48 protein-coding genes and 1 pseudogene (1 of these 49 only partly in view) are annotated in these 56,307 nt (G+C 66.8%); 32 read left to right on the top strand and 17 right to left on the bottom strand.

Features of this window, described 5'->3' with window-relative positions; all coding sequences use genetic code 11:
• The 5 genes from AC5P7S_RS14110 to AC5P7S_RS14090 all read left to right on the top strand — a co-directional run.
• On the top strand, positions 1-150 hold the 3' portion of the coding sequence (locus tag AC5P7S_RS14110; RefSeq protein WP_025875651.1) for a DUF1656 domain-containing protein. The gene continues 60 nt to the left of window position 1, outside the view; 150 of the gene's 210 nt are visible here — the last part of the coding sequence; its start codon lies beyond the left edge, outside the window; it ends in the stop codon at positions 148-150.
• A complete protein-coding gene (locus AC5P7S_RS14105) occupies positions 147-1,064 on the top strand; it encodes an efflux RND transporter periplasmic adaptor subunit (protein WP_065186602.1) in 918 nt (305 codons plus the stop codon). The genes AC5P7S_RS14110 and AC5P7S_RS14105 overlap by 4 nt, the downstream gene beginning before the upstream one ends.
• The gene (locus AC5P7S_RS14100) at positions 1,061-2,530 is read left to right on the top strand and encodes an efflux transporter outer membrane subunit (protein WP_095378910.1); all 1,470 of its coding nucleotides are present in this window, start codon (positions 1,061-1,063) and stop codon (positions 2,528-2,530) included. The genes AC5P7S_RS14105 and AC5P7S_RS14100 overlap by 4 nt, the downstream gene beginning before the upstream one ends.
• Before the next feature lie 3 nt (positions 2,531-2,533).
• Entirely contained in the window at positions 2,534-4,573 is a 2,040-nt protein-coding gene (locus tag AC5P7S_RS14095) for an FUSC family protein (protein WP_095378907.1), read from the top strand.
• A gap of 94 nt (positions 4,574-4,667) precedes the next feature.
• Positions 4,668-5,066 carry a hypothetical protein gene (locus tag AC5P7S_RS14090; protein ID WP_095378904.1) on the top strand — a complete coding sequence of 133 codons (399 nt, stop codon included), beginning with the start codon at positions 4,668-4,670 and terminating at the stop codon, positions 5,064-5,066.
• Between the two features lie 314 nt (positions 5,067-5,380).
• On the opposite strand, the gene AC5P7S_RS14085 is transcribed toward AC5P7S_RS14090, so the two are convergent.
• The 4 genes from AC5P7S_RS14085 to recC all read right to left on the bottom strand — a co-directional run bounded on the left by AC5P7S_RS14085 (position 5,381) and on the right by recC (position 14,950).
• Positions 5,381-5,917, bottom strand: a complete 537-nt coding sequence (locus AC5P7S_RS14085; protein WP_095378901.1) for a hypothetical protein — start codon at positions 5,915-5,917, stop codon at positions 5,381-5,383.
• A 131-nt stretch (positions 5,918-6,048) separates the two neighbouring features.
• Positions 6,049-7,929: an exodeoxyribonuclease V subunit alpha gene (gene recD / locus AC5P7S_RS14080; protein ID WP_095378899.1), complete on the bottom strand. Its 1,881-nt coding sequence runs from the start codon at positions 7,927-7,929 to the stop codon at positions 6,049-6,051.
• Positions 7,926-11,606 carry an exodeoxyribonuclease V subunit beta gene (recB, locus tag AC5P7S_RS14075; RefSeq protein WP_095378896.1) on the bottom strand — a complete coding sequence of 1,227 codons (3,681 nt, stop codon included), beginning with the start codon at positions 11,604-11,606 and terminating at the stop codon, positions 7,926-7,928. The genes recD and recB overlap by 4 nt, the downstream gene beginning before the upstream one ends.
• Positions 11,603-14,950: an exodeoxyribonuclease V subunit gamma gene (recC, locus tag AC5P7S_RS14070; RefSeq protein ID WP_065179034.1), complete on the bottom strand. Its 3,348-nt coding sequence runs from the start codon at positions 14,948-14,950 to the stop codon at positions 11,603-11,605. The genes recB and recC overlap by 4 nt, the downstream gene beginning before the upstream one ends.
• A 189-nt stretch (positions 14,951-15,139) precedes the next feature.
• On the opposite strand from recC, the gene AC5P7S_RS14065 reads away from it, so the two are divergent.
• The 6 genes from AC5P7S_RS14065 to AC5P7S_RS14040 are packed head-to-tail and all read left to right on the top strand — an operon-like array spanning position 15,140 to position 19,236.
• Positions 15,140-15,928 (top strand): ABC transporter ATP-binding protein, encoded by a 789-nt coding sequence (locus AC5P7S_RS14065; RefSeq protein WP_065179062.1) that lies wholly within the window; start codon positions 15,140-15,142, stop codon positions 15,926-15,928.
• The gene (locus AC5P7S_RS14060; RefSeq protein WP_005414955.1) at positions 15,928-16,677 is read left to right on the top strand and encodes an MlaE family lipid ABC transporter permease subunit; all 750 of its coding nucleotides are present in this window, start codon (positions 15,928-15,930) and stop codon (positions 16,675-16,677) included. Before AC5P7S_RS14065 ends, AC5P7S_RS14060 begins: the two co-directional genes overlap by 1 nt.
• Before the next feature lie 59 nt (positions 16,678-16,736).
• On the top strand, positions 16,737-17,261 hold the full coding sequence (gene mlaD, locus AC5P7S_RS14055) for an outer membrane lipid asymmetry maintenance protein MlaD (RefSeq protein ID WP_005411706.1): 525 nt from the start codon (positions 16,737-16,739) through the stop codon (positions 17,259-17,261).
• Complete coding sequence (locus tag AC5P7S_RS14050; protein WP_095378893.1) at positions 17,258-17,920, top strand: MlaC/ttg2D family ABC transporter substrate-binding protein; 663 nt, start codon at positions 17,258-17,260, stop codon at positions 17,918-17,920. The genes mlaD and AC5P7S_RS14050 overlap by 4 nt, the downstream gene beginning before the upstream one ends.
• A complete protein-coding gene (locus AC5P7S_RS14045) occupies positions 17,910-18,221 on the top strand; it encodes an STAS domain-containing protein (protein ID WP_014648936.1) in 312 nt (103 codons plus the stop codon). The genes AC5P7S_RS14050 and AC5P7S_RS14045 overlap by 11 nt, the downstream gene beginning before the upstream one ends.
• Position 18,222: 1 nt before the next feature.
• Positions 18,223-19,236, top strand: a complete 1,014-nt coding sequence (locus AC5P7S_RS14040; protein WP_065179035.1) for an MlaA family lipoprotein — start codon at positions 18,223-18,225, stop codon at positions 19,234-19,236.
• An 85-nt stretch (positions 19,237-19,321) separates the two neighbouring features.
• Here the strand turns inward: AC5P7S_RS14040 and AC5P7S_RS14035 are convergent, their stop codons facing one another.
• From AC5P7S_RS14035 to AC5P7S_RS14025, 3 genes are all read right to left on the bottom strand, one after another.
• Positions 19,322-19,867, bottom strand: coding sequence for a glutathione peroxidase (locus AC5P7S_RS14035; RefSeq protein WP_095378891.1), 546 nt, complete (start codon positions 19,865-19,867; stop codon positions 19,322-19,324).
• A gap of 124 nt (positions 19,868-19,991) precedes the next feature.
• Positions 19,992-20,387, bottom strand: coding sequence for a hypothetical protein (locus AC5P7S_RS14030; protein ID WP_095378888.1), 396 nt, complete (start codon positions 20,385-20,387; stop codon positions 19,992-19,994).
• 71 nt (positions 20,388-20,458) lie between these two features.
• Positions 20,459-22,015, bottom strand: a complete 1,557-nt coding sequence (locus AC5P7S_RS14025) for a DNA recombination protein RmuC (RefSeq protein ID WP_095378885.1) — start codon at positions 22,013-22,015, stop codon at positions 20,459-20,461.
• A gap of 45 nt (positions 22,016-22,060) precedes the next feature.
• On the opposite strand from AC5P7S_RS14025, the gene AC5P7S_RS14020 reads away from it, so the two are divergent.
• On the top strand, positions 22,061-22,666 hold the full coding sequence (locus AC5P7S_RS14020; protein ID WP_095378882.1) for a glutathione S-transferase family protein: 606 nt from the start codon (positions 22,061-22,063) through the stop codon (positions 22,664-22,666).
• A 70-nt stretch (positions 22,667-22,736) separates the two neighbouring features.
• Here the strand turns inward: AC5P7S_RS14020 and AC5P7S_RS14015 are convergent, their stop codons facing one another.
• Complete coding sequence (locus tag AC5P7S_RS14015) at positions 22,737-23,744, bottom strand: zinc-binding alcohol dehydrogenase family protein (RefSeq protein ID WP_095378879.1); 1,008 nt, start codon at positions 23,742-23,744, stop codon at positions 22,737-22,739.
• Between the two features lie 91 nt (positions 23,745-23,835).
• Here AC5P7S_RS14015 and AC5P7S_RS14010 point away from each other — a divergent pair, with 91 nt between their 5' ends.
• From AC5P7S_RS14010 to AC5P7S_RS13995, 4 genes are all read left to right on the top strand, one after another.
• On the top strand, positions 23,836-24,807 hold the full coding sequence (locus tag AC5P7S_RS14010; protein ID WP_095378876.1) for a LysR family transcriptional regulator: 972 nt from the start codon (positions 23,836-23,838) through the stop codon (positions 24,805-24,807).
• A gap of 14 nt (positions 24,808-24,821) precedes the next feature.
• A complete protein-coding gene (gene leuE / locus AC5P7S_RS14005) occupies positions 24,822-25,451 on the top strand; it encodes a leucine efflux protein LeuE (RefSeq protein ID WP_095378873.1) in 630 nt (209 codons plus the stop codon).
• Positions 25,448-25,867, top strand: a complete 420-nt coding sequence (locus tag AC5P7S_RS14000) for a hypothetical protein (protein ID WP_053496733.1) — start codon at positions 25,448-25,450, stop codon at positions 25,865-25,867. Before leuE ends, AC5P7S_RS14000 begins: the two co-directional genes overlap by 4 nt.
• 164 nt (positions 25,868-26,031) lie before the next feature.
• Complete coding sequence (locus tag AC5P7S_RS13995) at positions 26,032-27,459, top strand: amino acid permease (protein WP_005421234.1); 1,428 nt, start codon at positions 26,032-26,034, stop codon at positions 27,457-27,459.
• A 93-nt stretch (positions 27,460-27,552) separates the two neighbouring features.
• Here the strand turns inward: AC5P7S_RS13995 and AC5P7S_RS13990 are convergent, their stop codons facing one another.
• Positions 27,553-28,794: a dipeptidase gene (locus AC5P7S_RS13990; RefSeq protein ID WP_095378871.1), complete on the bottom strand. Its 1,242-nt coding sequence runs from the start codon at positions 28,792-28,794 to the stop codon at positions 27,553-27,555.
• Positions 28,795-28,932: 138 nt separating this feature from the next.
• A complete protein-coding gene (locus AC5P7S_RS13985) occupies positions 28,933-30,102 on the bottom strand; it encodes a class I SAM-dependent rRNA methyltransferase (protein ID WP_049417152.1) in 1,170 nt (389 codons plus the stop codon).
• A gap of 302 nt (positions 30,103-30,404) precedes the next feature.
• Between AC5P7S_RS13985 and AC5P7S_RS13980 the strand changes: the two genes are divergently transcribed.
• Positions 30,405-31,367, top strand: coding sequence for a TerC family protein (locus AC5P7S_RS13980; RefSeq protein WP_005421228.1), 963 nt, complete (start codon positions 30,405-30,407; stop codon positions 31,365-31,367).
• Positions 31,368-31,473: 106 nt separating this feature from the next.
• Positions 31,474-32,244 carry a rhomboid family intramembrane serine protease gene (locus tag AC5P7S_RS13975; RefSeq protein WP_005421226.1) on the top strand — a complete coding sequence of 257 codons (771 nt, stop codon included), beginning with the start codon at positions 31,474-31,476 and terminating at the stop codon, positions 32,242-32,244.
• A gap of 153 nt (positions 32,245-32,397) precedes the next feature.
• Here the strand turns inward: AC5P7S_RS13975 and AC5P7S_RS13970 are convergent, their stop codons facing one another.
• From AC5P7S_RS13970 to rpmH, 6 genes are all read right to left on the bottom strand, one after another.
• The gene (locus AC5P7S_RS13970) at positions 32,398-33,504 is read right to left on the bottom strand and encodes a glycerophosphodiester phosphodiesterase (RefSeq protein ID WP_095378869.1); all 1,107 of its coding nucleotides are present in this window, start codon (positions 33,502-33,504) and stop codon (positions 32,398-32,400) included.
• Between the two features lie 105 nt (positions 33,505-33,609).
• Entirely contained in the window at positions 33,610-34,959 is a 1,350-nt protein-coding gene (gene mnmE / locus AC5P7S_RS13965; protein WP_095378867.1) for a tRNA uridine-5-carboxymethylaminomethyl(34) synthesis GTPase MnmE, read from the bottom strand.
• Positions 34,960-34,962: 3 nt separating this feature from the next.
• The gene (locus AC5P7S_RS13960; protein ID WP_095378865.1) at positions 34,963-37,635 is read right to left on the bottom strand and encodes a polysaccharide deacetylase family protein; all 2,673 of its coding nucleotides are present in this window, start codon (positions 37,633-37,635) and stop codon (positions 34,963-34,965) included.
• 115 nt (positions 37,636-37,750) lie between these two features.
• Positions 37,751-39,466, bottom strand: a complete 1,716-nt coding sequence (yidC, locus tag AC5P7S_RS13955) for a membrane protein insertase YidC (protein ID WP_095378862.1) — start codon at positions 39,464-39,466, stop codon at positions 37,751-37,753.
• The gene (gene rnpA, locus AC5P7S_RS13950) at positions 39,466-39,960 is read right to left on the bottom strand and encodes a ribonuclease P protein component (protein WP_072168770.1); all 495 of its coding nucleotides are present in this window, start codon (positions 39,958-39,960) and stop codon (positions 39,466-39,468) included. Before rnpA ends, yidC begins: the two co-directional genes overlap by 1 nt.
• 5 nt (positions 39,961-39,965) lie before the next feature.
• Positions 39,966-40,106: a 50S ribosomal protein L34 gene (gene rpmH, locus AC5P7S_RS13945; RefSeq protein WP_005411729.1), complete on the bottom strand. Its 141-nt coding sequence runs from the start codon at positions 40,104-40,106 to the stop codon at positions 39,966-39,968.
• A gap of 255 nt (positions 40,107-40,361) precedes the next feature.
• On the opposite strand from rpmH, the gene dnaA reads away from it, so the two are divergent.
• The 14 genes from dnaA to AC5P7S_RS13875 all read left to right on the top strand — a co-directional run bounded on the left by dnaA (position 40,362) and on the right by AC5P7S_RS13875 (position 56,119).
• Positions 40,362-41,693, top strand: a complete 1,332-nt coding sequence (gene dnaA / locus AC5P7S_RS13940; RefSeq protein ID WP_049417185.1) for a chromosomal replication initiator protein DnaA — start codon at positions 40,362-40,364, stop codon at positions 41,691-41,693.
• Positions 41,694-41,968: 275 nt separating this feature from the next.
• Positions 41,969-43,069 (top strand): DNA polymerase III subunit beta, encoded by a 1,101-nt coding sequence (gene dnaN, locus AC5P7S_RS13935; RefSeq protein WP_005411731.1) that lies wholly within the window; start codon positions 41,969-41,971, stop codon positions 43,067-43,069.
• A 987-nt stretch (positions 43,070-44,056) separates the two neighbouring features.
• Positions 44,057-45,151 (top strand): DNA replication/repair protein RecF, encoded by a 1,095-nt coding sequence (gene recF, locus AC5P7S_RS13930; RefSeq protein WP_095378859.1) that lies wholly within the window; start codon positions 44,057-44,059, stop codon positions 45,149-45,151.
• A gap of 112 nt (positions 45,152-45,263) precedes the next feature.
• On the top strand, positions 45,264-47,723 hold the full coding sequence (gene gyrB, locus AC5P7S_RS13925) for a DNA topoisomerase (ATP-hydrolyzing) subunit B (RefSeq protein ID WP_005421206.1): 2,460 nt from the start codon (positions 45,264-45,266) through the stop codon (positions 47,721-47,723).
• 67 nt (positions 47,724-47,790) lie between these two features.
• Positions 47,791-48,636, top strand: coding sequence for a CPBP family intramembrane glutamic endopeptidase (locus AC5P7S_RS13920; RefSeq protein WP_032954741.1), 846 nt, complete (start codon positions 47,791-47,793; stop codon positions 48,634-48,636).
• Between the two features lie 71 nt (positions 48,637-48,707).
• Positions 48,708-49,514: a M48 family metallopeptidase gene (locus AC5P7S_RS13915; protein ID WP_005421202.1), complete on the top strand. Its 807-nt coding sequence runs from the start codon at positions 48,708-48,710 to the stop codon at positions 49,512-49,514.
• Between the two features lie 132 nt (positions 49,515-49,646).
• Positions 49,647-50,840, top strand: a complete 1,194-nt coding sequence (locus tag AC5P7S_RS13910) for a tetratricopeptide repeat protein (RefSeq protein WP_005421200.1) — start codon at positions 49,647-49,649, stop codon at positions 50,838-50,840.
• A gap of 143 nt (positions 50,841-50,983) precedes the next feature.
• The gene (locus AC5P7S_RS13905; protein ID WP_005421199.1) at positions 50,984-51,652 is read left to right on the top strand and encodes an energy transducer TonB; all 669 of its coding nucleotides are present in this window, start codon (positions 50,984-50,986) and stop codon (positions 51,650-51,652) included.
• 94 nt (positions 51,653-51,746) lie between these two features.
• Positions 51,747-52,508 (top strand): TonB-system energizer ExbB, encoded by a 762-nt coding sequence (exbB, locus tag AC5P7S_RS13900; protein ID WP_005411738.1) that lies wholly within the window; start codon positions 51,747-51,749, stop codon positions 52,506-52,508.
• 61 nt (positions 52,509-52,569) lie between these two features.
• Positions 52,570-52,995, top strand: coding sequence for an ExbD/TolR family protein (locus tag AC5P7S_RS13895; RefSeq protein WP_005421196.1), 426 nt, complete (start codon positions 52,570-52,572; stop codon positions 52,993-52,995).
• A 3-nt stretch (positions 52,996-52,998) separates the two neighbouring features.
• Positions 52,999-53,412, top strand: a complete 414-nt coding sequence (locus AC5P7S_RS13890) for an ExbD/TolR family protein (protein ID WP_005411740.1) — start codon at positions 52,999-53,001, stop codon at positions 53,410-53,412.
• A 183-nt stretch (positions 53,413-53,595) separates the two neighbouring features.
• Positions 53,596-55,056, top strand: coding sequence for a cardiolipin synthase (gene cls / locus AC5P7S_RS13885; protein WP_049413411.1), 1,461 nt, complete (start codon positions 53,596-53,598; stop codon positions 55,054-55,056).
• A 40-nt stretch (positions 55,057-55,096) separates the two neighbouring features.
• Positions 55,097-55,366 carry a hypothetical protein gene (locus AC5P7S_RS13880; protein WP_005421192.1) on the top strand — a complete coding sequence of 90 codons (270 nt, stop codon included), beginning with the start codon at positions 55,097-55,099 and terminating at the stop codon, positions 55,364-55,366.
• Between the two features lie 9 nt (positions 55,367-55,375).
• Positions 55,376-56,119 (top strand): pyridoxine 5'-phosphate synthase, encoded by a 744-nt coding sequence (locus AC5P7S_RS13875; protein WP_095378854.1) that lies wholly within the window; start codon positions 55,376-55,378, stop codon positions 56,117-56,119.
• Positions 56,120-56,191: 72 nt separating this feature from the next.
• Here AC5P7S_RS13875 and AC5P7S_RS13870 read toward each other — a convergent pair.
• A pseudogene (locus tag AC5P7S_RS13870) lies at positions 56,192-56,307 on the bottom strand (IS110-like element ISStma4 family transposase); the annotation flags it as partial.

The following is a 56,307-nucleotide window of genomic DNA, read 5'->3' as shown; positions in this document are numbered from 1 at the left end:
TTGGCCTATCTGGTCAACAGCGGCCTGCACGCGCTGCTGCAGCGTGCCGGCGCCTACCGCCATGTATGGCACCCGGCGCTGTTCAACCTGGCGCTGTACGGGATCGTGCTTGGCCTGCTGTTCCACCTCCTGCGTTGGATGCAATCGTGAACAAGATCGTGAAGAAGACCCTGCCGGTGCTGCTCACCAGCGCAGCCGTGATCGTCGCCCTGCTGGTGCTGCGCCAGCTGTGGGTCTACTACATGGATGAACCCTGGACCCGCGACGCCCACGTCGGCGCCGACGTGGTGCAGGTGGCGCCGGACGTGTCCGGGCTGGTGGAAACGGTGAACGTGGCCGACAACCAGTCGGTGAAGAAGGGCGACCTGCTCTTCGTCGTCGATCGCGCCCGCTACCGCATCGCGCTGGAGCAGGCCAAGGCCAGCCTGGCCGAGCGCCAGGCCTCGGTGGCACAGCTGCGCCGCGAGATCGGCCGCGACCGCAGCCTGCAGGACCTGGTCGCCGCCGAGGACGCCGAGGTGCGCCGCGCCAAGCTGCAGGCCGCACAGGCGGCGCTGGCCACCGCACAGGCTGCGGTCGACCTGGCCGAGCTCAACCTCGGCCGCACCGAGGTGCGCGCCTCAGCCGATGGCCGGGTCAGTGACCGCACGATGCGCGTGGGCGATTACGTGGTGGCCGGCAAGCCGGTGCTGGCGCTGCTGGATACCGGCTCGTTCCGCATCGATGGCTATTTCGAGGAGACCCGGCTGCGCGGCGTGGCGCCGGGGCAGCGCGTGGACATCCGCCTGATGGGCGAATCGGCACCGCTGCACGGCCATGTCGAGAGCATCGCCGCCGGTATCGAGGACCGCTACCGCAGCAACGGCAGCACCCTGCTGCCGAACGTGACCCCGGCCTTCGACTGGGTGCGGCTGGCGCAGCGCATCCCGGTGCGCATCGCCATCGACGAAGTGCCCAAGGGCGTGGAACTGATCGCCGGGCGCACCGCCACGGTAACCGTGGACACCGGCCGCCATCCGCACAACGGCAAGGCCGGCACTTCGCCGACACAGGCGGGCCTGTGAACGCCGCCCTGCCCCGTCTCGGCCTGATCGTCGCACTGGCCAGCCTGGCCGCGTGCAAAACCGTCGGCCCGGACTATGCACTGCCGGAAGGCTCGGCGTTCAAGCGCCCGCAGGCCAATGCGGCCTTCATCGATACGCAGAACCCGCAGATTGCCGCCAACCAGGCGCTGCCCGACCGCTGGTGGTCGCTGTACAACGACCCGGTGCTGGACGGGCTGATCACCCAGGCGCTGCGTGACAACGTGGAACTGAAGGCCGCCGATGCGCACCTGCGCCGCGCTGCCGCCGTGTACGAACAGGCGCTGGACGCGGGCGGCTTCGAGTACGAGGCCGAGGCCGGCGTCAGCCGCGCGCAGTTGTCGGCCGAATCGTTCCTGCAGGAGCACGAGCTGCCGGTGATCAACCTGGCCGATGGCAAGTTCGCGGTCAGCTACCAGTTCGACCTGTTCGGCAAGCTCAAGCGCGGCGCCGAAGCGGCGCGAGCCGACGAACAGTCGGTTGCCGCAGCACGTGACCTGGCCCAGGTCAGCGTGGTCGCGCAGGTGGCCGACAGCTACCTGGAGATCTGCCACGCCAACCACGAGCTGCACGTGGCCGAGCATTCGCTGCAGCTGCAGCAGCGCAGCCGCACCGTTACCGAGCGCCTGATCGCCGCCGGCCGCGGCACGCCGCCGGAACTGGCCCGGGCCAATGCGCAGGTGGCGCTGCTGGAGGCGGCACTGCCGCCGCTGCGCGCGCAGCGTTCGGCCGCGGCCTATTCGCTGGCCGCACTGCTGGGCCAGACCCCGGGCCAGCTGCCGGCCGGGGTGATCGACTGCGCGCACGCGCCCGGCCTGGCGCAGCCGCTGCCGGTCGGTGATGGCCGTGCGCTGCTGCAGCGCCGCCCGGACGTGCGCCAGGCCGAACGCAAGCTGGCCTCGGCCACCGCGCGGATTGGCGTGGCCACCGCCGAGCTGTATCCGGACATCCGTCTGGGTGCCTCAGTGGGCGCCGCCGGCCTGCTGGAAGACTTCGGCACGCCGATGACCCAGCAGTGGTCGATCGGCCCGCTGATCTCGTGGACACTGCCCTCTTCGGGCACGCATGCCCGCATCCACGCCGCCGAAGCCGGTGCCGACGCGGCCCTGGCCGAGTTCGACCACACCGTGCTGCAGGCACTGCGCGAGACCCAGACCGCGCTGGACCGCTATGCGCAGGACCTGCGCCGCCTGCAATCGCTGCGCGTGGCGCAGGAGCAGGCCGCGCTGGCCGCCGACCAGAACCGCCGGCTTTACCAGGGCGGCCGCACACCCTACCTGTCCAGCCTGGATGCCGACCGCAGCCTGGCCAGCAGCGACGCCACCCTGGCCGCCGCCGAAGCGCAGGTCTCGCGCGACCAGATCCACCTGTTCCTGGTGCTGGGTGGCGGCTGGCAGGCATCGGTTGCCCCGGCTGCACCGTCCACCGCACAGGCCACGGCGAAGTAAGCCATGAACGCGCTGACCGATCGCCAGGCCTGGCTGTTCTCGATCAAGACCTACCTGGCCGCGGTGGCCGCGCTGTACATCGCCATGGCCGGCAACCTGTCGCGCCCATACTGGGCGATGGGCACGGTGTACATCGTCAGCCAGCCGCTGCTGGGCCCGACCCGCGCCAAGGGCGTGTACCGCATTGTCGGCACCCTGGTGGCCGGGCTGGCCACGCTGCTGGTACTGCCGGCGCTGGTGGAAACCCCGCTGGTGCTGAGTGCGGCGATGTCGATCTGGCTGGCCGGTTGCCTGTTCATGGCCCTGCTCAATCGCGGCCCTCGCGGCTACGCGTTCCTGCTGGCCGGCTACACCACCGCCTTCATCGGCTTCCCGGCGGTAACTTCGCCGGAGACCATCTTCGACACCGTGGTGGCGCGCAGCGAGGAGATCATCCTCGGCACGGTGGTGGCCGTGCTGTTCGCCTCGCTGTTGTTCCCGGCCTCGGTGCGGCCGATGCTGCGCGCCCGGATCGGCAACTGGATGGAGGACGCTGCGCAGTGGTGCCGGCAGATCCTTGAGCGTGGCCGCGCGCATGCGCCGCGCAACCGGCTGGCTGCCGACCTGGTGCAGTTCGAGGCACTGATCGAGTTCCTGCGCCGCGACGATCCACGCCATGCCGGGTCTGCGGTGTCGATGGAGCGGCTGCGCGAGCGCATGCTGTTGCTGTTGCCGGTGTTGTCGTCGATCGCCGATCGCCTGAGCGCGCTGCGCAGCGATGGGCAGGCCCTGCCGGATGGGCTGCCGGCGCTGGTCGACGACATCCGCGAGTGGCTGGATGGCCCGACCAACGCCAGCGAGTACGCGCGGCTGCGCGCGCGCATCAGCGCGCTGAAGCCGCAGGTGGACCGCGACCTGCAGCACCTGCAGCTGGCCAGCCTGCTGCTGCGCCTGGAAGAACTGGTGGACCTGTGGCAGGACTGCCGCACCCTGCAGCACGCGATCGACCAGGGCACGGCGCCGTTGGATCGCGCGCACTACCGCATCCGCACCGAACGCGTGGCCGCCGACAAGCACGTCGACTACGGCATGGCGCTGTTCTCCGCGCTCAGTGCCGGCGTAGCGCTGATGAGCTACTGCGTGCTGTGGATCGCGCTGGGCTGGGAAGGCGGCGGCAACGGCGCGATGATGGCGGCGGTGACGGCCGCATTTTTCGCCGCACAGGACGATCCGGCCCCCAGCATGGTGCAGTTCCTGGTGTGGGCGATGGTCGCCTCGGTGGTGGCGGGCGTGTACCTGTTCGGCGTGTTCCCAGCCGTGCACGACTTCGGCCTGCTGGCGCTTGTGCTGGCGGTGGCCTTCCTGCCGCTGGGACTGCTGCTTCATCATCCCAAGAGTGCGCTGTTCGCGCTGCCGCTGACAGTCAATCTGGCTGCGTTGCTGAGCCTGCAGAACACCTACAGCGCCAACATCCAGACCTTCCTCAATTCGTCGATCGCGATGTTCATCGGCATTGGCTTTGCAGTGGTGATGACCCGCCTGTTCCGTTCGGTAGGTGCCGAGTGGACCGCGCGCCGGCTGGTGCGGCAGGGCTGGACCACGCTGGCCGAAGCCGCCGAAGGACGTGGCCAGCAGGATCGGCAGCGCTTTGCCGCACGCATGCTCGACCTGCTGGGCCTGCTCGCACCGCGCCTGGCAGCGACGCCGGAGGGCAGCGACATTGCCTCGGTGGACATGCTCAACGAGGCGCGCATCGGCCTGAACATCCTGCAGCTGCGTCGTGCACGGCTGGAACTGCCCGAGCGCAGCCGCGAAGCCGTCGAGCACATCCTGGAAGAGATCGCTGGGCACTACCGGCGGCAGATCGCGGCGCGCAAGCCGATTGCTGCAGACCAGGTGCTGCGCGAGCGGCTGGATACCTCGCTGGGCCGGGTTGGCAGCGTGGCGGCGTGCAAGGCCCGCGACGAGGCGCTGATGGGCCTGATCGGCCTGCGCTTCGCGCTGTTCCCGGAGGCCAAGGCGTTGGCGCCGGGCCTGGCCATGGACACGGCGACGCAGCCGTAGCGCGCTACCCTGTGCGTCCACAGACCCCGTTGCCGGGGTCGGATCCTTCGCCCCGGGCGAAGGCTCTGACCCCCGCTCTGCACAGGAAGCTCCAATGAGTTACGACATGATGGTGTTCGAGGCCAGCGCGGCCCCGCGCGAAGCGGCGGCCTTCATCGCCTGGTTCGAGAAGCAGACGCAGTGGAACGAGCGCCACGAGTACGACGACCCGGCCGTCAGCAGCCCGGCGCTGCAAGCGTGGTTTGCGGAGATGGCGCAGGAATTCCCGCCGTTGAACGGACCACTGAGCAACGACGATGACGACCGCGCCGAGGTGACCGAGTACAGCATCGGCCGACAGGTGATCTACGGCGCGTTCGCCTACTCGGTGGCCGAGCGCGCGCACGGGCGGGTGCAGGATCTGGCCGAGAAGCACGGCGTGGGCTTCTTCGACGTGAGTGCGGATGAAGCGGCGATCGTGTTCCCGGATGGGTTGGTGTTGATCGCGGAATAGGTGTGGCGGCAGCGCTGCGCCCTGCACCTGCCGAATCAACTTCAACGGCAACGTCAAAGGCTGGCATTCCGTGGGATGGCGGGGTAGGTCCGGTTGAGGGGGACGCCGTAAACCCATCCATGGGGGCGTGGTCGCGGCATCCATGCCGCTCACACCCCCTCAACCGGACCCACCCCGCCTTCGACAGTTTCCTGCGGTCTGCAGTAGATCCACGCCATGCGTGGATGAACGTCGGAATGATCGAAGTACGCTTTTGTAGAGTCGAGCCATGCTCGACTGCTATTGGCTAGCGATTCCGGACGTGACTGGAGGTTTCATCGATTCCGGAAAAGCTCCATCGCTTCTTCCATTTCGTCTCTTTCACCGGATACCACAAACGCCAGCACCCACGCTGCCGCAGCATTTCCGTGCTCCAGTGCCAGCGCCGTCAGCAGACACGTACTAGTGCTGAAATCGTGCTTCTCCATTACGACGCTACCAGCGAACTTCGCAAGCCGGTGAAGCGCCTCGGAGTACTCGGGTTCAGCGATATCAGGGAGCGCGATACCCGCCTCCCGCCTCTCCATCTCGATGCTGATTGGCAATCCAACGAAGTCAAATGTGAGTGGCTTTGGCTGAAGCAGAAGTGCGTTCACGATATGCGGCACAGCCGCAAACGAAGCGCTGTAGACGTCCCCTTGATGGCACAGGCTGCTCCACAGCTCGTGCCAGGTGTCCTCAATTGGATCGTCTTCGGATCTTTCGTTTTTCGGGATACTTATATTGGCCAGCAGCTCCGGAATGTCATCCGCAGCCCCGTAGGCGTGCTGCAGTTCGGCCCAGCGTGGGTCATCCAGAGCGATAAGGGCCATGCGCCGGTTCCTGTGTCTTGGGGTAGCAACGCAGGATAGGTAGCGCCGGCGGCGTCATCAAAGGGCAAATGCGACATCGGGACGATGGGGGTCAGAGCCCGTTCCCGGTGGGAACGGGATCCGACCCCGATTCAGAACAAGGTGCCCTGTACTGTGGGCTGTTCGATGCGCGCGGGTTGTTCGGCCACATCTTCGGCACCCAACCGCCAGGCCAGGCCGCCCAACCGGCTGGCGTGCCGCTTCAGTGCGGCCAGCAGCACGTCGGCGCTGCTGGCCACATGCAGTACCTGGCGGGCGCGGGTCAGGCCGGTGTAGACCAGCTCGCGCGACAGCACGCGGCTGTCCTGGCGTGGCAGCTGCAGCCACACTTCATCGAACTCCGAGCCCTGTGCCTTGTGCACGGTCATCGCAAAGGCGCTTTCGTGCGCGGGCAGTGCGGCCGGGTGGAAGGCGCGTGGCTGCTCGACGGTGTCGCCCAGGAACCAGGCCACGATCGCGCCGCTGTCGTCGCGCAGGCAGATACCGATGTCGCCGTTGAACAGGCGGTGCCGGTAGCTGTTCTCGGTGACCAGCAGAAGGCGGCCCTGGAAGTAGCCTGGGGTATTGCCGGCCAGCAGCTGCTCGATACGGCTGTTCAGCCCGCGCGCACCTTGCGGGCCTTCGCGCAGCGCGGTCAGCACGCGCAGGCGACCGGCCTGCTGCAGGGCACGTACCGGATCAGCGGCCTCGGCCAGCGCGCGCCAGTGGCCGAGCAGATGCTCGCGTTGGCCACGCAATGGATCGGCTTCGCCTTCGTGGAAATGCACGCCCGCCAGAGACCCGCCGCGCAGCAGCTGCAATGCAGTGCGGCTGTCACCTTCACGCACGGCATGCGCCAGCGGTGCCAGGTCCAGCGCATCACTCTGCCGGTAGCCGCGTTGCAGCTGCACGCGACGGCCGGCGAAGGCGCGTGGTGCGGCCTGCGGCTGCAAGGTGGCCGGTGCCAGCAGGCCATGCAGCGCCAGCGCATCGTCGGCGCGGGTGCCGATGCCATCGCCGCTGGCGCGCAGGATCGCGCTGAGCACATCACCGGCTTCGACCGACGGCAACTGATCGGGGTCGCCGAGCAGGATCAGGCGGGTGCCGCTGGCAACTGCATCGACCAGCTTGGCCATCATCGGCAGATCGATCATCGAGGCTTCGTCGACCACCACCACGTCCACCGCCAGCGGATTGTCGGTGTGGTGGCGGAAGCGTGGTGAGTCGGGAATCACGCCGAGCAGTCGATGCAGGGTGGTGCCGCTGCTGGGCAGTGCCGCGCACAGCGTCGGATCCAGTCCCTGTTCCTGCAGGCGTTGCACGGCCATGCGCAGGCTCTCGGCCATCCGCTCGGCGGCGCGACCGGTGGGCGCGGCCAGCGCCACCTCGGGCAGCGGCTGGCCGGCGTGCCGGGCCTGCGCGGCCAGCAGCAGCAAGAGGCGTGCGATGGTGGTGGTCTTGCCTGTGCCGGGGCCGCCGGTGACCAGCGCCAGCGGATGGCGCAGGGTCACGCCGGCTGCGCGTGCCTGGTGATCTTCGCCGTGCGATGCGTGCGGGAACAGCTGCGCGAACAATGGCGCCAACGCTGCCATGTCCGGCGCCGGCAGCGGATGCCGGCCGATGCGCTGCAGACCGGTGGCCAACTGGCGCTCGTACTCGCGGTAGCGGCGCAGGTACAGCAGCCCGTTCTCCAGCACCAAGGGGGCATCCCCGGCGATGGCGTCAGCCTGCTCCGGCGTCGCCACCCAGGGCGATGCGCGCAGCTGCGCCAGCCAGGCCTGCGCGGCGGGCCACTCGGGCACGCCTTCCAGCAACCGCTGCGGTTGTGCCGGATCGAACGCGGCGTGGCCCTGGGACACCGCCAGCGAAGCCAGCGCCGCCGCCAGTGCCACACTGTCGGGCGTGTCGTCGCGCAGCCGCTGCAGGCTGGTCGCCAATGCGTGGTCGAGGGTACGCAGCAGGCCCTTCTGATGAAGTTCCTTCAGCAGGCTCATGCGCTGGCTCCACGGGCACGCGCGGCGAGCTGGGCCTGGGCCTGCTCGCCGCCGGCGAACAGCGCGTCGAGTGCATCCACCAGCGCGAACGGAAAACGATCCACGTGCACGCCGTTGCCCGTGCCATCCAGGCCGCGGCAGAACAGGTAACGGATGCCGCCCATGTCGCGCTCGTAGTCGTAGGCGGCGCCCAAGCGGAAGCGCAGCCAGCGATGCAGGGCCACGGTGTAGATCAGCGCCTGCAGATCGTATTCGCTGTGGCGCATGGCAATGGCCAGCAGGTCCGGGCTGTAGCCGGGCAGGCGGTTGGACTTGTAGTCGAGCACGTACCACCGGCCATCACGCACGTAGGTCAGGTCGATCATGCCGGTCATCAGCCCCTCCAGGCGGCGGCGCTGGCCGAAGCCGCGGCGGCCACTGGAAACACCATGCGCATGCAGCACCTGCAGCAGCGCCGGCACGGTGGTCGCCTCGATGGCGAAATGGAAGTCGATTTCGGCGCGGCGCTCGCCTTCACCGAGGCTGTGCAGCGCACCGCCTTCGGGCAGCGGTACGGTCAGCGTGTGGCCCACCAGCGGCACCAGCACCGCCACGCCATCGTCCAGATCGACGTCGGCATAGCCCTCATCGTGCAGCGCCTTGCGCAGCACCTCGGCCTGGCCCTCGGGAGCTTCCCGGCCTGGTTGCCATTCAGCCCATGCGGCGAAGTCGACGTTTTCCATTGCCTCGTGCAGCACGTTGCCGAAGCGGCTGCCCATGAAACGCGGGTCGAGCGGCGCGCTGTGCTCGGCCGCCGCGGCGGCTTCCGGCAGTGCCGGTTCCAGCGGCAGCTCCGGGCCGGTGGGTTCGTCGGCTGCCGGCGCCGGCAGCGCGGTGGCAGCGGCTTCGATGTCACTGCCCGCGCCGGCATCGGCGTGGGCCAGCTGGGTGAAGCTGTACACCCACCAGTCGTGCGGAACGCGCCGGGTCAGTGCACGCACCGCCGGAAGATCCCCTTCCACTTCGGCCGCCAGCTGCGGCAGCGCAGCCGGTACCTCACTGTCATCGATGCGCACATCGGCATGCGCGCGCAGCGCCTGCAGGTCACCCAGCAGCGGTGCCAGCCGCGTCCTGCCGAGCCCGGCCAGATCACCCACGGCGATCCACAGCGCGTGCTCGGCGCGGGTCAGGCCGACATACAGCAGGCGCGCATCCTCGGCACGCTGCTCGCGCTCGCGCTGCGCAGTGGCCGCTTCCCAGGCCTCGTCCTTGCCCAGCTTCCAATGCAGCTGGCGCTGGCCGCCCACATGCACCGTGCAGTGCGAGGCGGTGTTGGGCGCACCGCCGTCGATGCCCACGAAGGGCAGGAACACCAGCGGGTACTCCAGGCCCTTGCTCTTGTGCAGGGTGATGATCTGCACGCGGCGCGCATCCGATTCCAGGCGCAGCAACTGCTGCTCGTCATCCTGGTCGGCGCTGGCCATCTGGCCCTGCAGCCAGTCCAGCAGGCCGTGCATGCCCAGCGCCTGCGCCGAGGCTTCCTGCAGCAGTTCGCCCAGCTGCAGGTAGTTGGTCAGGCGGCGCTCGCCATCGATCAGCGCCAGCAGGCGTTCGCCCTGTGCTGCGCAGACGTCGGCGATCACCGCGAACGGGCCGCCGCGCTGCCAGCGCTCGCGCCAATGCAGCAGCTGCGCCTGGAACCCGCGTTGCAGGTCGCCCTCGCGCTCCATCGCCGCGATCGCACTGGCGCGCTGGCCGAGCAGTACCGTGGCCAGCGCTGCGCGCAGGCGACCTTCGTCAGCCGGCTGCAGCAGCGCCAGCAGCAGTGCACGGAGATCACGCGCTTCGCTGGTGGCGAACAGGCTCTGCTTGCCCGCTGCCACGGCAGGAATGCCGACCCCGGCCAGCGCGCGCTGCACCAGCGTGGCCTCGCGATGCGAGCGCACCAGCACCGCGATGTCACCCGGCTGTACCGGGTGCCCACGCAGAACAGCGCTGCCTGCACGTGCCGCGACCAGGATCTGGTGGATCGCCGCCACACAGGCCTGGGTCGCTGCTCCGCGCGAGGCATCGGCACTCATCGCCTTGTCACCGCCACTGCGCAGCACGCGCAGGGTGAGTGCCGGGGCGGCATGGCCGTCGCGCTGGTAGTCCGCATCGCTGCGCACGCCACCGGGCCGCACCGGCTCGAACTGGATGCCACGCTCGAGGAAGGCGTCTTCGCCACCGTTGTCGTACAGCGCCTGCAGCGCGCGCAGCACGGCCGGTCGCGAGCGGAAGTTCTGGTCAAGCACCGGCGCCTGTTGCGCTACCCGCTTGGCCTTCAGGTAAGTGTGGATATCACCGCCGCGGAAACCGTAGATCGCCTGCTTGGGATCGCCGATCAGGAACAGCGCCGGTGCCAGGCCGAGCTCGCGCACCTCCGGTGAATCGCCGAACACGGTGTGGAAAATGCCCCACTGACGGTCGTCGGTATCCTGGAACTCATCGACCAGCGCGATGCGGTACTGCGCGCGCAGCTGCTTGACCAATGCCAGCCGCTGCGGGCCTTCCAGGGCCAGTGCCACGCCATCGATCAGATCGTCGTAGGTCTGCACCCGGCGGGTGCGCTTCAGCGCCTGCAGGCGCTGTCTGGCTTCGTCGCGAAGCACGTGCAGGAAGTTCAACGCGGTGGCACGCAGCCAGGCATCGCGTTCGGCCAGAAGCGCGACGTAGCGGGCCAACGGCGCCTGCAATGGCGACGATGGCGTGCGCTCGGCGAATTTCTTGTTGGTCTTGGCTGCCAGCGCCTCCGGCAGCAGTGCCGGCAGGCGCTCGCTGGTCAGCAGCTCGCGCGGGTCGGCGCGCTCGGCCCAGCCCAGCAGTTGCCGGCCCAGCGGGTGCAGCCAGCCCAGCTTGTACGACACGCCGTTGATCCATTTGTTGTCGACCGCATCGCAGAGGTCGATGAAGAACTGCTCGCCATGCTCGCGCACGCTTGCGGACAGCTCTTCGGCAACACTCTGCAGGGCGGCCTGCGGATCGGGCAGCGCCACCGCCTGTGGCAACGGGTGCAGCGGCGGCGCGGCCAGCAGCGCGCGCAGATCGGCGGCCAATGCGTCCGGGGTGGACCACAGCCAGGTCAACGGTTCCAGCGTGGCCGGGTCATTGGCATATACCCGCCACAGGTCGGCCGCGAGCGCTTCCAGCAACTCACGGTCGCTGGCCAGCAGCTCCGGCGGATCAAAGGTGTGGCCGCTCTCCAGCGCATGCTCGCGCAGCACGCGGGTGCAGAAGCCATGGATGGTGAAGATGGACGCAAGGTCGATCTCATCGGCGGCCACCTGCAGGCGGCGCTTCAGTGCGGCGGCGCGCTCGGTACCTCCCTGCAGATGGCGCTGCAGCACCTCGCGGGTCAGCCGCACGTCCGGCGCTTCGCCTTCGACCGGTTCCAGATCGACCAGTCGCGCCGCCAGCGCCAGGCGCTCGCGGATGCGCTTGCGCAGTTCCTGGGTAGCCGCATCAGTGAAGGTCACCGCCAGGATCTGTCCGATGCGCAGGCCCTGTTCCACCACCAGGCGGGTAAACAGCGTAGCCAGGGTGAAGGTCTTTCCGGTACCGGCACTGGCTTCGATCAGGCGGATGCCATCCAGCGGCAGGGCCAGATAGGGATCGACCGCCATGCACTGGGCTCGCTCATCGATGAAGGCGGGGCTCATGCGCTGCCCTCCTGGCGCGTTTCGGCGCCGAGGGTGCGGCCTTCGCGCACCGCGCTGAAGACCACCTGGCTGTTGCGCAGCAGGTCGGCATAGCTGGCATCGGAGGCGAACGGGTCGGCACCCCGAAGCAGCAGCTGCCAGGCGTCGCTGCTGGATTCACCCCAGCTGCGGTCGCTGCCATGCCACTGCTTCCAGCCCTCGCTGCGCTGTTTCTCTGCCGGCGCGTTGTACAGCACCCAGCCGGTATACGGGGCAAAGCGCAGCGGCTCACGCAGGCCGCGCTGGCGCAACTGCAGCAGCGCGCGCAGCGCCGCGCGTGCAGCAGGCGCGCTCAGTGCCGGCAGTACATGCGGGCCGGGACCGGCGTCGCCGCCATCGTGGAACTGCACAAGGGGCAGTGCGTCGCCGGCGGCGTTGGCCAGCAGCCAGTCCAGGCCCTGGCGGATCACTGCATTGCCATTGAGCGTGCCGGCGCGCAGCCGCACCAGGCCTTCGGGATGCCGATCGGCCACGCGGCCGTGCAGGCGCACGCCATCGATGTCCACTTCGTAGCGACGGCTTTCCAATGGCTCGCCCTGCATCCAGCCCAGCAGCGCACTGGCATACGGACGCGTCTTCAGCTGCTCCACCTCGAACTGGCGCTGGCCCAATGGACCGGACGGCAACAGGCCACGCGCGCGCAGCCGCGGGTACAACGGCTCGGTATCACCGCTGAGCGTGGCGCGCACCACCGCCGCCTGCACGCTGCGCTTTTCCGGGCCGCGCGATGACAGCACCAGCGGTTCCAGGTCATCAACTTCCCCGGCATCGTCGGCCAGGCGCAGACCCAGCGACTGTGCGAGGAACTGCCCGGCCGGGTCGCACAGGAAGCGGCGCAGGGTGTCGAGCGCGAGCTCGTCTTCCACGGCATCGTCGGGCGGCGGCGGCAGCGGGGCATCGAACCACGGCTGCAGGCCACCACGCTGGCCGGTGAGGCGGCCGGCAGCGGGATGCCATTGCCGCCGATAGCTGAAGCGGCGTGGATCACCCTCTCCGAACGCCGCCGGTGAGAACGGCTGCAGTGCATGGCGCACGGTAAAGTCGCGGACCGCCGCAGGCGGATCGAGGTGATACGCGGCGGCGGCATCGATCAGTTCACTGACCAGCACCGACGGCTCACGCACGCTGCCATCGCGTGGATCGGCGCCGAGGTAGCTGAGGTAGAACACCTCCTGCGCGGCGGCGAACAGCTGCAGGAACAGGAAGCGGTCGTCTTCGCGAGTGGAGCGATCGCCCGGGCGGCGGCGCGGCGTGTCCAGCTCGGCGGTGAGCTGGTTGAGGCCCGCGGCCGGGTCACGGCGCGGGAAATCGCCGTCATTGAGACCGAGCACGCAGATCACCCGGAACGGCAGCAGGCGCATCGGCACCATGCGGCCGAAACTGATGCCACCGGTCAGCAGCGGCGCGCGCGTATCGGCCTCGCCCAGTACGCCGGCGAAGTGCGAACGCACCACCTCAGGCGGCACGCCGTCTTCGAAACCGGCCTTGGCGGCATCGTCGGCGAACTGATTCAGCAGCTTGCGCAGGCGCTCGAGGGCACGCTGGCTGTTGGGCGAGCTGGGCGCGGTCGGCAGCAGCGCGTCCAGCAGCGACAGCAGCCGTTGCCGCCACTGCGCCGGGGTCAGCAGCTCGCCGAGGCGACGCTGGTAGACCGCCAGCACGCGCAGCAGCCGCAGCAGCCGGTCCAGTGCTTCCAGCGCGCCGCCTTCCAGTTCGATCCACGGCGCCACGCCGGCCAGGTCCGCCTCGCTGCCGGTGGCGTGACCGAGCACCAGGCGGTCCAGTGCGAACTGCCAGGTGTAGGCGTCGTCGGCCGGCGCCTGGTGCTGGTTGCGGTGCTTCGCATCCAGGCCCCAGCGTGCGCCGGCCTGCTGCAGCCAGCCGTGCAGGCGATCGAAGTCCACCGCCTCCAGTCCGGCCGCTTCGGCCAGCGGCGCGCTGGCCAGCAGGTCCAGCACTTCGTTCAGGCCGAAACGCGAGACCGGCAGGCCCAGCAGGTGCACGAACACATCGGCCAGCGGCTCTCCTGCCAGTGGGCTGCTGTCGGCCAGCGCGTAGGGAATGTGCTCCTCCTCGCCGCCGCGGCCGCCGAACACTGCCTCCAGGTACGGCACATAGGGATCGATGTCCGGCGCCAGCACCGCGATCTCGCGCGCCTGCAGCGGCGGGTCGAAGCGAGGGTCCTGCAGCAGGCTGCGCAGCTGGTCGTGCAGCACCTGAAGCTCGCGCAGCCGGGTGTGGCAGGCATGCACCTGCAGGCTGGGGTCGTCGCTGCGCAGCCCATAGCGCAGCTCGCCCGAGGGCAACGCGCGGCGATGGAAAAGATCGCGCTGCAGGCGATGCAGCAGGCTGTCGGACAGGCCGCCTTCGTCAAGGGTCGGCCGGGTGTCTTCTTCCGGATCCGAATACGCGGCAATCTCGCCGGCCGGGTGCACCACCTCGTAGCTGCCCAGCACCGCCATGAAGTCGCGGCCTGCCGCACCCCAGGCCTCCAGCAGGCGGTTCTCACCGGCCGCTTCACCGAAGGGATCGGGCGCGCCGCTGCGCAGGCGCTCGGCCAGCGTCTGCAGGTCACCCCAGTACGACTGCACCGGAGTGGGCATATAGAAGTGCAGCTCGCCCACCCGCGCCTGGGTGGCCATCACCCGCAGCACGTCGGGCGAGATGTTGAGCGTCGCGAACGCGGACATCCGCGGTGGCAGGCCCTGCGGCAGCGGCTGGCCGGCACCCTCGAAGCGATCCAGGTACGCCTGGATGCGGCGCGCGCGGTAGTCGCGGCCATGGGCGATGGTGCGCCAGAGGATCGCCTGCGGGTCGGCCGGGTCGGCGCCGGCCTCCCAGCGCAGCAACCAGTCGCGGCGCCAGGCCTGGTACTTCTCGAACACCGACGCCAGCTCACCGGCCAGTGCCCACGGCTTCAGGGCGTCGCCGCCGGCAAGATAGGACTGCAGCGCGCGCATCGGTGGCTGCGCCAGCAGCGCCGGGTCGCGCAATGCCTGGTAGAGCTTCCAGTGCAGGCCCGCGGCGTCCAGGTCGTCGCGTTCGCCCGGCACATTGGCATTGAGTGCTCGGGCAACGAATTCGCCCGGGGTCAGGAACTCGAGGTTGGCGGCCACGCCATATTCGGCAGCGAGTGTCGCTTGCAGCCAACGCCGCATCGCCACCTGCGGGATCAGCACCACCTCCGGCGCGAGCAACGGCTGGCCCGGAACCGGCACACGCACGTTGCGCGCCAGCAGCGCAGCCAGCACGTCCAGGGAGTTGGAATGGTAGAGGCGGAAATCGCTGCCCGGGTCACTCATCATGCACAGTGTGCAGCACGGCAGGCAGTATTCAATGGCCAGCCCATCGCCGGTACGGATTGTTCCGCGCTGCCGGCCGATTGTCCCGGCCTGGCAAGGGTCATGCCGTGCCACAATACTGGACCGTCCAGTCTGCTTATGTTCAGCCGATGGGCCCGATCCTTCGATGTCTAAAAAACGTTAATGGTGCCCATGTCGGCTTCCGCCTCCAGTCTGGTGCAGTTATCCAACGTCCGCATCGACCGGAGCGGGCGCACGATCCTGCGTGACGTGTCGCTGCAGGTGCCCAAGGGCAGCATCACGGCCGTGCTGGGCCCGTCGGGCAGTGGCAAGTCGACCCTGCTGGCGGCACTGACCGGCGAACTGCGTCCGGTCGCCGGCGAGGTCACCCTGTTCGGCAGGCCGGTTCCGCATGACAGCGGCGCGCTGCTGGAGATGCGCAAGAGCGTGGGTGTGCTGCTGCAGGGCAACGGCCTGCTGACCGATCTGACCGTCGCCGAAAACGTCGCGCTGCCACTGCGCACGCATACCCGCCTGCCGACCGCCGTGCTGCGCCGCCTGGTGGAAATGAAGCTGCATGCCGTGGGCCTGCTGGCCGCTGCCGATGCCTGGCCGCGCGAACTGTCCGGCGGCATGGCGCGCCGCGTCGCGCTGGCCCGCGCGCTGGCACTGGATCCGCCACTGATGATCTACGACGAGCCGCTGACCGGGTTGGACCCGATCGCCTCCGGCGTGATCATGAGCCTGATCCAGCGCCTCAACCACAGCCTGGGCCTGACCAGCATCATTGTCAGCCACCACGTGCACGAGACCCTGCCGATCTGCGACCAGGTGATCGCCATCGCCAATGGCGGCATCGTGTTCCAGGGCACGCCCGAGGCGCTGCAGTCCAGTCAGGACCCGCTGCTGCGGCAGTTCCTGCACGGCCAGCCCGATGGCCCCATTCCGTTCGATGCCGCGCCGCGCGCGAGGGTCGCCTGATGCCGTTCGTCCAAGCCACCCGCTCGCTGGGTCGCGCCGGCCTGTTCTCGCTGACCGTGCTGCGTGGTTCGCTGCCGACCCGTGATTTCCTGGCCGAGCTGACCCGCGAGATCTACAAGATCGGCGCACGCTCGCTGCCGATCATCGCCGTCGGTGGTGCCTTCGTCGGCCTGGTGCTGACCCTGCAGGGCTACCGCACGCTGACCACCTTCGGTGCGGCCGACGCGCTGTCGACCCTGCTCGGCCTGTCGCTGTACCGGGAACTGGCGCCGGTGCTGACCGCGCTGCTGTTCATCGGCCGCGCCGGCAGCTCGATCGCCGCCGAACTGGGCCTGATGCGCGCCACCGACCAGATCAAGGCACTGGAGCTGATGGCGATCGACCCGGTGGCCAAAGCCGTCGCGCCGCGCTTCTGGGCGGCGGTGCTGACCGTGCCACTGCTGACCGGCATCTTCTGCTCGCTGGCGATCAGCGCCAGCTACTTCGAAGCGGTGCATGTGCTGGGCCTGGACAATGGCGTGTTCTGGTCGGCACTGCGCAACAGCGTCGATTTCTGGGATGACTTCGGCGTGGCGATGCTGAAGTCGGCGATCTTCGGCGGCACCGCAGCGCTGGTCGCCGCCTATGTTGGTTTCCACGCCGAGCCGACCATCGAGGGCACCTCGGTGGCGACCACCCGTGCGGTGGTCAATGCCTCGCTGCTGGTGCTGATGTTCAACTTCGTGCTGTCGGCAATGTTGTTCACCTAACCCCTCCACCGGCGGTGCGCAGGCGCGCGCGGCCACCACGACTCGATCAGGTAATCCACATGGCCATCCGCGGTCCCAGACTCGAATTCTCTGTCGGCGCATTCCTGCTGCTGGCCCTGGCCTCGCTGATGGTGCTGGCCGTGGCCTCGACCAACCAGCGCTGGAGCTGGGGCAGCCAGGGCTACGAGCTGAAGGCGCGCTTCTCCCAGGTCGGCCAGCTGCGCAAGCAGGCGCCGGTGAAGATCGGCGGCGTCACCGTCGGCCAGGTCGCCTCCATCGACCTGGATCCGGTGAAGTTCGAATCCATCGTGACCCTGCGCATGGACAGCAAGGTCAAGGACCTGCCGGCGGACACCTCGGCGGGCATCTTCACCAGTGGTTTGCTCGGCGAGAGCTATATCGGTCTGCAGCCGGGCGGTGACCCGGACGTGCTGAAGGCCGGTGACGAGATCGTCTTCACCCAGCCGGCGGTGGACCTGATCCAGCTGGTCGGCAAGTACATGTTCAGTGGCGGCGCCGGTGGTGGCGCTGCCCAGAAGCCCAACGATGGCGCGCAGGCGCCTGCAACGGAACCGCAACCATGAAAATGAAACTGATTCCCGCCCTGCTCGCCTCGGCGCTGCTGATGGCCACCCCGTTCCTTGCCCAGGCCCAGGCGGCCGCCCCCGCCGCTGCCGCAGCGCAGGGCCAGGCCGGCAAGGTGGTGATCGATGCCAGCACGCGCATTCTCACCACGCTGCAGCAGCGCCGCAGCGAGTTCAGCAGCAACCCGGCCAGCCTGCGCAGCTACATCGACAGCGAACTGAACCGCACCTTCGACCGCGACTATGCGGCACGCCTGGTGCTGGGTACGCACGCCCGCGGCGCCTCGGATGCCGACATCAAGCTGTTCGCCGATGCGATGGCCGACAGCCTGATGCAGCGCTACGGTTCGACCCTGCTCAATATCCAGGGCAAGCCGAGCTTCCGCCTGAAGGGTGAAAGCCCGCTGCCGGGCAACCGTGGCGTGCGCGTCAGCACCGAACTGGTGCGCGCCGGCAACGAACCGACCCCGGTCGAGTACTGGATGCGCAACGTGAACGGCCAGTGGAAGATCTTCGACGTCAACATCGAAGGCATTTCCTACGTGCAGACCTTCCGCAACCAGTTCGATACGCCCTTGCGCCAGAAGGGCATCAAGCAGGTGGCCAGCGAGCTGCACAGCGGCAGCATGCAGGCCGGGCCGGCGGGCAATGGCAAGTAACGCACTGGCGCTGCTGGAAGGCGACACCCTGCGCCTGCGCGGGGTGCTCGACCGTGCCGCGGTGATTGCACTGTGGCCGCAACTGCAGGCCCTGCCAGCCAAGCTGGCGCGGCTGGAGCTGGGCGAGGTCGAGCGCGTGGACAGCGCCGGCCTGGCCCTGCTGGCCGAACTGGCCGCCCGGGCACGCAAGGCGGGCCATGCGCTGGCCATTTCCGGCGCGCCGGCCGGCTTCAACGAGCTGAGCGCAGCCTACCGGCTGTCGCCCGACCTGGACTTCAACGCTACTTCTGCTGCGAGCTGACATGAACGTCGTACGCACTTTCCCCCTGATCCTCCTGGCCACCGCCCTGACCGCCTGTGCCGGCAAGCCCGCGCGCAGCGACGCACCGGTCGCCAGCACCGTGGTCGCGCCCGGCCCTGCTGCCGAAGCGACGGCCGCAACGGCCGATACCGGGGTGGTCGGTACTGCTCCGGTCGCTCCCGTGGCCAACCCGGCAACGCCTGCCGCTGCGGTGCCGACAACTGCGCCGCAGGGCGCAGAGGCCAGCCCACCGAAGACCGCAGCATCCACCGCCGCCAGCGACGATGATTTCGACGCCCTGTATGGTGGCACCGGCAACACCGGCAGTGCCGCGGCCTACGATCCGTGGGAACCGTTCAACCGCAAGGTCCACAAGTTCAACAATGCGGTCGACCGCGGTGTGGCCCGCCCGCTGGCCACCGCCTATACCCACGTGGTGCCGCGTTTCGCGCGTACCGGCGTCAGCAACTTCTTCAGCAACCTGCGTGCGCCGGTGACCATCACCAACCAGCTGCTGCAGGGCCGCGGTGCCGATGCGTGGGACAGCCTCGGCCGCTTCCTGATGAACAGCACGCTGGGCATCGGTGGCCTGTTCGATCCGGCCAGCAAGGCGATGGTGCCGCGTCGCAATGAAGATTTCGGCCAGACCCTGGGAGCCTGGGGCTGGCGTCGTTCGCGCTACGTGGAACTGCCGTTCTTCGGCCCGCGTACCGTGCGCGATGTGTTCGGCCTGGCCGGTGACATCCCGTTGTCGCCGATCCGCCGCATCGAGGAAGACAAGGTCCGCATCGGCCTGCAGGGCCTGCAGCTGGTCGACACCCGCGCACAGCTGCTGGCGATCGATGATCTGCGCGACACCGCCGTGGACGAGTACTCGCTGGTGCGCGATGCGTGGATGCAGCGCCGCAACTACCAGATCGAGAACGACCTGCGCAGCAAGCGCGACCGCGGCCATGATGATGCCAATTCGCCGATCCCGGTCGATGCCATGCCGATGCCGAACTGGAGCAACTGATCGCTGCAGCCCGTGCATGAAAAAACCCCGCCTCGGCGGGGTTTTTCTTTTCCGGTAGGTGCCAACCTCGGTTGGCACGCTTTCCTCAGGCCGCCAGCGCGGCCTCGATGGCGTCACGCAGGCGCACGTCATCGGCCGCCACGTCCGGGGCAAAGCGTGCAACCACCTTGCCATCACGGCCGACCAGGAACTTCTCGAAGTTCCACAGCACCGCCGGTGCCGGGTGGATCGGGATCTCCTTGCTGGCCAGGCGCTCGCGCAGCGGGCCTTCGCCGATCGACTGCGGCTGCGCGGCGGTCAGCTGCTGGTACAGCGGGTGGGTGTCCTCGCCAGCCACGCTGATCTTGGAGAACATCGGGAAACTGACATCGTAGGTGAGCTGGCAGAACTGCTGGATCTCGGCCTCGCTGCCCGGCTCCTGGCCAAGGAAGTTGTTGGCGGGGAAGCCCAGCACTTCCAGGCCCTGCGCATGCTTTTCTGCATACAGCGCCTGCAGGCCCTCGTACTGCGGGGTCAGGCCGCACTTGGAGGCGACGTTGACCAGCAGCAGCACCTTGCCCTGGTAGTCGGCAAGCGAGGACGGCTGGCCGTCGATGGTGGTGAGGGGAATGTCCTGGATCGGGGTACTCACGGGGGCTCCGGCTACGTCGTGAAATGGCCGACCAGCATAGCGCCGCGCGCGCTGTTGTAGAGCCGAGCCCATGCTCGGCTGATGGCATGGCAGCCGAGCATGGGCTCGGCTCTACAGGACATCCTCAATCCACGCAGATCGTACCCTGCGCCTTGCCGTCCTCGATACGCTGGCGGCAACCGAAGTTCTGGCTGGCATCACGCTGGCAGGTACCGGACGCCGCATCACCGGCCACTGCCTCGCCTGCGGCCAGGCACTGGCCCGTGCAGTCGCTTTTGCGGCTGCAGGCCTTGCCGGCGTCGGCATAGGGAATCACGCATTGCTCGCGCTGCAGCCGGCCGAGCCGCTGCAGGGTGCCACCGGCGGCCTGGCAGTCGACGTCGCGTGCTTCACGGTAGGCCTCGACGGCTTCGGGGGTGCCGGAGGCGGCCTGCGTGGTCGTGCCCACGGTCGTTGGCGCGCTGCCGCAGGCGGCGAGCAGTGCGGTCAGGACAAGGCTGGTGAAGCGGGGCAGGCGCATGGCGGTACCTGGTCGAAGCGGACAGGCCGCCAGCATACCCATCGGCGATGCAGGCGGCGTGTCAGCGTGGCTCAGGCCTCGTCGCCCTCGCCGTTACTGCCTTCCTCCTCGGCCACCGCATCACCCTCGGCCAGGTCGCCGAGCAGCGACTGCGCCTGTTCGGACGCCAGCGACTCCACGCCACGCAGGCGGCGTTCGATGGTGCGGGTCTTGCGGCTGGCCTCGCCGATGCTGCGGCCAACGGTAGTGATCTGCTTCTCGGCTTTTTCCAGGATGCCGGCAAACTTCCCGAACTCGCTCTTGACCGCACCCAGCAGGCTCCACACTTCGCTGGATCGCTTTTCAATGGCCAGTGTGCGAAAGCCCATCTGCAGGCTGTTGAGCAACGCAGTGACCGTGGTCGGTCCGGCCACCACCACACGATGCTCGCGCTGCAGCAGGTCAACCAGGCCCGGGCGCCGGATCACCTCGGCATACAGGCCTTCGGTGGGCAGGAACATCACCGCGAAGTCCGTGGTGTGCGGTGGCACGATGTACTTGTCGCAGATCGACTTGGCCTGCACACGCACCGCGCGCTCCAGCTGGATGCCCTGCAGGCGCACGCCTTCGGCATCGCCCTGTTCCTGTGCGTCCAGCAGGCGCTCGTAGTCCTCGCGCGGGAACTTGGAGTCGATCGGCAGCCACACCGGCGTGTCGTCGCTGCTGCGGCCCGGTAGGCGCACGGCGATATCGACCATCTCGCCACTATCCGGGCGCACCCTCACCGCACGCGCGTACTGCTCCTGGGTGAGTGTCTGCTCGAGGATATTCTCCAGCTGCACTTCGCCCCAGCTGCCGCGGTTCTTGACGTTGGTCAGCACGCGCTTGAGGTCGCCCACGCCGGTGGCCAGCTGCTGCATCTCGCCGAGGCCACGCTGCACCTGTTCCAGGCGCTCGGAGACGAGCTTGAAGGAATTGCCCAGCCGCGTTTCCAGCGTGGACTGCAACTTCTCGTCCACGGTGTGGCGCATCTGCTCCAGCTTCTGCGCGTTGTCGTTCTGCAGCGCGCGCAGCTGTTCCTCCAGCGTGGCACGCATCTCGGCGATCCGCTGCTCGTTGCGCTGTGTCAGTTCCTGCAGGCGCAGGCCCAGACTGTCGGTCAGGCGCTGCTGCGACAGCGCGCCCTCCTCGCGGCCCTTGCGTGCATCGTCCACCAGGGTCTGGCGCAGCGCCCCGAGCTGGGTATCGGTGCGCGCAGTGAGCTCCTGCAGCTGCTGGCCAAACGCATGGATGCGTGCCTCCTGCTGCTGGCCGAAGGTCTCCAGCTGGCCGCGCAGTTCCTGCAGCCGCTGCCCCATCAATGCTGCGCCGCGCTGCTGGCTGTCGGCCACTTCAGCGCGCGCTTTGCGGGCATCTTCGCCCAGCGCTTCGCGCAGCAGGTCCAGGCGCTGATCGGTGCGGGTGGACAGATCGGTCAGCGCGCGGGCGAAGCCATCGAGCTGTTCGCGCAGTTCGCTGCGCCCGGCGCGCGCCTCCTCGCGCACGGCCTGTTCCAGGCGGTCATGCGGCGGGCGGCGCAGCAGGGCGACCAGCTGCAGGATGAGCACGGCCAATAGAAGGCCGGCAATGAGCAGGTATTCGGTTTGCATGGGGCAAGTGTAGGCTGGCCGAGTCTCAGCTGCTGCGTCAGGACCATGCTCGCTCTGTACGGAAAGCCCACCTCCATCAACGTGCGCAAGGTGCTGTGGCTGTGCGCCGGCCTCGACCTGCCACTCCAACACGAGCCAGAACCACCGGAGGACCTGCTGGCCACGTTGAATCCGAACCGGCAGGTGCCGGTCCTGCGCGATGGCGGCTTCGTGCTGTGGGAATCGAACAGCATCTGCCGCTACCTGGCCGTACGTGCTGGCCGTGATGACCTGCTGCCCGGCACGGCGCAGGGCCGCGCCCGGGTCGAGCAGTGGATGGACTGGCAGGCCAGCGACCTCAACAGCGCCTGGCGGCACGTGTTCATGGCGCGCGTGCGCCGGCATCCGGACTACCCGGACGATGCCCGCGCCGAGGCCAGCCTGGCGCAGTGGAACCACTTGATGGGCGTACTCGACACACAGTTGGCCGGTGGCCACTGCCACGTGACGGGCAACGCCTTCACTCTGGCCGACATCGTGCTCGGGCTGTCGGCCCAGCGCTGGCGCAGCACACCTGGCAACAAGCCCGTGCTGCCACACCTCTCGGCGTGGTTCGAACGGCTGCGCGAGCAGCCCGGTTTCGCCACCCACGTCGACAACGGCGTGGCCTGAGGCAGGGGTCAGATCCCTTTCCCTGGGGGGAAAGGGATCTGACCCCAAGGGCGCGCGGGAACCGCCGGTGTTACCAGCCTTCCAGCACGATCTTGCCCTTGGCGCGATGGCTCTCCAGCAGCGCGTGGGCACGGCGCAGGTTGGCTGCGTCGATGCGTCCGAAATGCTCGCCCAGGGTGGTCTGCAGCACGCCCGTGTCGATCAGCTCGGCCACACGGTTCAACAGGTCATGCTGGCGCTGCATGTCCGCAGTGCGGTACAGCGGCCGGGTGAACATCGACTCCCAGTGCAGTGACAACGCCTTGCGCTTGAGCGCCATCACGTCCACCTGGCCAGGATCATCGATCAGCCCCAGTTGGCCCTGCGGTGCCAGCAGTTCCACGATCTGCGCGTAGTACTGGTCGGAGTGGGTCAGGCTGGCGACATGCTGCACCTCGCTGATGCCGAGCCGCGCCAGTCCCTCGGCCAGCGGCAGGCTGTGGTCGATCACGTGGTGTGCCCCCATTGCGTACGCCCAGTCCTGGGTATCAGGGCGCGAGGCGGTGCCGATCACGGTCAGCTTGGTCAGCTTCCGTGCCAGCTGCACCAGGATCGAACCGACACCACCGGCAGCACCGATCACCAGCAGGGTCTGGCCTTCGCCACCACCCTCCGGGATGCGCAGGCGGTCGAACAGCAGCTCCCAGGCGGTGATTGCAGTCAGTGGCAGCGCCGCGGCGGCGGCATCGTCGAGACTGGCCGGCTTGCGGCCTACGCTGCGCTCATCCACCAGCTGGTACTGCGCATTGCTGCCCGGGCGGTCGATGACGCCGGCGTAGTAGACCGCGTCGCCGGGCTGGAACAGGGTCACCTCGCTGCCCACCGCATCAACAATGCCGACCGCATCCCAGCCCAGCACGCGCGGGCCATCGGTGGCCACGCCGCGGCGGACCTTGGTGTCGACCGGGTTCACCGCCACCGCGCGTACCGCCACCCGCAGATCACGCGGGCCGGGCTGCGGCAGTTCCAGTTCAATGTCGATCAGGGCCTGGGCATCATCGATCGGCAGGCCGGCTTGGGTGTAGGCAATGGCGCGCATGGCAGCGGTCCAGTGGGGAAGGAGGCGACAGGTTGCGCCGCGCGCGGTCCCTCGGAAAGGCGCAGAATCGGGCAGCACTTTCACTCTGGCGATGAAGATGATCCGCTTCGACGATCTGCAGCTGTTCGTCCGCACTGCCGCACTGGGCAGCTTCTCGCAGGCAGCCCGCGAAGCCGACCTGCTGCCGGGGCAGGTCGCTGCGGCGGTGGCGCGGCTGGAACGCGAGCTGGACCTGCGACTGTTCGTGCGCACCACGCGCAGCCTGCGCCTGACCGGCGAGGGGGCGCTGTACCTGCCGTATGCGCAGGAGGTACTGGCCACCCTGCGCGAGGGCCAGGCGCGCGTGCAGGGCGAAGACGCCGAACTGCACGGCACCCTGCAGCTGTCGGCGCCGTCGGACTTCGGTCGAAATCTGCTGCTGCCCTGGCTGAGCGCCTTTCGCGCCGCGCACCCGCGGCTGCGCCTGCACCTGCGCCTGTCCGACGAAGTGGCCGACGTGTTCCGCGACCCGGTCGACGTGGCCATCCGCATCGGCCACTTCGACGACGCCAACTACGTCGCCCTGCCCCTGCTGGAAGGCAATCGGCGCATACTCGCGGCGTCGCCCGACTATCTGCAGCGGCGCGGCATGCCCACGCGCCTGGAGGATCTGCGCGAGCATGATTGCCTGGTCTACCAGCTCAGTGGCCGCGCCTATGATCGCTGGTCGTTCGAGGTCGACGGGCGCCGCAGCGTGATTCCGGTGCGCGGCCCGTTGGTCTGCGATGACGCCGATGTGGTGCGGCGCTGGGCTGTAGCCGGCGAAGGCATCACCTACAAATCCTGGCTGGACCTGCGCGAGGATGTGCTCGCAGGGCGCCTGCAGCTGCTGCTCGATGGCATCGGCAGCCACATACCGTTGCAGCTGGTCTGCCCGCACCGCAAGCAGTTCTCGCCGGCGGTGCGGCAGCTGCACGCGCAGCTGCGCCAGCACCTGCAACCTCTGCTGTCTGGCATGCCCGAAGATCCTGCCGGCCCCCTGTCGCCAGTCCCGGCGCTGGCCGACAATGGCGGCCCCCCGTAAGAGAGAACACCGCCATGCCGTGGATGGGCATCCAGGACCTGTGGACGTTTCTGGTCGCCGTGCTGGTGTTTCTCGCCCTGCCCGGTCCCGGTACCTTCACCCTGCTGACCGCCACCGGCCGTGGCGGTGTGCGCGGCGGCTACACCGCACTGGCCGGCCTGCTGGTCGGCGACCAGATCCTGATGTGGCTGGCGCTGGCCGGCGTGGCCGCGTTGCTCAAGGCCAACCCGCTGGTGTTCCACGCCGTGCAGTACCTGGGTGCGGGCTACCTGGTGTGGGTCGGCATCGGCCTGCTGCGCACACCGAAGCACGAGGGCGGTGATGCCGGCCCGATCCGCATGCAGCCGGGCCGCTACTTCCAGCAGGCGATCCTGGTCAGCCTGCTCAACCCGAAGGCGATCCTGTTCTACATGGCCTTCCTGCCGTTGTTCATCGATCCCAAGGCACACCAGGGCATCGCCACCTTCGCGGCGCTGGCCGGCATCATCCTGGTGGTCAGCATCGCCTACTGCTCGATGCTGATCGGCGTGGGCAACCTGGCCCGTCGCCGGCTGATCCAGCACCCGCGGATCAGCGACGCGCTGCGCCGCGTGGCCGGCCTGTTCCTGGTGGGGTTTGGCATCCGGTTGGGGCTGAACGGATGAACGGGCGGCTGCCGCTGCTCGGCCTGGCTCTGCTGTTCGCCGGCACCGCCTCTGGCGCCACCGTACAGGACCATCGCTGCCTGACCGGCGGTCGCAACGGCAGCATCCACCTGGAATGGCGCTGGCTGGAGGACGGACAGTCCGACGTGCGCTACGCCGGCCAGCGCAAGCGCCTGCCCCTGCGCCGGATCTCGATGCAAAGCACGGTGCTGGCCGAAGATCGCCCGTACCAGTTCGACAGCGTCTGGGAAGAGCGCATCGATGGCCGCCTCAACGGCCGCTACCTGTTGAGTACCCAGGGCGCGCTGGTGCTGGACCTGCGCTATGAGCGTGCCCGTGACGGGCGCAGGAGCTCTTTTCACGACGACGTCGAGGCCTGGCAGGAAGACGGCTGCCACTGGCCCGCCATGCCCTGACGTCGCCCGGCGCGGGGGTCCGGCCTGCTTTATGCCGATTCCGGCAGCCTGATCGCGGTGCAGCGCGCGGCGCGTCGGGTATGACCCGCGTCAGTGGTAATGCTGCGCTGCGTTCGGTCACACTCGGGAACTTGTCGTTCTTAGTCACCCCTTCCGAGGCCTGCATGTCCCTGTTCCGGCGCAAGTCCCTAGATTCCGTCACCGTCCACGAAGCCGGCAGGCGTCTGATCCCGACGCTCAGCTGGCCGCACCTGATCGCGCTGGGCATCGGTGCCATCGTCGGTACCGGCATCTACACGCTGATCGGCGTGGGTGCCAACCTGGCCGGCCCGGCCGTGCTGATCTCCTTCGCCATCGCCGGTGCGGTCTGCGCCTGTGCGGCGCTGTCCTACGCTGAGCTGTCGACGATGATGCCGGCCGCCGGCAGTGCCTACACCTACAGCTACAGCGCGCTGGGCGAGGTGTTTGCCTGGGTGGTGGGCTGGAGCTTGATCCTGGAGTACTCGCTGGTGGTGAGTACGGTGGCGGTGGGCTGGTCCGGCTACTTCGTCGGCTTCCTCGAATGGGTCCACACCCAGTTCGGCTGGAACGTACACCTGCCGGCCTGGCTGGCAGCCGGCCCGCACGTGGAAGGCGGAATGATCAACCTGCCGGCGATCATCATCACCTGGCTGGTGGCCGGCATGCTGATGGCCGGCACCAAGGAAAGCGCCACGCTCAATGCGATCCTGGTGGTGTTCAAGCTGATCGCGCTGGCGATCTTCGTCGCCGTGGCCCTGCCCGCCTTCGACAGCGCCAATCTGCAGCCGTTCATGCCGTACGGCTTTGCCAAGTCGATGGGCCCCGATGGCGTCGAGCACGGCGTGATGGCGGCGGCAGCCATCATCTTCTTCGCCTTCTACGGCTTCGATGCGATCTCCACCGCCGCCGAGGAGACCAAGAACCCGGGCCGCGACCTGTCGATCGGCATCATCGGTTCGATGATCGGCTGCACCATCGTCTACGTGCTGGTGGCGCTGGCGGCCGTCGGTGCGATGAGCTACGCGGTGTTCGGCCACAGCGCCGAGCCGCTGGCGCTGATCATGCGCCAGCTGGGCCATCCGACCGCGGCAATGGTGATCGGCGTGATCGCGATCATCGCCCTGCCGACGGTGCTGCTGGCCTTCCTGTACGGCCAGAGCCGCATCTTCTTTGTGATGAGCCGCGATGGCCTGCTGCCGCGTGGCCTGTCCAAGGTCAACGCACGCACCGGCACGCCGGTGGCGACCACACTGTTCACTGCGGTGGTGGTGTCGGCGCTGGCTGGTGTGGCGCGCCTGGACGAGATCGCGGCGCTGGCCAATGCCGGTACCCTGGCCGCGTTCACTGCGGTGGGCATCTGTCTGGTGGTGCTGCGCCTGCGCGAGCCGAACCGCGAGCGCACCTTCCGCACGCCGGTGGCTTTCGTGGTCGGCCCGCTGGCCGCACTGGGCTGCATCTACCTGTTCATCAGCCTGCCGCACACCACTCAGCTGTACTTCCTGCTGTGGAACGTGGTCGGCCTGGTGTTGTACTTCCTGTACAGCCGCCGCCACGCACTGATCGCGAAGTAACCGGCTCGCCGGTAGTGCCGGGCGCTGGCCGGCACCTCGCATCCTGTTGATACGAGCAATGCCGGCCAGCGGCCGGCACTACCGCAGGGCGCTTCAACCGCCCTGCTTTGCAGCGTAATCCTGCGCCTGGCGCATCACCCGCAGCAGGTTGCCGCCCCAGATGCCGGCAATCTGCTTCTCGGTATAGCCCTTGCGCAGCAGCCACGCGGTGATCTTCGGCAGCTGGCTGACATCGGGCAGGTCACTCAGTCCGCCACCACCATCCCAGTCCAGGCCGATGCCCACATGTTCCGGGCCGACCACCGTGAGGATGTGCTCGAAGTGGGCGAAGAAGTCGTCCAGGCTGGCGTGGCGCACCGGGTGCTCGTGGTCCAGCGCCTGCTCGGCCTTCAGCAGCGCAACACCCTGCTCGATGCCCATGCGTTCCCAGCCGCCCAGCTGCTTGCTCAGCGCTTCCTCGGCCTGCTTGCGCTCGGGCGTCTTCGCCGTATCGATCAGGTAGCCGCCATAGGCGTTCACCTGGATCACGCCACCGGCCTTGGCCAGTCTGCGCAGGCGCGCATCGTCGAGATTGCGCGGATGGTCATAGACCGCCTTGGCCGAGCTGTGCGACAGCACGAACGGCACCGGCATCATTGCCAGCAGGTCGTCGAACACCGCGTCCGAGGCGTGTGACTGGTCGATCACGATGCCCAGCTTCACCGCCTCCCGTACCAGTTCCTTGCCGGCCGGGCTAAGCCCTTTCCATTCCGCGCCCTTGGGATCGGTGGCCGAATCGGCGAACTCGTTGTTGGCGAAGTGCACGGTGCTGAGCAGGCGCAGGCCGGCGCGGTGGTAGAACGACAGCAGGCTGGGGTCAGCCACCAGCGGGCTGGCATTTTCCATGCTGATGTAGACCACGCGCTTGCCGGCAGCCTTGATCCGCGCTGCGTCATCGGCGGTCAGTGCCAGCGCGAAGCGCTCGGGATTGGCCGCCAGCATCTCACGGATTTCCATCAGTCGCTGCAGGCCGTGGTCACGCTCGGCCAGATGGGCGGTAGCGGTGCGGTCGCCCTGGTCGGTGTAGATCGCCCAGAAACCGCCGTCCAGCGCGCCTTCGACCATGCGCGGGTAGTCGACCTGCGAAAGGGCGTTGCGGTCGTGGCGTTGCTCGATGTCGAAACCGCTGCGACCAAAGTTGGCCGGCGTATCCAGGTGGCTGTCGAGCGTGACCAGGCGTTGCTGCAGGGATTTGGCGCGGGCCAGTTCCTGCGCACTGAACTCGATGGCATGGGCCGACAGCGGCGCGCTCAGCGCCAGGGCAAGCACAACGGACAGACGACGCAACGATGGCATGGGCTCTCACCGGCATTGGGAAGAGCCCGACCATAGCGCTGCGGCCCTCGGATTTGTAGAGCCGGGCCGCGCCCGGCGGATCTTGAGGCTGTCAGGCAGATCAGCCGAGCATGGGCTCGGCTCTACAGCATCCCGCGGTCAGTCCACCACGCGGCAGAACACGGCCTTGAGGTAACGCGATTCCTGCACGTGGGCCATGAACGGATGGTCCGGACCAGCGCCGGCCACCTTCAGGATCTGGATCGTGCGGCCGGAGAAATAGGCCGCGCGGCGCAGCATGTCGAGGAACTGGTCCTCGGCCACCAGGCCGGTGCAGGAGAAGGTGGCGAACAGGCCGCCCGGCTTGACCACGCCCAGCGCCAGCTTGTTCATGTCCAGGTACTTCTTCAGTGCGGTGATGACCTGGTCGCGGTCGCGGGTCATCTTCGCCGGGTCCAGGATCACCACGTCGTACTGCTCACCGCGGTTGGCGGCGTCGCGCAGCCACGGGAAGATGTCGGACTGGATGAACTTCGGACGCACGTTGTTCAGGCGCGAATTGCCCTTGGCGATCTGGATCACGTCCTCGTCGATGTCGATGCCGATCACTTCCGAAGCACCACGCGCCGCCGCGTACACGGCAAAACCGCCGGTGTTGCAGCACAGGTCGAGCACGCTCTTGCCTTCCACCTGCTGGCTCAGCCACTCACGGTTCTCGCGCTGGTCGGCGAAGAAACCGGTCTTGTGCGCACCGGCCGGGTCGGCGCGGAACTTGATGCCGTACTCGGTGATCACCGACGCTTCGGTGGTGGTGTTGCCGTGGAAGTCGAAGCTTTCCTGCTTCTGCACGTGCTCGTCGGCGAAGCTGTGGAAGCGGCAGCCCGGGAACTGCTCGCGCAGCGCATCGTAGATCCATTCGCGGTGGCGGAACATGCCGGCGGCGAAGAACTCGACCACCACCAGGTCGCCGTAGCGGTCGACCACCAGGCCGGACAGGCCGTCACCTTCGCTGTGCACGACACGCCAGGCGTCGGACACCGCGTCGAGCTTGAGCACCTCACGGCGCAGCGACACTGCCTGGGCGATCTTGCGCGAGAACCAGCCGGCATCCACCGGTACGTTCTGGTCGGTTTCAAGGATGCGCACGGCAATGCGCGAGTGCCCGTTGTAGAACCCGCGGCCAATGAACTCGCCATCGATGCCGACCACGTCGACGATGGAACCGGGCTTGGGCCGGACGGTCGGCTTCTCGACCAGTTTCTGGAAGATCCACGGGTGGCTGGAGCGCCACGCATTCTTGAGGCGGACAATCGGAAGGGGGGTATTCATCCACCCATTGTAAACCGGGCGCCGGGGTCGGATCCCCGCAGGGGCTCCGACCCCAGTGCAGGGGCATTTGACGGCGGCCCGGCCAGACGGCAGAATCGGCGCCAGAAGGGGAGTAGCTCCCAGACGTTGTCGCCGTCATTTCGAGCCCGCAGGCTCCGGTGCAACGGCAGTTCCAGCCGACTGGAACTGCGAGCGAGACCTTCGCCGTACTGGCGAAGCTCTGTCCCTGGATCCCCTCCCGATCCTCCGTTGCAGATCCTCGCCGTCCGGCCTGGCATTCATCTTTCCAACGGACATTCCCAATGCAGACGATCGGTAACGTGTGGTTGTGGGGCGGCTTCGCAGCGGTGGTGGTCATCGCCCTGCTGGTCGACCTCGTGTTGATGCGCCATGGTGGACCGCACAAGGTCACCTTCAAGGAGGCCCTGTGGTGGTCCATCGGCTGGGTCGCGCTGGCCCTGCTGTTCAACGCCGGCCTCTGGTACTACCTGAATGAGACCGCCGGCCAGGTCGTGGCCAACAAGGTCGGCCTCGAGTTCCTGACCGGTTATCTGGTCGAAAAGGCGCTGGCGGTCGACAACATCTTTGTCTTCCTGATGATCATGAGCTACTTCGCGGTGCCGGAAGAGCAGCGCCAGAAGGTGCTGATCATCGGCATCCTGGGTGCGATCGTGCTGCGTACGATCATGATCTTCGCCGGTAGCGTGCTGATCAGCCAGTTCCATTGGCTGCTCTACGTGTTCGGCGCCTTCCTGCTGTTCACCGGTTGGAAGATGTGGTTCGCCGCCGGCCAGGAGCCGGACCTGGAGACCAACCCGGCCCTGCGCTGGATGCGCAAGCACCTGCGCCTGCTGCCGGACTACGCCGGCAACGCGCTGAGCGTGAAGCGTGATGGCGTGCGCTGGTTCACCCCGCTGTTCGCCGTGCTGATCCTGATCGCGGTCACCGACGTGATCTTCGCCGTGGACAGCATCCCGGCGATCTTCGCGATCACCACTGACCCGTTCATCGTGCTCACCTCCAACGTGTTCGCGGTGCTGGGCCTGCGTGCGATGTTCTTCCTGCTGGCCGGCATGGCCGACCGCTTCCACCTGCTGCCGTACGGCCTGGCGCTGGTGTTGGCCTTCATCGGCATCAAGATGATGATCATCGACCTGTTCAAGATCCCGACCCCGGTGTCGCTGGGCGTGGTCGCGGTGATCATCGCCGCCACCGTGGTGCTGAGCCTGAAGTACCCGCCGAAGGAAGGCGAAGGCCAGGCCTGAGCCTGATCCATTGAACGGCGCGGCCGGTGGGATTGTCCCGCCGGCCGCCTCCACTCTCCCGTTACGGTGGCCTTGGTTTCGCGCCAGTCACCGCCATTGCTGAGGTATGGACAACAACGCGCCCCTGCCCGCCGGCGACGTGCCGCCCCCCCGCAATGATCGCTCGCGCATCCTGCGGGCGTTCAATGTCAGCCTGGCCGCCGTGCTGGTGCTGGTGGCCGTGTTCGCCCTGCAGGGCACGTTCGACTGGCGACCGTGGGCGGTCGCACCGCTGGAAGCCAAGGGCCTGCTCGGCCTGATCGGCGGCCCGATGCTGCATGCCTCGGTCGAGCATATCGCCGCCAACAGCATCGCCATCCTGATCCTCGGCACGCTGGCCGGCAGCGTGTATCCGAAGGCCACCGTACGCGCGCTGCCCCTGCTGTGGCTGGGTTCGGGCCTCGGCGCGTGGATGCTGGGCAATCCGGGCAGCGTGCACCTGGGCGCCAGTGGCGTGACCCACGGCCTGATGTTCCTGCTGGCCAGCCTCGGCCTGCTGCGCCGCGACCGTGCGGCGATCGCCACCGGTCTGATCGGCATGCTGTTCTACGGCGGCATGCTGATGACCATCCTGCCGCACGCCGATGGTGTGTCCTGGCAGTCGCACATGGGCGGCGCCTTCGCCGGCATCATCGCCGCGCTGCTGTTCCGCAACGCCGACCCACTGCCACCGCGCCAGCGCTACAGCTGGGAAGACGAAGAAGACGAGGCCGAGCCGCTGTCCGACGACGAACTGGAGCCGCCGTCACCGCAGCGCGTGCCGGTACTGTGGCAGCCGCGCGAGGGCCAGGACTACGTGGTGATCCCGTTCCGCCGCCCGGACGAACCGCGCGGTTGAGGTGAGGGTGGTGCCGGCCGCTGGCCGGCAACGTCATGAATCGGTAGTGGCCGACCTTGGTCGGCGCGGTTGTTGTGTGCCAACCAAGGTTGGCACCTACCAGAGCACACCGGCCCCCGGGTAGCGCCGGGCCATGCCCGGCGCGTGGATCGCTCAGTTCCCCGCCGCGCCCATCCCATCCACCGCTTGCCGGCCGAGCGCCGGGTCATCGGTGAAGAACGCATCGATGCCCGTCGCCAGGTAAGCCCGCATCTCGGCGATCGATCCCTCGGCATTGCGCGCGCTGTCGGCACCCTTGCGCAGGTTGCTGGGCTGGAAGTGGTTTTCCGGGCGGAAGGTGTACGGAATCACCATCAGGCCAGCGGCATGCGCATCACGTACCAGCGAGGTCGGCGTGCCCAGCGCGCCCTTGGCATCCAGTGGAATGATCGAACGCAGCTCGGGGCCGATGCCATCGGCGTAGCCGGCAATGTCCTTCAGGCCGGCCGGGGCCATCATCTGCGCATAGGTCAGCGCGCCGCCGGCCTTGGCGATGTCAGCCGGCTGGGTATCGCCCTTCCACAGCAGCTGCAGCAGCCGGATGTTGCTGCCCCGGCCGATCCTGCCGCGCAGGTAGCGCAGGTTGGCGGTCTCGAACGACTGGATGGTGACCGGCCCGACATTGGTGTACGCGTTGCCACGCAGTGCGGCCAGCAGCATGTCTTCCATCGGCAGGCCGATGGACTGGAAGTAGGTCGGGTGCTTGATCTCCGGCACCAGGCCGATGCCGCGGTTGGCACGCCCGGCCTGCTGCACCAGGAAGGCCAGGATCTCGTCCAGGCTGGCGATGCGGAACTGCCCGTCGTAGGCGGTGCTGCGCAGTTCCGGCAGGCGCTCGCGCGCATAGAGGGTCTTCAGCTCGGCCAGTGTGAAGTCTTCGGTGAACCAGCCGTCGACCTTCTGACCATCGATCACCTTGCTGGTGCGGCGGCTGGCGAACTCTGGATGCGAAGCGACGTCGGTGGTGCCGCCGATCTCGTTCTCGTGGCGGGCCACCATCACCCCGTCCTTGGTCATCACCAGGTCCGGTTCGATGTAGTCGGCGCCATCGGCGATGGCCTGTGCATACGAGGCCAGGGTGTGCTCGGGCAGCAGTGCGCTTGCCCCGCGATGGCCGTAGACCGACACCTTGGGTGCGGCCGGGGTGGAGGATTCAGCACTCATGGCTACCGATGGTGCCACGGCCAGCGACAACAGCAACGCACAACCCCACGACTTCACTGCGACTTCCCCAAGTGGTATGTGATGGCTGTCAGTATGCGGCGGCAATGTGACAGGTGGGGGAAGCCTGCACCTGTAGAGCCGAGCACGGGCTCGGCTCTGCAGTTACTTGCCGATGCAGAAGCTCGAGAAGATCCTTCCCAGCAGATCATCCGCACTCATCTGCCCGGTGATCTCGCCCAGTGCGTCATGGGCCAGCCGCAATTCCTCGGCGGCCAGTTCCAGGTGCTCATGCGCCAGTTCGCAATCGGCGCGCTGCGCGTGTTCCTGCGCTCGCTCGATCGCGTCCACATGGCGCGTGCGCGCGGAGAACTCGCCATCCACCTGCTCCCCTGCCCCGGCCGAGGCAATCGAACGCAGGCGCGCATGCAGGTCGTCCAGCCCGGCGCCGGTGGCTGCCGAAACGAACACGCGGTCCGGGTCGTCCAGCGCCGGCAGCACACCGAGCAGGTCCGACTTGTTGTGGATGTAGATCTTGTGCGGCACCGCTGCCACGGCATCACCCAGCGCCGCCTGCCCGGCCGCCGGATCGCGCGCATCCAGCACGATCAGCGCCAGGTCGGTGCGCTCGATTTCCACGTGCGCGCGGCGCATGCCTTCGCGTTCGATGGCATCGCCACCGTCGCGCAGGCCGGCGGTGTCGACCAGGGTCAGCTCCAGGCCATCCAGGCGGATGGTCTCGCGCAGCGTGTCGCGGGTGGTGCCGGCGATGTCGGTAACGATGGCGCGCTCGCTGCCGGCCAGCGCATTGAGCAGTGAACTCTTGCCGGCGTTCGGCGGACCGATCAGCACCGCGTGCAGGCCATCGCGCAGGCGACGGCCGCGTTCGGCGTCGCGGCGCAGCAGGGCCAGATCACTGCGCGCCTGCTCCAGCCCACGCCGCACCTGCGCACCGCCGAGGGTATCCAGCGGTTCGTCGGCGAAGTCGATGGCTGCTTCCACGTGGATGCGCAACAGCACCAACTGCTCGACCACGGCGTCGATGCGCCGCGAGAACACACCATCCAGCGAACGTCGCGCGGCGCGTGCGGCGCGGTTGTCGCCGGCCGCGATCAGGTCGGCGATGGCCTCGGCCTGGGCCAGGTCGAGCTTGCCGTTGAGGAACGCGCGTTCGCTGAACTCACCCGGCCGCGCCTGGCGCGCACCGAGCGCAATGCAGCGCGCGACCAGTTGCTGCAGCAGTACCGGGCTGCCGTGCCCCTGCAGTTCCACCACCTCTTCGCCTGTGAAGCTGTTCGGCGCCGGGAACCACAGAACGATGCCATCGTCGATGACGTCGCCATCGGCGTCGCGCAGGCGCGCATAGTGTGCATGGCGCGGGCGCAGTGCAGGCGCACCCAGCGCGCGGGCGATCGCCGCAGCGCGCGAACCGGACAGGCGCAGAAGGCCGACACCGCCAGCGCCCGGAGCGCTGGCGATGGCCACGATGGTGTCGGTACGGATCGCGTCGTTCATGGTTCAGAGTTTCTCCAGCTGCGCGCGTGCCTGCGCGGCACCACTGCCCTGCGGCTGCAGCGCCAGGTAGGTCGTGTAGGCCTGCTTCGCCTTCGCCTTGTCGCCTGCGTTGAAGTAGGCATCGCCCAGGTTGAGATAGGCCACCGCGCGCGAGGGATCGATCTTCAGTGTGTTCTCCAGCCAGCGCGCCGCTTCGACATAGCGCTGCTGGCGGTAGTAGACGAAGCCGAGGTTGTTGGCGGCCTGGGCAAAGTCCGGACGCAGCTTCAGCGCTTCGGTGAACTGCGCGGCTGCCTCGTCGTACTGCTTCTCGCGGTACAGCTGCAGGCCACGGTCGTTGGCCTGCTGCGCGCGCTGGCGGTCGGACGCCGGTCCGGCGGAGGGCACTACCAGCTTGGCCTTGCCGCCCTGCAGGTCAGCCACCGTCACCGGTGCCTGGCTGCCCTTGGCCTCGCTGGCGGCCTCCACCTTGTTGTTCAGCGCGATCGCATCGGCGGTCAGCTGGCGCGTATCGGCATTGAGGAATTCCTGGCTGTCTGGCACCTGGAACACGAACTCGCCGCCCTGCGAACCGGGCAGGCTGCCGAAGGCCGGGGTCTGGTGCGAAACGGCTGAGACGGCCGGCGCCACGTAGGCGGCCAGCTCGGTACCGGTGATCAGGCCATCGCCGTTGAGATCGCCCTTGCCAGCCAGCGCCTGCAGCAGCACCCAGGTGAACACCGAGTGGCCGTTGGGGCCGGCATCGGCCACCTGCTGGTCGGCGCCGCCGGCGGTCAGCATCTGCCGCGCGCTGCGACGTGCGTTCTCGCGCAGGAACGACGACGACGACGGGCCGCCACGGGTCAGGCCCAGGCCGCTGTAGCAGGCATCCATCACGAACATCACATGCTTGGCCTGCATGCTTTCGGCGATGTTCTGGATGTCGGTCATCGCAATCGCGTCGGTGGCGAATTCCTTCGGATCCGAATCGACCGGGATGATGTAGCCGAGGTCGCGCCCGGAGGCGAGCTGGCGGGTCGCGCCGTGGCCAGCGAAGAATACGAACACGCGGTCGTTCTTCCCGGTGCGATCGTCAGCCAGGCGGTCGTGGAAGGCCGCGAGGATGTTGTTGCGCGTGGCCTGCTCGTTCTTCAGCACGATCACCTGCGAGGACGGGAAGCCGAACTGCCCGGTCAGGGTATCGGCCACCGCCTGCGCATCATGGCTGGCGTATTCCAGCTTCGGCCACTTGGCGTAGTTGTCGATGCCGACCACGATCGCCCACGACTTCTCGTAGCCGGTGGTGACGGTGGCGGCAGCGGCATCACCCTTGCGCGCACGGGCCACGGTGAAGTCGCGGCCGTTCCAGCCGGCAAACTGGTAACCCTCGGCGATCAGCCGGTCGAGGATCTGCGGCAGCGCCTTCACTGCGCGATCGTGGATGTCATGGAACAGGATGATGCCGCGCTGCTCCTTGTTCACCTGGTCGAGTACGCGCTGCACGATCGATTCCGGCACCGGGTCAGCCCAGTCCATCGAGTCGATGTTCCACATGATCGACTTCAGCCCGGCTTCGTTGAGCAGCTGCAGGCCTTCGGCATTGCGCGCGCCGTACGGGAAGCGGAACAGCGGCGCGCGCTTGCTGTCGACATCCTTCAGCAGCGTGTCGGTGTCCAGCACCTGCTGGCGCAGGGCGTCGCCGGTGGTGCGCGACAGCTGGGCGTGGGTCAGGCTGTGGTTGCCGACCGCATAGCCCTGTTCCATCAGGTTGCGGCTGATCTTCGCCATCGGGCCGAGGCTGACCTTGCCATCGGCCTCGACCTTGCCCAGGTTGCGGCCCACTTCGAAGAACACGCCCGGCACGTCGTAACGCTTGAGGATGGCCACCACTTCATCGGTGTAGGCCTTGTGCGGACCGTCGTCGAAGGTCAGCACCACGGTCTTGGCCGGCAGGTCTCGGCCGAAGATCTCGCGGTCACTGTCCTTCATCGACATCGGATACGGCTCGATCACCCCGTAGTCGCGCAGGATCGCTTCACGGCTGTAGTCCTTGTGCAGGTGGGCGATGTAGTCGTCCCACTTCTCGCGCTTCAGTTCGATGGCGCGGGTGCGCTCGAAGCGGCTGAAGATGCGGGTCAGTTCCTGGTTGTAGTTGCGCTCGATCTCATCGAGCGCTTCCAGATCCTCACCGATGCGCTGGTGCAGCTTCACCGCCGGCAGCGAGGAATCGGTGCCGACCCGCTCATGCAGGTCACGCAGCACTTCACGGAAGGCCAGGCGATCGGCGTCGAACAGTTCCGGCGCAGACTCGATGTAGTCCAGCACCGTGCCGAGAGTGGCAAAGCGCTGCGGGCTGGAACCGCGCAGCAGGGTGTCGAACTGCGCGGCGATGGTCGTGCGCTGTTCCAGGCCATCGTGGAACAGCTGCTGTCCCACACGCGTGGAGGTGCCGCGGTCGGCGGTCGACTGCTGCTCCTCGTCGGCCAGCAGCACGATGATCCGGCGGTAGCCATCGAGCTGCTTCTGCAGCGCCGCCAGCAACGGCGCAGCGGCAGGATCGGCGGCGGCCGCAGCCTGCGCGCTCGCCTGGGTGACGGTGGTCGCCGGCGCCTTCGCGTCCTTGTCGCCGCAGCCGGCAACAACCAGGGTCAACAACAGCGAGGGCAGGAACAGGCGGAACGACGACGCACGCGGCATGGCGGACTCGAAGGTGGGAGGAACGGTGTGCCGGCGATTCTACCGCCGCATGCGAAAAGCCCGCCTTGCGGCGGGCTTTTGCTGGGGTCAGCCGGCCAGCGGCCGGCTCTACCGATTACTTCTTCTTGACCGGGGCCGGAGCGGTGGTGGCCGGGACCGGCTCGCCGCCATGGCGCTTGGTCATCCACCACTGCTGCAGCAGGCCCAGGCCGCCGTTGACCACCCAGTACAGGACCAGGCCGGACGGCATGAAGGCCATCATGACGCCGAACACCAGCGGCATGAACTGCATCATCTTCTGCTGCATCGGGTCCATGCCCGGTGCCGGGGTCAGCTTCTGGGTGAACCACATCACTGCCACGTTGATCACCGGCAGGATGAAGTACGGGTCGCGCGCGGTCAGGTCCTGGATCCAGCCGAACCAGGGTGCCTGGCGCAGTTCGACCGATTCCACCAGCACCCAGTACAGGGCGAAGAAGATCGGCATCTGGATGAGGATCGGCAGGCAGCCGCCCATCGGATTGATCTTTTCCTTCTTGTACAGCTCCATCATCGCGGTCTGGAACTTCTGGCGGTCATCGCCATAGCGTTCCTTGAGCTGCGCGATGCGCGGCTGGAAGCGACGCATCTTGGCACCGCTCTTGTACTGGGTCGCCGACAGCGGGTACAGCACCAGCTTCAGCAGCACCACCAGGCCGACGATCGCCCAGCCCCAGTTGCCGACCAGCTTGTGTACCTGGTTCAGCACCCAGAACAGGCCCTGGCCGATCACCGCCATCATCGAGAAGCGGCTGTAGTCGACCACGCGGTCCAGGCCCGGCACGTCTTCCTTGGCAATCAGGTTGACCAGCTTCGGGCCGACCCACAGGCGGGCTTCGGTGCTGGTGGACTGGCCCGGGGCCACGGTGAAGGCCGGGCCACGCGCTTCGATCAGGTCACGACCGGCCACCTGCGACAGTACGTAGTGTGCGGTCTGGTCCTTCTGCGGGATCCAGGCGGTGAAGAAGTGGTGCTGCAGCATCGCCAGCCAGCCGCCGGTGATGTTCTGGTTGAGCGTGCCGTCTTCCAGGTAGTCCTTGAACGCACGACGCTGGTACTTCTTGTCGTTGTCGTACCAGGTGGCACCGTTGAAGCTGAAGGAGTCCGGGTTGGTCATGCTCCGCGACAGGATGGTCGGGGTGCGGTCCAGGGTGCGGTAGACGTAGCCGTTCCACGGCGCGGCGCCGGCATTGCTGACTTCGTCCTTGAAGCGCACGGCGTACTCGTTGCGCGAGACAGTCAGGGTGCGCTTGATGGTCACGCCGTTGTCGGCAGTCCACACGAACGGGATCTGCAGCTCGTTCTGGCCCTTGGCCAGCACGAAGTCCTTGGTGTCACCGACCAGCTTGAAGCCGTCGGCGCCGGGAACCGGGGTGTTCTTGTCTTCGCTGGCCCAGCCACTGATCGCGCTGTACGGATGCGCGGGGTCTTCGGTCAGCAGGCGAACCGGCGGGCTGCCTTCGTCCTTGGTCTGCGGGAACTGCAGCAGCTCGGCGTCGAGCACGCGGCCACCATCAAGCACCAGGCGCAGCACGTCGGTGGTGACGGTCACGCGCTGGCTGGCCGGGGTGGCACTGGCCTGCGCCTGCACAGCAGCCTGGCCCGGGGCGCCCGGGACCTGTGCACTGGGAATGCTGCCCGAGGCAGCGCCCGGAACACTCTGTACGGCAGCCGGGGCCGACGTGGTCGTCGGTGCCGGGGTCGGAGCAGCCTTTTCACGGCTCCACTCCATCCACAGCAGCACGGCCACCATCAGCCAGGCAAAAATGAGGAATACGCGGGTCTGGTTCATCAGCGGACAGGCTCGGCGGGGCCGGGACGCGATGCCGGCTCGGTCAAAGAAGGAGTTGCGATGCCATCAGGCGGCGGCATTGTGCCGTCCACGCCCGGCGCGGGCAATGCACGCAGGCGACGCAGCAGGCGCAGGAAGGCCTGGCGGATCTCGTCGTTGCTGGCGGAACGCGCAGCACTACGGGCCACGACGACGAAGTCGCCTGGCTGGATATCGGTACGTGTCTGACGCAGGATGTCGCGCAGGACGCGCTTGATCCGGTTACGCCCAACGGCGTTCGGATCGACCTTGCGGGAAACCGCCAGACCCAGCCTGGCCGGCCGGTCAGCCGGCAGCCAGTGCAGGGTCATCAGCGGATCGGACACACGGCGGGCGCCGTTGAAGACCGTTGAGTATTCGGCACGCGTGCGAACCCGCGCAGAGCGAGGGAATCGCTTGCGCGGGTCTGCAGTATTCACTGTCGAAGGGATTGCGTCTGCCGCAGGGTGCGGCATGGCAATCAGGCGCTCAGGACTTTGCGGCCCTTGGCGCGGCGACGCGACAGGATCTTGCGGCCGTCAGCGGTCTTCATACGGGCACGGAAGCCGTGGTCGCGCTTACGCTTGAGGTTGCTGGGCTGGTAGGTGCGCTTCGTGGCCATTGGGGGCCTCTCGTATGAATGGGACGGAAAGAACCGGAAATTCTAGAGAGGTCTCCCCCCTCACGTCAACCCCTGGGGACTACGCGAATTCACCGGGCTGTGCAATAGCTGTGGATGTTTTTGTGAATAAGTAGGGGACAAGCATTCCGAAGGCGGGCGCTCGGTGGTAGTCTGAGCCATCCATTTCCCCCCTTTCCGGCCTGTGTTTGGGCGCCTTGTCGCGTCCATGCCCCGGCCACCGGACGATTATTGCTGATGGATGCCTGGTCCCGTAGTCTCGAGCGCCTCGAAGCGGAGTTCCCGCCGGAAGACGTTCATACCTGGTTGAAGCCGCTGCAGGCCGATCTGCGCGTGGACAGCCTGGTGCTGTATGCACCGAATGCCTTCATCGTCGACCAGGTCCGCGAGCTGTACCTGGCCCGGATCCGTGAACTGCTGGCTCACTTCGCCGGTTTCAGCGACGTTTTTCTTGAAATCGGCTCGCGCCCGCGCCCCGTGGAGGCGCAGAACGCGCCGGTTTCCACGTCGTCGGCGCCTGTGTCCAGCGAACCGCAGGTGCCGTTCGCCGGCAACCTGGACAATCACTACACCTTCGCCAACTTCGTCGAAGGCCGCAGCAACCAGCTGGGCCTGGCCGCTGCCTTCCAGGCAGCGCAGAAGCCGGGCGACCGGGCCCACAACCCGCTGCTGCTGTACGGAGGCACCGGCCTGGGCAAGACCCACCTGATGTTCGCCGCCGGCAACGCGATGCGCCAGGCCAATCCAGGCGCGAAGGTGCTGTACCTGCGTTCGGAACAGTTCTTCAGCGCCATGATCCGGGCCCTGCAGGAAAAGACCATGGATCAGTTCAAGCGCCAGTTCCAGCAGGTGGACGCGCTGTTGATCGATGACATCCAGTTCTTCGCCGGCAAGGACCGCACGCAGGAAGAGTTCTTCCACACCTTCAACGCGTTGTTCGATGGCAAGCAGCAGATCATCCTGACCTGCGACCGCTATCCTCGCGAGGTCGAAGGCCTGGAAGCGCGCCTGAAGTCGCGGCTTGCCTGGGGCCTGTCGGTCGCGATCGAACCGCCGGACTTCGAGACCCGCGCCGCGATCGTGCTGGCCAAGGCGCGCGAACGCGGTGCCGAGATTCCCGATGATGTTGCGTTCCTGATCGCCAAGAAGATGCGCTCCAACGTGCGCGACCTCGAGGGCGCGCTCAATACCCTGACCGCCCGCGCCAACTTCACCGGCCGCGCGATCACCACCGAATTCGCCCAGGAAACCCTGCGCGACCTGCTGCGCGCCCAGCAGCAGGCGATCAGCATTCCCAACATCCAGAAAACCGTTGCCGACTACTACGGCCTGCAGATCAAGGATCTGCTGTCGAAGCGTCGGACCCGCTCGCTCGCTCGCCCCCGCCAGGTCGCCATGGCCCTGACCAAGGAACTGACCGAGCACAGCCTGCCCGAGATCGGCGACGCCTTTGCCGGTCGCGATCACACCACGGTGCTGCATGCCTGCCGCCAGATCCGGACCCTGATGGAAACCGACGGCAAGCTCCGCGAAGACTGGGACAAGCTGATCCGGAAGCTGAGCGAATGATGCACGGATGCCGATGAGGCGTCATCGCACAAAACGGTGCAGAATCCGGTAGCAAGCGCGGGACACGTTGTGGATAAGAATGGCGTCTGAAATCCCGTCGAATTTATCCACAGCTTTCCCCACCCCTTGGGGGTCGGTAATACAGAGGGTTTCGATGCCTGAAACTCCTTTATTTACAAAGACTTAGCATTGTTTTCCAGCGATTCTGTCTCTACCAGCACCACCAAGCTTTTGATTTATTCCACATTTTTTAAAGCATAGGGGCACGGAACCACATGCGTTTCACACTGCAGCGCGAAGCCTTTCTCAAGCCGTTGGCACAGGTCGTCAACGTGGTCGAACGCCGCCAGACCCTTCCGGTTCTGGCCAATTTCCTGGTCCAGGTGCAGAACGGCCAGCTGTCGCTGACCGGTACCGACCTGGAAGTGGAGATGGTGTCGCGGATCGCGGTTGAAGACGCCCAGGACGGCGAAACCACCATTCCCGCCCGCAAGCTGTTCGAGATCATCCGCGCCCTGCCCGATGGCAGCCGGATCACCGTCTCGCAGACCGGAGACAAGATCACCGTGCAGGCCGGTCGTAGCCGCTTCACCCTGGCAACCCTGCCCTCCAATGACTTCCCGTCGGTTGACGAAGTGGAAGCCACTGAGCGCGTGGCCATCGGCGAAGCGACCCTGAAGGAGCTCATCGAGCGCACCGCGTTCGCGATGGCGCAGCAGGACGTGCGCTATTACCTCAATGGCCTGCTGTTCGATCTGCGCGGTGACGCCCTGCGTACCGTTGCCACCGACGGCCACCGTCTGGCGCTGTGTGAAACCGACCTGGCCAAGCCGAGCGGTTCCAAGCGCCAGATCATCGTGCCGCGCAAGGGCGTGACCGAGCTGCAGCGCCTGCTGGAAAGTGGTGATCGCGAGATCGAGCTGGAAGTCGGCCGCAGCCACGTCCGCGTCAAGCGCGACGATGTCACCTTCACCTCCAAGCTGATCGACGGCCGCTTCCCGGATTACGAAGCGGTGATTCCGATCGGTGCCGACCGTGAAGTGAAGGTTGATCGTGAAGCGCTGCGCGCCTCGCTGCAGCGCGCTGCGATCCTGTCCAACGAGAAGTACCGCGGCATCCGCGTGGAAGTGTCGCCGGGCAACCTGAAGATCAGCGCGCACAACCCGGAGCAGGAGGAAGCCCAGGAAGAGATCGAAGCCGATACCACGGTCAGCGATCTGGCCATCGGCTTCAACGTGAACTACCTGCTGGATGCCCTCTCCGCCCTGCGCGATGAGGAAGTCATCATCCAGCTGCGCGATTCCAACTCCTCGGCGCTGGTGCGTGAGTCCAGCAGCGAAAAGTCGCGTCACGTGGTGATGCCGCTGCGTCTCTGACAGCAGCGTTGTTCCACGTGGAACCGAACGACGCCCGGGATTTTCCCGGGCGTTTTTTTTACGTTCCACGTGGATCATCGGGCTGAACCCTTTCCAGCACGGATTTCGAACGGACACCATCTTCCTTGATGGACCCGGTTGCGTGCGCTTTGCTTCCCAGGCCGAACTGGCGACGGGACTTTGAGTCGATGCCAGGGACTGCCTCCGAATCATGTTTGATCGGGGCCGGTACCTGGGGTCTCAACGCAGTTGCTATGGACCTGTCTGGTCGGATGCCGAAGCGCATCCACGCTGCGGCGACCGTGCTCGCTGTTCCTGAAATCCTCTCTGTCCACAGGACCCATTCGGGACAGATCGGGCCAAGCCTAGCTTCTAAATCTGGGTATAAATCTAAAGCATGGTGGTGATGGTAGAGCCAGATTTCGTGGAAAATTGTGTTATCTGCATGATTTAAAAGGAATTTATGATGGTGAAACCCCCTGTATAGAGGCGCCTCAGGCTGGGGGGGAACCTGTGGATAGTTTCCAGACCCAGGCAGAAGGGCTTTTTTATCCACAAATTGCCCATACCTTGTGTATAAGTCATACAGTCCCGCTGTGGACAGCGTGAAACGAATGGTCCGGATTCTTTGAAATCTGTGGAACCTCCCAGGGCATCGGATCTCAGATTTGGAGGAATCCGGGCGCCCGCCCGCTCACCCGGCCGGGCAAGCGCTCATCAAACACCTGCGGCAGTGGTCCTGAAATCGTTGAAATCTGGCGGGCCACGCCCCGCAACCCTGTGCAGAATTGAAGGAATTTCAGCTGCGTCCGGAGCTGGAAACGGGCATGCCGGTGAACCGGTGCCACTTGGAACCCGCGATCAGTTGGTGCGCGGGAGCTTCTGCTCCGCATCGATGCGGGTGCAGCGCGTCCGGCTTGACCGATGCAGTAAGCTGATGGATTCCCTTCCCCTCTACCGCCTCGAGCGGATGGTCGTTCGCGCCCCATGCTTATCCGCCGCCTCGCCTTGCACCAACTGCGTCGCTTCAGTGCGGTGGATCTCTTGCCCCAGCCGGGGCTGAACCTGCTCACTGGCGAGAACGGTGCCGGCAAGACCAGCGTGCTGGAGGCCCTGCATCTGATGGCCTATGGCCGGAGCTTCCGCGGCAGGGTTCGCGATGGACTGGTGCGCCAGGGCCAGGAGGCGCTGGAGATCTTCGTGGAATGGGACGAACAGCGTGCCGACCACGCGCCGCATCGCCGAAAGGCCGGCCTGCGCCACAGTGGGCAGGACTGGAAGGGACGATTGGACGGTGAAGATGTGGCTCAGCTCGGCAACCTCTGCGCAGCGCTGGCGGTAGTGACGTTTGAGCCCGGCAGCCATGCGCTGGTCAGCGGCGGTGGCGAGCCCCGCCGTCGCTTTCTGGATTGGGGTTTGTTCCACGTGGAACCTGATTTCCTGTCCTTGTGGCGCCGCTATTCAAGGGCGCTGAAGCAGCGCAATGCCCTGCTCAAGCAGGGCGGCCCGTCGCGGATGCTGGACACCTGGGATCACGAGTTGGCTGAGGCCGGAGAGCCCCTTACCAGCCGGCGTCAGCACTACCTGGAGCGGCTGCAGCAGCGTGCCGTGGCGCTGGCTGCCAGTTTGGCGCCGCAACTCGGCATCCAGGCCCTGGAACTCAGTCCGGGCTGGCGTCGGCATGAGCTTCCCCTGGCAGATGCTCTGCTTCTGGCCCGGGATCGTGACCGCCAGGCCGGGTACACCTCGGTTGGGCCGCACCGGGCGGACTGGAGCGTGGATTTCCACAGCATTCCTGGTCGCGATGCATTGTCACGCGGTCAGGCCAAGCTGACCGCATTGGCGTGCCTGCTGGCGCAGGCCGAGGACTATGCAGAACAGCGCGGCGAATGGCCGGTGATCGCACTGGACGATCTGGCCTCCGAACTGGATCGGACCCACCAGGCGCGGGTATTGGAGCGCCTGCTCACCGGCCCGGCGCAGATCTTCGTCACCGCTACTGAGCCTCCGGCGGCCCTGCAGGAATTGACCCAGATCGCCCGGTTCCACGTGGAACATGCACAGATCGTGGCTGTGCCATAGTGGGCACATCAGGGCCACTCGACCCCGGCTGGTATAATTCGGGTTGGAATCCTTTCATTCTCGGCACATCGCCCCAAGCGGTGCCCGACCTGCGGAGCCTACGGCAAGCGCAATGAGCGACGAACAGAACACCCCGGCAAACAACGGCAATTACGACGCCAACAGCATTACCGCCCTGGAAGGCCTGGAGGCTGTCCGCAAGCGACCCGGCATGTACATCGGTGACGTGCATGACGGCACCGGTCTGCACCACATGGTGTTCGAGGTTGTCGACAACTCGATTGACGAAGCGCTGGCCGGCCACGCCGACCATGTCGCGGTGACGATCCACGCTGACGGCTCGGTCTCGGTGTCCGACAACGGCCGCGGCATTCCGACCGGCAAGCACGAGCAGATGAGCGCCAAGCTCGGTCGCGAGGTCTCCGCCGCCGAGGTGGTGATGACCGTCCTGCACGCAGGCGGCAAGTTCGACGACAACAGCTACAAGGTTTCCGGCGGCCTGCACGGCGTCGGCGTCAGCGTGGTCAACGCGCTGTCGCAGAAGCTGCTGGTGGACGTGTTCCAGAACGGCTCCCACTACCAGCAGGAATTCAGCAACGGCGCAGCCGTGACCCCGCTCGCCAAGCTGGAAGCCACCACCAAGCGTGGCACCACCGTGCGCTTCTGGCCGTCCACCGTTGCCTTCCACGACAACGTGGAATTCCACTACGACATCCTGGCCCGCCGTCTGCGCGAGTTGTCGTTCCTGAACTCCGGCGTCAAGATCGTCCTTGCCGACGAGCGTGGCGACGGCCGTCGCGATGACTTCCACTACGAAGGCGGCATCCGCAGCTTCGTGGAGCATCTGGCCCAGCTGAAGACCCCGCTGCACCCGAATGTCATCTCCGTCACCGGCGAGCACAACGGCATCGTCGTGGAGGTGGCGCTGCAGTGGACCGACTCCTACCAGGAGACGATGTACTGCTTCACCAACAACATCCCGCAGAAGGACGGCGGTACCCACCTCGCCGGTTTCCGCGGTGCGCTGACCCGCGTGCTCAACAACTACATCGAGCAGAACGGCATCGCCAAGCAGGCCAAGATCAACCTGACCGGCGACGACATGCGCGAAGGCATGATCGCGGTGCTGTCGGTGAAGGTGCCGGATCCCAGCTTCTCCAGCCAGACCAAGGAGAAGCTGGTCAGCTCCGACGTGCGTCCGGCGGTGGAAAACGCCTTCGGTGCGCGCCTGGAAGAGTTCCTGCAGGAAAACCCGAACGAAGCCAAGGCGATTGCCGGCAAGATCGTCGACGCCGCGCGTGCACGTGAAGCCGCCCGCAAGGCCCGCGACCTGACCCGCCGCAAGGGCGCGCTGGACATCGCCGGCCTGCCGGGCAAGCTGGCTGACTGCCAGGAAAAGGATCCGGCGCTGTCCGAATTGTTCATCGTCGAGGGTGACTCGGCAGGTGGCTCGGCCAAGCAGGGCCGCAACCGAAAGAACCAGGCGGTGCTGCCGCTGCGCGGCAAGATCCTCAACGTGGAACGCGCGCGCTTCGACCGCATGCTGTCCTCCGACCAGGTCGGTACGCTGATCACCGCGCTGGGCACCGGCATTGGCCGTGACGAGTACAACCCGGACAAGCTGCGTTACCACAAGATCATCATCATGACCGACGCCGACGTCGACGGCGCCCACATCCGCACCCTGCTGCTGACGTTCTTCTACCGTCAGATGCCGGAGCTGATCGAGCGCGGTTACGTCTACATCGGCTTGCCGCCGCTGTACAAGATCAAGCAGGGCAAGCAGGAGCTGTACCTGAAGGATGATCCGGCGCTGGACAGCTACCTGGCCAGCAGTGCGGTGGAGAACGCCGCGCTGGTGCCGGCCACCGGCGAACCGGGCATCGAAGGCCTGGCACTGGAGAAGCTGCTGCTGGCGTACGCCGCCGCGCTCGATTCCATCGAACGCAACGCGCACCGCTATGACCGCAACCTGCTCGAAGCGCTGGTCGATTTCGTGCCGATGGACATGGACAGCCTGCGCAATGCGGGCGAAGGCGAAGGCCTGGATGCGCTGGCCAAGCGACTCAACCAGGGCAGCCTGGGCAGCCCGCGTTTCAGCCTGGAACTGCAGGACGCCAACGAGGAACGCCCCGCCGCTGTGCTGGTGACCCGTCGCCACATGGGCGAGGAGCACATCCAGGTGCTGCCGATGTCGGCGTTCGAGAGTGGCGAACTGCGTGCGATCCACCAGGCCTCCAAGCTGCTGCACGGCCTGGTGCGCGAAGGTGCAACGATTTCCCGCGGCGCCAAGTCGATCGAAGTCGACAGCTTCGCGAAGGCGCAGAACTGGCTGCTCGAGGAGGCCAAGCGCGGCCGCCAGATCCAGCGATTCAAGGGTCTGGGTGAAATGAATCCGGAGCAGTTGTGGGATACCACGGTGAACCCGGAGACCCGTCGCCTGCTGCAGGTGCGCATCGAGGATGCGGTCGCTGCCGACCAGATCTTCAGCACCCTGATGGGCGATGTCGTCGAGCCGCGTCGCGACTTCATCGAAGACAATGCGCTGAAAGTCGCCAACCTGGATATCTGACACAATCGGGACCTGGCCGGTGCGCGGGGAGCTGCACCGGCCTTCGTCCCTTGAACACAGGTACCTGATGTCCGCATCCACCCCGGTCTCCGCCGCCCCGCCCCCGGTTCCGCCGGTGTCTACCCCACCGCGCGCCGTGGCACCGCTGGCAGGCTTCTTCATCGACCTGGGCATCGCCGCCGTTACCCTGGTCGGCCTGAGCATGGTCTCCGGCCTGTTCTGGGGCTTCTACCGTGCAATCGTGGTCAGCCGCGCCAACGCCGAGGCCAATGGCGGACTGACACCTGACGCTGTCGGCGCGGCAGTGGGCCAGCCCGGTGCCCTGGCGCAGATCCTGATGGCCCTGATCGCCACCGGTGGCGCCGCGCTGCTGCTGTACTTCTGGCGACGCCCGGCAAGCGCCGGCGAACGCATGGCGTCGCGACAGGCGTTGCTGCGGCCGTCCACCTGGGGCTGGACCCTGCTGGTGGCCACGCTGATCGTGCTCGGCAGCAACGGCATCGCCTTCCTTTCCAAGCAGTTCGGCATCGAGCCGGTGCCCACCAACGTGGAACTGATGCAGAGCGCGATCGCTCGCTTCCCGCTGTTCCTGGTGCTGTTTGCGGTCGTCCTCGCCCCCGCCTACGAAGAGCTGCTGTTTCGCCGCGTCCTGTTCGGGCGCCTGTGGCAAGCCGGCCGCCCCTGGCTGGGCCTGATCCTCAGCAGCCTGGCGTTCGCCCTGGTCCATGAAGTGCCCGGTGTCAGCAAGAACTCGCTGCTCGGCATGGCGCAGCTGTGGCTGGTGTACGGTGGCATGGGCGCCGCCTTCTGCTGGCTGTACCGCCGCACCGGCACCCTGTGGGCGGCGATTGCCGCGCATGCGCTGAACAACGCGGTTGCGCTCGCCGCGATGGTGTTCCTGGGGTCAACGTAACGCCGTGCCCGCTTGACGAAAGATTAAGCAGGTACGCTACACACTGCGCACATGAACACGGGGGCGGACCCATGAAACAACTGCTGCTGGCTCTAGTCATCACCACCTTGGTCAGTGCCTGTGCAACCACCACCTCGCCAACCGGACGACGGCAGATGGTGGGCGGTGTGTCGCAGGCACAGCTTGACCAGCTCGGTGCGCAGGCGTTTGCCGAGACCAAGCAGAAAGAGAAGATCAGCACCGATGGCCGCCAGAACGGCTACGTGCAGTGCGTGGTCAATGCGCTGGTCGCACAGCTGCCGCCTCAGTACCGTGGGGTACGGTGGGAGACTGCCGTATTCGTCGACAAGGAACCCAACGCCTTTGCCCTGCCCGGCGGCAAAGTGGGCGTGAACACCGGCATCTTCACCGTCGCCAGGAACCAGGACCAGTTGGCTGCCGTGATCGGTCATGAGATCGGCCACGTGATCGCGCGTCACCACGAGGAACGCATTACCCGGCAGATGGGCGCGCAGACCGGCCTGGCCGTGCTGGGCGCGCTGGCCGGTGCCGCCTATGGCGATGGTGCCGCCAATACGGTCAATCAGCTGGGCGGCATGGGCGCGCAGGCGGCCTTCCTGTTGCCCGGCTCGCGGACCCAGGAAAGCGAGGCGGACGTGATCGGCCAGCGGCTGATGGCGCAGGCCGGATTCAACCCGGCCCAGGCCGTGGATCTGTGGCAGAACATGATGGCCGCCAGCGGCGGTCGAAGCCCGCAATGGCTGTCCACGCACCCGGATCCGGCCAACCGGATCCAGGAGCTGCGACGCGATGCGCCGGGCCTGGCGCCGGTCTATCAGCAGGCCCAGGCGGCCGGGCTGCGGCCAAAGTGCGGATGAGTGCGCAGTTCTATGCTGTATTGCAGCACATAAAACGATTTCTCACGCCATCTGTTTCTGATACGTTTGGCGGCTCAGATTTTTCTGACAGTCCGACTTTGCCGCTATCCGGCGGTTCGATCGAGGTGAACGATGATTTTCCGTAACCACAAAGCTGTGCTTTCCGTCCTCGTCGCGACCGCCCTGACCGGCGCCGTGGTCACCGATGCCTTCGCGCAGTCCTCGCGTTCCTCCGACCGTGGCAGCCGCGGCGGCAGCAGCAAGCAGGCCAAGGCCGAACCGCTGTACCCGAATGCGACCCGCCAGGAGCCGACCGCCAAGGCCTCGGCCAAGATGGGCAGCAAGCTGCAGAAAATGATCGACAGCTACAACAAGGAAAAGTTCCCGGAGACGCGCACGCAGGCTGACGCGATCCTGGCTGACAGCGCCTCCAACGAGTACGACAAGTCGCTGGCCGCGCAGCTGGCCTCGCAGGCCGCCTACCAGACCGACGACACCCCGGCCGCCATCGCCTACCTGAAGCAGGTCATCCAGTTCAACGGCCTGGACAACAACGGCCACTTCCAGTCGATGCTGATGCTGGGCCAGCTGCAGCTGCAGGAAGACCAGACTGCCGAAGGCCTGGCCACCCTGGACAAGTACTTCGCCGAGAGCAAGTCGACCAAGCCGGAAGAGCTGATTGCCAAGGGCCAGGCGCTGTACCAGCTGGAGCGCTACCAGGAAGCGATCCCGGTGCTGAAGCAGGCCATCGCGGGCGCTGCCGAGCCGAAGGACAACTGGAACCAGCTGCTGATGGCGGCCCTTTCCGAAGCCGGCCAGACCGGTGAGGCCGTGCAGGCCGCAGAAGCGCTGGCGGCCAAGAACCCGTCGGACAAGAAGGCCCAGCTGAATCTGGCCAACATGTACATGCAGGCTGACCAGATGCCGAAGGCCGCCGCGGTGATGGACAAGCTGCGCAGCAGCGGCCAGCTCACCGAAGAGCGCGAGTACAAGCAGCTGTACTCGATCTATGCCAACACCGAGAACAAGGAAAAGGACGTCATCGCGGTCATCAACGAAGGGTTGCAGAAGGGCATCCTGAAGCCGGATTACCAGGTCTACCTGGCGCTGGCCCAGTCCTACTACTACTCCGACCAGGTGCCGCAGGCGATCGATGCGTGGCAGAAGGCCGCCCCGCTCTCCAAGGACGGTGAGACCTACCTGAACCTGGCACGCGTCCTGCATGCCGAAGGTCGCGTCCCCGAGGCCAAGCAGGCCGCCCAGCAGGCGCTGGCGAAGGGCGTGAAGAACCAGGCTGATGCCAAAAAAATCATCAACCTGAAGTAAGTAGGAATAACGCCTGAATGCCTGCTCAGTTGATGCGCAGGCGCTCAGGATTGGTATAAGCTTGGAGGTTCCTGCGGTGTCATGCACCGCTGATCAGGGATCCCGCCCCCGGGATTCCGGCCCCACTATTGAGCTCTTGGCGCATGACGGAACAACTAGTCGTTCACCGGTACGAACAACCCGATGACAAGGGGCTGAGCTGGCCTCGCATCGTCGGCATCGCGTTTGTAATTGCCCTGCATCTGGCCGCCTTCATGATGCTCCTGATTCCCGCCGTGGCTCCCAAGGCCGTCGCGGAGAAGGAGCGCAACGTCATGGTGACCATCGTCGACGCGCCGCCGCCGCCCCCACCGCCGCCGCCGCCGCCGCCGCCGCAGGATACTCCGCCACCGCCGGTGAAGAATCTGTCGCCGCCGAAGCCGTCGCCCGTACCGCCGCCGCCGCAGGCGCCGGTTGTCGACGTGCCGGAGCCGCGCCCGAACGATATCGTCACCCCGCCGTCGCCTCCGGCGCCGCCGGCACCGCCGACCTCGATCGAGGCCAGCGTGGACATCTCGTCGAAGGCCATGAATCCGCCGCGCTACCCGCCGGCAGCCTTCCGCGCAGGTATCCAGGGCGAAGTGATCCTGATCATTGATGTCGATGCCAGCGGCAACGTCACCAATGTCACGGTGGAAAAGTCCAGCCGTAACCGCGACCTGGACCGTGCTGCGATGGAAGCGGCTCGCAAGTGGCGCTTCAACGCCGCTGAAGCAGGCGGTAAGAAGACGGCAGGTCGCGTTCGCGTCCCGGTCAACTTTGCGCTGAACTGATGCGCCCGGGTGGCCGCCTGGCCACCCCCGCTCCCGGTTCGATTGTTTAGCTTAGCTACACCCTTTATCACCACACACAACAAAGGTAAGCGTCATGCTGCAGGAAATTTTCATCGCCGCTGCTGCCGGGGGCAATCCGTCCAACGCCCTGTCGCAGATGGGCTTCGAGCACCTGATCCACGAAATGACCACCAAGCCGGGTGATTTCGCGGTTTCCTGGGTCGTGCTGCTGACCCTGATCGCCATGTCGGCCATGTCCTGGTACTGGACCGTCATCAACATCTTCCGTGCCACCCGCCTGAAGAGCGCCGCTGATCGCGTCGTCAGCCTGTTCTGGGACACCCCGAACGCGCAGGACGCCATCCGTGCGATGGAAGAGCAGCCGGCTTCGGAGCCGTTCTCGAAGATCGCCCTGGACGCTGCCCAGGCAGCCGCCCACCACCAGCGCGCTGAAGGCGGTGCTACCGGCGGCGTCGGTGAGAACCTGAGCCGTTCGGAGTTCGTCGACCGCGCTCTGCGTCAGGCCGTCACCCGCGAAAGCAACAAGCTGCAGTCGGGCATGACCCTGCTGGCCACCGTCGGCGCGACCGCTCCGTTCGTCGGTCTGCTGGGTACCGTGTGGGGCATCTACGGCGCGCTGATCAAGATCGGTGCCACCGGCTCCGCTTCGATCGACGCCGTTGCCGGCCCGGTGGGTGAAGCGCTGATCATGACCGCGATCGGTCTGTTCGTCGCAATCCCGGCCGTGTTCGCCTTCAACTTCTTCAGCAAGATCAACAGCGCGACCATCAGCAAGTTCGATACCTTCGCGCACGACCTGCACGACTTCTTCGCCACCGGTTCGCGCGTCCGCTGATTGCGGCGCGCGTCACCCAGCGACGAAGTAAGTAGTCACCAAGATCTAGACGGAGCCCGTTATGGCTTTCAGTAGTGGTAACAGCGGCGGCCCCATGGCCGACATCAACGTTACGCCCCTCGTGGACGTGATGCTGGTGCTGCTGATCATCTTCATCATCACGGCGCCCCTGATGTCCCACAAGGTCAAGGTGGATCTGCCGGAAGCCAACCTGATCCAGAAGCCGGAAGATGCTGAAAAGCGTCCGAACCCGATCACGCTGGCAGTCAAGGAAGACGGCTCGATCTACTGGAACGACGAAGAAATCAACAAGCAGACTCTCGAGTCCCGCTTGGCGACCGCCGCACAGCAGACCCCGCAGCCGCCGCTGAACCTGCGTGGTGACCGCACCACCAAGATGCGCGTCATCAACGACCTGACCAAGGTCGCGCAGGAACAGGGCATGCTGGACGTCGGCTTCGTTGCGACCAAAGAAAAGGGGCAATAAGCCATGGCATTCAGTAGTGGTGGTGGCAAGGGCCCCATGGCAGACATCAACGTCACGCCCCTCGTGGACGTGATGCTGGTTCTGCTGATCATCTTCATCGTGACCGCGCCGATCATGACGTACCCGATCGCCGTGGACCTGCCGCAGCGCGTGCTCAACCCACCGCCGCAGCTGGTCGAACCGCCGCCGCCGATCGAACTGAAGATCGACGCCAGCAACCAGGTCTCGTGGAACAACAGCCCGATCAATACCAGCGAGCTGCAGCAGCGGATGGAGCAGGAGGTCCAGCGTGACCCGACCAACCAGCCGGAACTGCGCATCGACGCCAGCCCGGATTCCGAGTACGACGTGATGGCCAAGGTTCTGGCCGCCGCGAAGAATGCTCAGATGAAGAAGATCGGTTTTGTGCAGCAGTAAACGCGACACCGCAACACAACAGTCATGACGCGACTGCAGACGCCCCTGGAGACAGGGGCGTTTTTTTTGTCCTCGTCCTGGCACATGGGATCTCGTCCTGGCACATGGGATGGGGTCAGAACGCCTTTCCTTCGGAAAAGGGATCTGACCCCATCCGGCAGCATGCGCCGCTATGATCGGCGCATGCTTGCCCTCTTCGATTCCCTGCGCCATTGGCTCGACGGTATCGCCCACCTCGGCACGATCCTGGCGGTGGCTTACCTGCTGTACCTGTTCGCGCTGGCGGGGTGGATCATGCTGCAGAAGCGCGAGCCGGTGGCCACGCTGAGCTGGATCCTTTCGTTGGCACTGCTCCCCTATCTCGGGCTCTTCATCTACTACCTGCTGGGCCCGCAGAAGGTGAAGCGGCAACGGCTGCGTCGTGGCCGTGCACGCTCGGGCATGGAGCACTACAGCGATGTCTGCCCGCCCGATTCGGACTGCACCGAACTGGCCAAGGTTGCCCAGGCTACGACCGGACTGGCCCCAAGCAGTGCCACCGAAGTGACGTGGCTGGTGGACGGTGCGGCGACCTACGCGGCCTTGCTGGAAGCCGTTGCACAGGCGCACGATCACATCCATCTGGAGTACTACATCTTCAATCCGGATCACGCAGGCACCGCCCTGCGCGATGCCCTGGTCGAGCGCGCACGCGCCGGTGTGCAGGTGCGCCTGCTGCTGGATGCGGTGGGCTCATCCGCCCTGCCCCGCCGTTTCCTGCAGCCCCTGCTCGAGGCTGGCGGTGAAGCGATCTGGTTCCACCCACGGCAGCTGCTGAAACCGTTCAAGCGCCCGTGGCTGAACCTGCGCACGCACCGCAAGCTGGTGATTGTCGATGGCCGCCTGGCCTTCACTGGCGGCATCAACATCACCGACGAGGAAGACGAAAGCCGCAGGCCCGACGCTTATCGCGACCTGCACATGCGCATCCGCGGTCATGTGGTGCGCAGTCTGCAGCTGGTGTTCGCCGAGGACTGGCTCTACGCCAGTGGCCAGGAACCCTCGCGGATGGATATCGCCCGCCTGTGGCCGGCCGATATGCCGCTGCGCGGGGATGGCGCGATCAACGCGCAGGTATTGGTGTCCGGCCCGGATTCGGGCTGGGAGACGATCCACCGGCTGCACGTCGCCGCCATCCAGGAAGCGCACGAGCGGGTGTGGCTGGTGACGCCCTATTTCGTGCCGGGTGAAGCGGCGCGGATGGCGCTGACTTCGGCCGCGCTGGGCGGCCTGGACGTGCGCCTGCTGGTACCGAAAATGAGCGATTCCTGGTTCGTCACCCAGGCCGCGCGCTCGTACTTCGACGAACTGTTGCATGCCGGCGTGAAGATCTACGAGTACGGCCCGCGCATGCTGCACACCAAGGCGTTCATCGCCGACGACGACGTCTGCATTGTCGGCAGTGCCAACTTCGACCACCGCAGCTTCCGCCTGAACTTCGAGCTGTCGATGATGATCAGCGACCGGGACCGCGTGGCGGCCCTGGCCGAGCTGCTGCAGGGTGAATTCGATCGCGCCACGCGGGTGCATGACCAGGCCGGGCGCTCGCTGTGGCTGCACCGCCTGCCCGAGGCCTTCGCCCGGCTGGCCTCGCCGCTGCTCTGACGCAGCGCTACACTGCGGCGATCATCCGGGGAGCCCGACTATGTACTGGTTGTACCTGCTGCTGGCGCTGGGCTGCTTTGCCTTCGCGCTGAAGACCCCAAGCGCGGGGTTGATGACCCTGTGCCTGCTGGCTGCGCTCGGCTTCCTGCTGGCCTGGGTACGCGGTCGTTACGTGGCCCGTTTCGGCGACCTGCAGCGCGACCCGGCCACCCTGATCGATGCCGAGGAACTGCGCCGCCTGCGCGAGCAGGCCCAGGCGCGCCGCAACGATGACGCCAACGACAACGATCCGTCCCCTCTTTCCAAGTAGTTCCGTTCCATGACCCAGCTCAGCGTCAACGTCAACAAGATCGCCGTCCTGCGCAATTCGCGCGGCGGTGCCGAACCGGACGTGGTGCGCGCCGCCCAGGCCTGCCTGGATGCCGGCGCGCATGGCATCACCGTGCATCCGCGGCCGGACCGCCGCCACATCACCGCCGAGGACGTGCTCGCCCTGTCCACGTTGACCCGCGCCCGTGGCGTTGAATTCAACATCGAGGGCAATCCATTTGCGCCCCCGCGCGAGGGGTACCCGGGGCTGCTGCCGCTGTGCGAACAGACCCGTCCGGCGCAGGCCACCCTGGTGCCCGACGGCGATGGCCAGATCACCTCCGACCACGGTTTCGACTTCGAACGCGACGCCGAGCGCTTGCGCCCGTTGATTGCCCAACTGAAGGCGATGGGCTGCCGGGTCAGCCTGTTCGTGGATGCGGGCAACCCGTCGCTGGAGCAGGCCGCCGAGGTCGGTGCCGACCGCATCGAGTTGTACACCGGCCCCTACGCAGAGGCGCATGCGGCGGGCGACGCTGCGGCAATGCTCGAACTGTTCGCCACTGCGGCGCGGCGGGCGCAGGCGGTGGGCCTGGGCGTCAACGCCGGCCATGACCTGTCGCAGGACAACCTGCGCGATTTCCTGGGCCACGTGCCGGAGGTGCTGGAGGTGTCGATTGGCCACGCGCTGATCGGCGAGGCACTGTATGACGGGCTGGATGCCACCGTGCGCGGCTACCTGGCGCTGCTCTGATGCATTGCAGCCGAGCGTAGGCTCGGCTGTACAAGGTCTCTGCATCAACTGTAGATACCGTGTTGCCCTTGCCTAGGCAAGGGCGCCGTCAGGCTCAAATGGGCGGCCGCTTTTCAGTACGCCCCAAACCAGATGGATGAGCTTGCGCATCACCGCACACATGACGACCTTGAAGGGCTTTCCTTTCG

The organism is Stenotrophomonas sp. YJH_SMC_32 (assembly GCF_059369975.1).
Note: the sequence above shows the minus strand (reverse complement) of the source record. Positions and strands in the feature narration are given on the sequence as shown.

What these genes read in the sequence shown, in the direction of transcription:
- AC5P7S_RS14095 (WP_095378907.1), top strand. Translation starts at nt 2,534, where the DNA reads ATGAACGCGCTGACCGATCGCCAGGCCTGGCTGTTCTCGATCAAGACC.
- AC5P7S_RS14090 (WP_095378904.1), top strand. Translation starts at nt 4,668, where the DNA reads ATGAGTTACGACATGATGGTGTTCGAGGCCAGCGCGGCCCCGCGCGAA.
- AC5P7S_RS14085 (WP_095378901.1), bottom strand. Translation starts at nt 5,917, where the DNA reads ATGGCCCTTATCGCTCTGGATGACCCACGCTGGGCCGAACTGCAGCAC.
- recD (WP_095378899.1), bottom strand. Translation starts at nt 7,929, where the DNA reads ATGAGCCTGCTGAAGGAACTTCATCAGAAGGGCCTGCTGCGTACCCTC.
- recB (WP_095378896.1), bottom strand. Translation starts at nt 11,606, where the DNA reads ATGAGCCCCGCCTTCATCGATGAGCGAGCCCAGTGCATGGCGGTCGAT.
- recC (WP_065179034.1), bottom strand. Translation starts at nt 14,950, where the DNA reads ATGATGAGTGACCCGGGCAGCGATTTCCGCCTCTACCATTCCAACTCC.
- AC5P7S_RS14065 (WP_065179062.1), top strand. Translation starts at nt 15,140, where the DNA reads ATGTCGGCTTCCGCCTCCAGTCTGGTGCAGTTATCCAACGTCCGCATC.
- AC5P7S_RS14060 (WP_005414955.1), top strand. Translation starts at nt 15,928, where the DNA reads ATGCCGTTCGTCCAAGCCACCCGCTCGCTGGGTCGCGCCGGCCTGTTC.
- mlaD (WP_005411706.1), top strand. Translation starts at nt 16,737, where the DNA reads ATGGCCATCCGCGGTCCCAGACTCGAATTCTCTGTCGGCGCATTCCTG.
- AC5P7S_RS14050 (WP_095378893.1), top strand. Translation starts at nt 17,258, where the DNA reads ATGAAAATGAAACTGATTCCCGCCCTGCTCGCCTCGGCGCTGCTGATG.
- AC5P7S_RS14045 (WP_014648936.1), top strand. Translation starts at nt 17,910, where the DNA reads ATGGCAAGTAACGCACTGGCGCTGCTGGAAGGCGACACCCTGCGCCTG.
- AC5P7S_RS14040 (WP_065179035.1), top strand. Translation starts at nt 18,223, where the DNA reads ATGAACGTCGTACGCACTTTCCCCCTGATCCTCCTGGCCACCGCCCTG.
- AC5P7S_RS14030 (WP_095378888.1), bottom strand. Translation starts at nt 20,387, where the DNA reads ATGCGCCTGCCCCGCTTCACCAGCCTTGTCCTGACCGCACTGCTCGCC.
- AC5P7S_RS14025 (WP_095378885.1), bottom strand. Translation starts at nt 22,015, where the DNA reads ATGCAAACCGAATACCTGCTCATTGCCGGCCTTCTATTGGCCGTGCTC.
- AC5P7S_RS14020 (WP_095378882.1), top strand. Translation starts at nt 22,061, where the DNA reads ATGCTCGCTCTGTACGGAAAGCCCACCTCCATCAACGTGCGCAAGGTG.
- AC5P7S_RS14015 (WP_095378879.1), bottom strand. Translation starts at nt 23,744, where the DNA reads ATGCGCGCCATTGCCTACACCCAAGCCGGCCTGCCGATCGATGATGCC.
- AC5P7S_RS14010 (WP_095378876.1), top strand. Translation starts at nt 23,836, where the DNA reads ATGAAGATGATCCGCTTCGACGATCTGCAGCTGTTCGTCCGCACTGCC.
- leuE (WP_095378873.1), top strand. Translation starts at nt 24,822, where the DNA reads ATGCCGTGGATGGGCATCCAGGACCTGTGGACGTTTCTGGTCGCCGTG.
- AC5P7S_RS14000 (WP_053496733.1), top strand. Translation starts at nt 25,448, where the DNA reads ATGAACGGGCGGCTGCCGCTGCTCGGCCTGGCTCTGCTGTTCGCCGGC.
- AC5P7S_RS13995 (WP_005421234.1), top strand. Translation starts at nt 26,032, where the DNA reads ATGTCCCTGTTCCGGCGCAAGTCCCTAGATTCCGTCACCGTCCACGAA.
- AC5P7S_RS13990 (WP_095378871.1), bottom strand. Translation starts at nt 28,794, where the DNA reads ATGCCATCGTTGCGTCGTCTGTCCGTTGTGCTTGCCCTGGCGCTGAGC.
- AC5P7S_RS13985 (WP_049417152.1), bottom strand. Translation starts at nt 30,102, where the DNA reads ATGAATACCCCCCTTCCGATTGTCCGCCTCAAGAATGCGTGGCGCTCC.
- AC5P7S_RS13980 (WP_005421228.1), top strand. Translation starts at nt 30,405, where the DNA reads ATGCAGACGATCGGTAACGTGTGGTTGTGGGGCGGCTTCGCAGCGGTG.
- AC5P7S_RS13975 (WP_005421226.1), top strand. Translation starts at nt 31,474, where the DNA reads ATGGACAACAACGCGCCCCTGCCCGCCGGCGACGTGCCGCCCCCCCGC.
- mnmE (WP_095378867.1), bottom strand. Translation starts at nt 34,959, where the DNA reads ATGAACGACGCGATCCGTACCGACACCATCGTGGCCATCGCCAGCGCT.
- AC5P7S_RS13960 (WP_095378865.1), bottom strand. Translation starts at nt 37,635, where the DNA reads ATGCCGCGTGCGTCGTCGTTCCGCCTGTTCCTGCCCTCGCTGTTGTTG.
- yidC (WP_095378862.1), bottom strand. Translation starts at nt 39,466, where the DNA reads ATGAACCAGACCCGCGTATTCCTCATTTTTGCCTGGCTGATGGTGGCC.
- rnpA (WP_072168770.1), bottom strand. Translation starts at nt 39,960, where the DNA reads ATGCCGCACCCTGCGGCAGACGCAATCCCTTCGACAGTGAATACTGCA.
- rpmH (WP_005411729.1), bottom strand. Translation starts at nt 40,106, where the DNA reads ATGGCCACGAAGCGCACCTACCAGCCCAGCAACCTCAAGCGTAAGCGC.
- dnaA (WP_049417185.1), top strand. Translation starts at nt 40,362, where the DNA reads ATGGATGCCTGGTCCCGTAGTCTCGAGCGCCTCGAAGCGGAGTTCCCG.
- dnaN (WP_005411731.1), top strand. Translation starts at nt 41,969, where the DNA reads ATGCGTTTCACACTGCAGCGCGAAGCCTTTCTCAAGCCGTTGGCACAG.
- recF (WP_095378859.1), top strand. Translation starts at nt 44,057, where the DNA reads ATGCTTATCCGCCGCCTCGCCTTGCACCAACTGCGTCGCTTCAGTGCG.
- gyrB (WP_005421206.1), top strand. Translation starts at nt 45,264, where the DNA reads ATGAGCGACGAACAGAACACCCCGGCAAACAACGGCAATTACGACGCC.
- AC5P7S_RS13920 (WP_032954741.1), top strand. Translation starts at nt 47,791, where the DNA reads ATGTCCGCATCCACCCCGGTCTCCGCCGCCCCGCCCCCGGTTCCGCCG.
- AC5P7S_RS13915 (WP_005421202.1), top strand. Translation starts at nt 48,708, where the DNA reads ATGAAACAACTGCTGCTGGCTCTAGTCATCACCACCTTGGTCAGTGCC.
- AC5P7S_RS13910 (WP_005421200.1), top strand. Translation starts at nt 49,647, where the DNA reads ATGATTTTCCGTAACCACAAAGCTGTGCTTTCCGTCCTCGTCGCGACC.
- AC5P7S_RS13905 (WP_005421199.1), top strand. Translation starts at nt 50,984, where the DNA reads ATGACGGAACAACTAGTCGTTCACCGGTACGAACAACCCGATGACAAG.
- exbB (WP_005411738.1), top strand. Translation starts at nt 51,747, where the DNA reads ATGCTGCAGGAAATTTTCATCGCCGCTGCTGCCGGGGGCAATCCGTCC.
- AC5P7S_RS13895 (WP_005421196.1), top strand. Translation starts at nt 52,570, where the DNA reads ATGGCTTTCAGTAGTGGTAACAGCGGCGGCCCCATGGCCGACATCAAC.
- AC5P7S_RS13890 (WP_005411740.1), top strand. Translation starts at nt 52,999, where the DNA reads ATGGCATTCAGTAGTGGTGGTGGCAAGGGCCCCATGGCAGACATCAAC.
- cls (WP_049413411.1), top strand. Translation starts at nt 53,596, where the DNA reads ATGCTTGCCCTCTTCGATTCCCTGCGCCATTGGCTCGACGGTATCGCC.
- AC5P7S_RS13880 (WP_005421192.1), top strand. Translation starts at nt 55,097, where the DNA reads ATGTACTGGTTGTACCTGCTGCTGGCGCTGGGCTGCTTTGCCTTCGCG.
- AC5P7S_RS13875 (WP_095378854.1), top strand. Translation starts at nt 55,376, where the DNA reads ATGACCCAGCTCAGCGTCAACGTCAACAAGATCGCCGTCCTGCGCAAT.